Source organism: Streptomyces sp. NPDC053750, from assembly GCF_044544295.1.
In the GTDB taxonomy this organism is placed as follows: Bacteria; Actinomycetota; Actinomycetes; order Streptomycetales; family Streptomycetaceae; genus Streptomyces.
This window is the reverse complement of record NZ_JBITXB010000016.1, coordinates 1-55,516: the sequence shown is the minus strand read 5'-3', so window position 1 is coordinate 55,516 and position 55,516 is coordinate 1. Positions and strand designations below refer to the sequence as shown.

Here is a 55,516-nt window from a genome sequence, read left to right as displayed (position 1 = left end):
CCCGTCCTTGCTGACGAAGCCCCAGTTGACGGAGGTGACGGAACGCCTCCGCGGCTACGGCCAGCAGCCCTGACGAACGACCGCCCCGGCCCCCGACACCGACGCCGGCGGCTGCGGCGGGGCGCGCGGACAGCGGGCCTCGACGAGGGCGGGCCACGGGGCGGCGCCCGGGCCGACGAACACCTGCACGCTCGGCTGGGGCTGCTGGGATTGGCTGTTGCTGGGGTTGCTGGGGTTGCTGGGGTTGCTGGGGTTGCTGGGGTTGCGAGGGCTGCTGGGACGATCTGGCGCCGGGGTCGCTGCGCTCACTGGGGTGGCCGGGGCGGCCGGGGGGCGCTGGGGCGAACGGGGTCGCTGGGGTGGCCGGGGCGATCGGGGTCGCTGGGGTGGCCGGGGCAGTCGGGATGCCCGCGGTGGCCGGGGCGATCGGTGTGGCTGTGGTCAATCCGGGGCCCGGTCACCCGCGATCCGGCGGGCGCACGGCACGGAGCCCAGTCAGCCTCCGCAGACCCGCCGGCCCCGGCGACTCCCCCCGGCCAGCGGCCCGAGCTACGGGTGCCGACGTCAGGAGCCACGCCCACCACTGCCCACCCACCTCCTGCCACCGCACGCCGGCCGGCCGGTGGACGTGGCCGCGGGCGCCGGGGGTGCGAGATCCGGACGTCCGTCGGCTGCGCACCCGGCGTCGGTGGGGGGTACGACCGTCGGCCGTTCCGGCGGAATCCACGGCCGGCGGGCTTCCGGGACGCGGGCGCCGGGGGAGCGGGGTCGGGACGTCAGTCGGCTGCGCACCCGGCGGGGATGCGAGGTCCGGACGTCCGTCGGCTGCGTACCCGGCGTCGGTGCGGGGCCGCGACCGTCGGCCCGTCCGGCGGAATCCGCGGTCGGCGGAGCGTGCCGGGCCGTTCACGGGGTACCGGCAGCGAGACCGATCCACGGCGCCCGGTCCGGTCGGGTGCCCCCGGCGGGGCCTCGTCACTCCCCGCCGTCCGCCCACTGGCCGCCCACGGACTCCACCAGGACACTGGCCCCATGCGCACTGTCACAGCCACGGCCGCCGCCGTCACCGCAGCCCTGGCGGCCGGCGCGGTGAGCGTCGCCGCCGGCCGGCTCGCCAGCGACGCCGCGCTCAAGGCGCCCCCCGGCCGGCCCCTGCCCACCGAACCCCGGCTCACCGTGCACGGCACCGCCGCCGGCCAGATCACCCTCACCCGGGACCTGGCCGCGCTGCGCCCCGGCCGCTACGGCCTCGCCGGCGACGGCTCCCACGCGGTCGTCGGCCCAATCCTCGACACCGCCGAGCACGGCGCCGACACCGTCGTACGCCGCCTGGAACGCGTCACGCACGGCACTCTCGAGGCCGGTGACCGGGCCTGGTTCACCCCGAACCTGTACGTCGGCAACCCGGGCACCGCCCTCGACCTCGAATACGCCGACGTCGACGTCCCCGGCGAACTCGGCCCGCTCCCGGCCTGGTTCCTGCCCGGTGCGCGCCCGACGTGGATCATCGCCGTGCACGGACTGGCCGCCACCCGCGAACACGCCATGAACCTGATGGTCCCCCTGTACCGCCGGCACGTCCCGGTGCTCGCCCTCGCCTACCGCGGCGACGTCGGCGCCCCGCCCTCGCCGGACGGCCTCCACCACTTCGGCGAGACCGAGTGGCGCGACGTGGACGCGGCCGTCCGCTACGCTCTCGACCACGGCGCCCGCCAGGTCGTCCTGCTCGGCTGGTCCACCGGCGCCACCATGGCCCTGCGCACCGCCGCGCTCTCCGGCGTACGCGAGCGCATCGCGGGGCTCGTCCTGGACTCCCCGGTCCTCAGCTGGGAGACCACCCTGCGCGCCCTGGCCGCCGCCCGCCGCACACCCGGCGCGCTCCTGCCGCTCGCCGTCCGCGCCGCCCAGGGCCGTGCCGGACTGCATGCCAACCACGACGCCGGCACCGCCGGTCTCTACCGCCCCGCCATGCCGACCCTGATCTTCCACGGCCCCGACGACGTGGTGGCCCCCTGGCGCCTCTCCCGCCGGCTCGCCGACACCCACCCGCGCCTGGTCTCCCTCCACCCGGTCGACGGCGCCCCGCACGCCGCCATGTGGAACGCCGATCCCGACGACTACGAGGAGACCCTGCGCCGCTTCATGACCCCCCTGGTGTGACCCCGGCGCAACCCCGCTCCGCCACCCGACGCTCAGGTTCCGTTTAGCGGTGTATCACTGGCCTGTTCCCGTCCCCCGGGCAGTGCGCCGAAGCCCCGCGTCGACCGCCCCCGACGCCCTCCTCGGCATTCCGTTTGGGTTTTCGGACCGTCAACCGGAAGACTGCACCCGTGACGTCCCGTATCCCGCGCGACTCCAGGCTTCGACTCGTCCGCCCGCGACCCCTGGCCGCCGCCCCCCGAGCGGTGAACCAGCGACGCCCGAACCGCGCCGCACCGCGCCCCCCGGAGGGCACACCCGCCCGGTCGGAGCTGGCCAGAATGGCACGCGCCGGTCTGGCCGGCGCGGCCCGCGTCGCCCGCTGGGCGGACACCACCCTCGGCCCCGGCCGTGGCAGCGCGACCGCCGACGGCAAGGCCACCCTCTCCGACGCGACCGCCGAGCAGGCCGCCCGCGAACTGGGCCTCACCGTGGCGAGGGTCCGGGCGGACTGGGACACCGCCCGCCTCGCCGGACTGGTCGAGGTGCACGGCGGCACCGCCCGCCCCGGCTGGCGGCTGCGCGCCTGGAACCGCGACGACAGCGCCGTGCTGCGCGGCTGGGTCGCGCTCTTCGACGCCTGGTCGCTCGCCCACCCCGAACCCTCCGGGCAGGAGCCGGCCGCCGTCGCCGAGGTCATCTCCGCGATGCCCCAGGTGCTCTCCTTCCTCCAGCTGTCCGCCGGACCCGTCCCGGTGGCGCAGCTCCTGGACCTGCTGGAGCAGCGCGTCACCGAACTGCGCACCGAGCGCTGCGAGGTGCCCTACGGCCCCCGCCTCGAGCCGGGAACCCCGCAGACCCCCGACATCGCAGGGGCCCCGGACGCCACCGCCGGCACCCCGCTCGCCCCGCTCCTCGACTGGGCCCTGCACGCCCTCGCCTCCGTCGGCGCCCTCACCTGCGGCGACGGACACGCCACGCTCACCCCGCTGGGCAACTGGGCGGTCTGGGTCAAGCTGGAGCAGATCTGCGTCGCCGCGCAGAGCCCCGCCGGCAACATCGAGCAGTCGGCCGAGGACATGCTCCGCGGCTGCGCCCAGCTCCGTCCCAACGCGGCCCGCGCCGAGTACCGCGCCTGGCTGGCCGCCCGCCCCGTCGGCAGCGCCGTCACCGAACTGCTCGAGGGGGCCCGGGGCGAGGACGCCCTGCTGCGCGGCCTGGCCTTCGAGGCGCTGCGCGTCGTCGGCGCCCCCGCCGAGCCCGAGGTGCGCGCCGTCCTCGACGAACCGACGCTGCGGCCGTACGCCCTGCTGTGGCTCGCCGAGCACGACGGCGCAGACGCGGAGGACGCCCACGAGGTCCTCACCCGCCAGGAGGCCACGTGGCTGTGGGTCGACACCGCGGCCGCCGTCGCCGACCACGGCGAGGCCCCGCTGCTCGTCCGGCATCTGGAGTCCGCGGTGCAGCCCACCGTCCCGGCCCTCCTGGACGAGGTCCGGGCCGTCGGGCACCCCCGCACCGTCCAGGTCCTGGTCGCCCTCGCCGCCGCGCACCCCGACCCCGCCCTGGCCAAGGCCGTCCGCCGGGCGGCCTTCCAGGTGCACACCGGCGGCTGACCGGGCTCAGCCGCGGATCTCCGGCGCGTACGTCCCGAAGCTCCAGATGTTGCCCTCCAGATCCCGGGCCATGTAGTCCCGCGAGCCGTAGTCCTGGTCCGTCGGGGGCATCAGGATCTCCGCGCCGTGTTCCACGGCCCGCCGGTGATGTGCGTCGACGTCGGCCACCACGACGTACACCCCCGTCGTGCCGGCGTTCTTCATCGCCTCGTCGAAGCGGCTGCCCGTGCCCTTCGAGCCGAGCATGATCGCGCCGTTGCCCTGGGCGAGCTCGGCGTGGGCGACCGTGCCGTCCTCGCCCTCGTACACGGCCAGTTCCGTGAAGCCGAAGGCCTGGGTGAGCTGGCGGACCGCCGCCTTGGCGTCCGCGTACAGCAGCGTCGGGTAGACGCTCGGGCGGCCGCCGTCCGTGCCTGCCATGCCGATCACTCCCTTGTGAGTCGGTGCCGAGGGACCGGACCGTGCCGTGAAGATCCCCGAAGCCCGGAAACTCCCGGAATCCGGCCCTGGCGCCCAGTCTGGCACCGCCCACCGACAACGCCCGGGACCCGCGCTCCCGAACACAGGAGCCCCGAACAGGCGGCCGCGAACCCGGGCACCCGGGAAAAGCGCTTGCACGGCCCCGTTAGACTGGCCCCATGGCCATTCTCCTCGCGCATTAGACGGCGGGAACGTCCTCCAGCCGCCCATCCCGCCACCCACCCGCCCAGGAGTCTGACCGTGATCTCCGCCTCCGGCATCGAGCTGCGCGCCGGTGCCCGCGTCCTCATCGAAAGCGCCACCTTCCGCATCGCCAAGGGCGACCGCATCGGCCTGGTCGGCCGCAACGGCGCAGGCAAGACCACTCTCACCAAGGTCCTCGCCGGCGAGGGCATGCCCGCCGGCGGTTCCGTCACCCGCTCCGGCGAGGTCGGCTACCTCCCGCAGGACCCCCGCACCGGCGACCTCGACGTCCTCGCCCGCGACCGCATCCTCTCCGCCCGCGGCCTGGACGTCCTGATCCGCAAGATGCGCGAGAACGAGCAGCGCATCGCCACCGGCCAGGGCGCCACCCGCGAGAAGGCGCTCAAGCAGTACGAGCGCCAGGAGACGGAGTTCCTCACCAAGGGCGGATACGCCGCCGAGGCCGAGGCCGCCACCATCGCCGCCGCGCTCAACCTGCCCGACCGCGTGCTCGGCCAGCCCCTGCACACGCTCTCCGGCGGTCAGCGCCGCCGTATCGAGCTGGCCCGGATCCTGTTCTCGGACGCCGACACCCTGCTGCTCGACGAGCCGACCAACCACCTCGACGCCGACTCGATCGTCTGGCTGCGCGACTACCTCAAGACCTACCGCGGCGGCTTCGTCGTGATCTCCCACGACGTCGACCTGGTCGAGACGGTCGTGAACAAGGTGTTCTACCTGGACGCCAACCGCGCCCAGATCGACGTCTACAACATGGGCTGGAAGCTCTACCAGCAGCAGCGCGAGGCCGACGAGAAGCGCCGCAAGCGCGAGCGGCAGAACGCGGAGAAGAAGGCCTCCGCGCTCCATTCGCAGGCCGACAAGATGCGCGCCAAGGCCACCAAGACCGTCGCCGCGCAGAACATGGCCCGCAGGGCGGACAAGCTGCTGGCCGGCCTCGAGGCCGAGCGGAAGTCCGACAAGGTCGCCAAGCTCCGCTTCCCCGAGCCGTCCCCGTGCGGCAAGACCCCGCTCATGGCGGAGGGTCTGTCGAAGTCGTACGGCTCGCTGGAGATCTTCACCGACGTCGACCTGGCCATCGACAAGGGCTCGCGCGTCGTCATCCTCGGACTCAACGGCGCGGGCAAGACCACCCTGCTGCGCCTGCTCGGCGGTGCCGAGAAGCCCGACACCGGCCAGGTCATCGAGGGCCACGGCCTCAAGCTCGGCTACTACGCCCAGGAGCACGAGACCCTGGACCCGGAGCGCACGGTGCTGGAGAACATGCGCTCGGCCGCCCCCGACCTGGACCTGGTCGAGGTGCGCAAGACACTCGGCTCGTTCCTGTTCTCCGGTGACGACGTCGACAAGCCGGCCGGTGTCCTGTCCGGCGGCGAGAAGACCCGCCTCGCCCTGGCCACCCTCGTGGTGTCCTCGGCGAACGTGCTGCTGCTCGACGAGCCGACCAACAACCTCGACCCGGCCAGCCGGGAGGAGATCCTCGGCGCGCTGCGCACCTACAAGGGCGCGGTCGTCCTGGTCACCCACGACGAGGGCGCCGTCGAGGCGCTCCAGCCGGAACGGATCATTCTGCTTCCGGACGGTGTCGAGGACCTGTGGGGCGCCGACTACGCGGATCTCGTCGCCCTGGCTTGATCGAAAGAATGATCCACTGCGTATGGATCATTCGGCCGATCCGTGATCCCCCATCTGTGTGAGATCTCCTCATCAAGAGGTGTGTCCTACATCGAATGCGCGGCCGGACCCTCCATCGCCGAGGGTCCGGCCGCGACGCCTTTCTGACCTGGAGATTCGCCGGAGAACCCGATCGGCCGTACGGGCAGGGCCCGCCGGAATATCGAATTCCGTATGTGGGGACCCGCTCCTGTCGTCACAACCTTGTCTCATCGACCTTGCCGAATGGGTGGCCATGAGGCCCTGGAGGGGTGATCATGAGGAGAACCAGAGCGCACTTCCCTTGAGGAGGCACGGGTGGCCGAGACTCTGAAGAAGGGCAGCCGGGTGACCGGCGCCGCGCGCGACAAGCTCGCGGCAGACCTGAAGAAGAAGTACGACGCCGGTGCGAGCATCCGGGCGTTGGCCGAGGAAACCGGCCGCTCGTATGGCTTCGTGCACCGCATGCTCAGTGAGTCGGGTGTCACGCTGCGAGGGCGTGGCGGGGCGACCCGGGGCAAAAAGGCCACATCGGCCTGATGCTCCGGGCGGCCCCTCGACTCCGGAGGTGAAGGTGGTCACCCGGTCGGTCGTTCAACCGTCCGGGTGGTTACTGTGCAGTCACTTAGCTCTGCCGTCGTCCGGCACGAAAGCCGGCGCACGGCGGGGACGACGACCGCACCCCTCGGAGGCGCCCCATGGCTTCGCCCGCTCACGCCCTTGGTCCCGCACTCGACAAGGACGGCGTGCGGCTCACCGTCGACGACGCGATCGCCACGGTGACGCTGACCAACCCGGCCAAGCGCAACGCGCAGAGCCCCGCTCTGTGGCGGGCGCTCGCCGAGGCCGGCCGGCAGCTGCCGGGCTCCGTCCGCATCGTCGTACTGCGGGCCGAGGGCAAGTCGTTCTCCGCCGGGCTCGACCGGCAGGCCTTCACGCCCGAGGGCTTCGAGGGCGAACCGTCGTTCATCGACCTCGCCCGAGGCGGCGACGCCGAGCTGGACGCGACCATCGCCGAGTACCAGGAGGCGTTCACCTGGTGGCGGCGCAGCGACATCCTGTCGATCGCCGCCGTGCAGGGGCACGCCATCGGGGCGGGCTTCCAGCTGGCCCTCGCCTGTGACCTGCGCGTCGTCGCGGACGACGTGCAGTTCGCGATGCGCGAGACCAGCCTCGGTCTCGTCCCGGACCTGACGGGCACCCACCCTCTGGTGTCCCTGGTCGGATACGCCCGCGCGCTCGAGATCTGTGCGACCGGGCGCTTCGTCATGGCCGAGGAGGCGGTGAGTTCCGGCCTGGCCAACCTCGCCGTGCCCGCGGACCAGCTCGACGGCGCCGTACGCGACCTGGCCTCGGCGGTCCTGGCCGCGCCGCGCGACGCGGTCGTCGAGACCAAGGCGCTGCTCCAGGGCGCCCAGGGCCGGGACTACGAGGCCCAGCGCGCCGCCGAGCGGGCCGCACAGGCACGCCGCCTTCGCGACCTGGCCGGGCTCGGGGAGTAACCCGGGCGCGGGCCCGTCGGCCGGCGCTCAGCCGACCGCCGTCACCAGTACCGCCACCGACGGGCGGTCGGGCAGGGCGTCCGACACCGCCGCGCGGACCCGCCGGGCGACCTCCACGGCCCGGTGGTCCGCAGCCACCGCCAGCTCCACCCGGACATGGCGGCGGGGCAGGGCCGACTCCTGCGGCGACCGCGTGATGTCGACCGGACGGCCCAGTACGGACGTCAGCCCGGCCACGCCCGCCACCGCCAGTGCGGCGTCGGCCGCGCGGCCCTCGTCCCCCTGTCCCCGGTCGACGGCCGGGGCGGGCCGCGGCTCGCGACCAGGGGGCCCCTCGTGAGGGGCCGTGGCGGCGGCCTCCAGCAGGTCCGTCGCCCGCAGGTCCACGTCCGTCACCGCCAGACCGAGCTCCCGCGCCGCCGCCACCAGCGCGGCGCGCAGCCCGGCGGCCGTCTCCGGCAACGGCCGGGCCGGCGTCGCCGCGAAGTCGGCCGTCACCCGCAGCGGGCCGGGCGGCAGGGCGCTCGGCGGTGGCGGCACGGCCGGTTCGGCCGCCCGACCGGGATCGGCGAGCCCGATGCGCAGGCCCTCCGGACGTGCGCCGGCCACACCCCGGGCCGCGGCGAGCAGGACCTCGCGCGCCGCCCGCTCGGCGATCCACGCGCCGTCACCCGGGCCGCCCAGCGGCAGAAGCCTGCCGAGCCGCAACTGTTCCCGCACCGTCCGCGTCCACCGGTCCGCCGTCGTCATTCCTCCAGCCTGCCGTATCCCCGGCGCGCAACGGCGCAACCGTGCTTACGGTGGTCGTAGAACGACGACCGGAAGGACGTGCCGCGATGAGTGACATGACGGAGACCCATAGGACCGGACAGGACACCGCCGAGACCGGTGGGTCGGTCAGGGCCCAGCCGGGCCGGCGCGGCGGCGGGGACCCCGGGACCCGGGGGAGGACCACCATCGCCGACGGCGTCGTGGAGAAGATCACCGGTATGGCCGCACGGGACGTCGTCGGCGTGTACGCCATGGGCAGCGGAGTGGCGCGCACCTTCGGCGCCGTGCGCGACCGGGTGCCCGGCGGGACCAGGTCCGGGGTGACGCGCGGGGTGAAGGCCGAGGTCGGCGAGAAGCAGACCGCGCTCGATCTGGAGATCGTCGTCGAGTACGGCGTGTCGATCTCCGAGGTGGCCCGGGACGTGCGGGAGAACGTGGTGTCCGCGGTGGAGCGCATGACCGGACTCGAGGTCGTCGAGGTCAACATCGCGGTGAGCGACGTGAAGCTGCCCGACGAGGAGGACGAGGAGCCGGAGCCCCGGATCAAGTGACGCGAGCAGGACACACGAGTACGGACTGACGGGAGCGCACCATGAGCATGGCCGTGGTCGGCATGATCGCCGGCATGGCGCTGGGTTTCGCCGGCTACTTCGGCGGGTTCGGTGCCTTCCTGCTGGTGGCGGCCCTGGGAGCCGTCGGCTTCGTCGTCGGCCGCCTGTTGGAGGGGGACATGGAACTCGGTGACCTCTTCCGCACCCGCGACGACCGGCGGCGGTGACGGGCGTGAGCGGTGGGGGCGGTGAGCCCCTCGAACCCCTGACCGTCGTGCCGCCGGGCGAGCGCGGCGCCACGCGGATCGCCGACCGGGTCGTCGCCAAGGTCGCCGCCCGGGCGGCCCGCGAGGCGGTCGGCGCGCTCCACCCGGACGCCGCGCGTCCGTACGCCACCGTGGTCGTCCACCACGACAACGCCCGCATCCGCGTCCATCTCGAACTCGACTACCCCTGCGACATCGGCGCCCGCTGCGGGCAGGTGCGTCACCAAGTCGTCCAGCGGGTACGCGGGTTGGTGGGCATGGCGGTGCCGGAGGTCGCCGTCCAGGTCGAGCGGCTGCACCTGGCGGCGGAGTACGGCGCGAGACAGGGGAGGACGCGATGAGCGAGCCCCGGGACACCGACGGCGGAACCCGGCGACTGCCCGTCCTCGAGAAGGAGACGGACGGTACCGCACCCCCGCGGCCGGCCGCGTCCGACGCCGAGGGCGGACCGAACCGCCGCTTCTGGTCCGCGCGCCGCGTCCCCGCGGGCGTCGTCGCCCTGCTGCTCCTGCTCCTCGCGGGCGCCTTCCTCTACGACGTCGTGGCCGTGCGCACCGGCCGGGACGCCCTCGGATGGCGCAGCGAACTGGCCCGGCAGCTCGCCGAACGCCCCCTCGACGACACCTGGGTGCTGGTCGGTGCGGGCGCCGCCGCGGCCCTCGGCCTCTGGCTGGTCGTGCTGGCGCTCACCCCGGGCCTGCGCAAGCTGCTGCCGATGCGGCGCACCCACCCGGAGGTACGCGCGGGACTCCAGCGGGACGCCGCCGCCACGGTGCTGCGCGACCGGGCCATGGAGGTCGCCGGGGTGCGGTCCGCGCGGGTGCGGATGCGCCGGCGCAAGGCCCGCGTCCGCGCGCTGGCGCACTTCCGGGAACTGGACGACGTACGCGCCGATCTGGCCGGCGTGCTCGACGACGCGGTACGTGGGCTGGGGCTGGCCCGCCCGCCCGCCGTGTCGGTACGGGTGGCGCGGCCCGGACGGAAGGGGTGAGGGCGGTGCTCAGGACCGTCGACCGTGTGCTGCTCGGACTCGTGGGCCTGGTCCTGCTCGCTCTCGGCGGCGCCGTACTCGCCGTCGGGCTCGGCGCCTCCCCGCCCACCTGGTGGCTGCACGACGGGCCGCACGACGTGCTCCTCGGCGAAGCCGAGCGGACCCGGTGGCGGGACGCCGGCTGGTGGTGGCCGGTCGTCATCGCCGCGCTCGCCGTCCTGCTGCTGCTCGCCCTGTGGTGGCTGGTCGCCGTGGTGCGCCGCCGCCGGCTCGCCGAGGTCCTCGTCGACACCGGCGACGGCGAGGGCGCTGTGCTGCGCGGCCGGGCCCTGGAGGGCGTCCTCACCCAGGAGGCGGGCCGGCTCGACGGGGTCGAACGGGCCAAGGTCCGGCTCACCGGCCGCCGTCACGCCCCGTCGACCCGCATCCGGCTGCTGCTGGCCCCCCATGTGGACCCCGGCACCGCCCTGCACGAGCTCACCACCGGCGCGCTGGCCCACGCCCGCGACTCGGCGCACCTCGCGGCACTCCCGGCCGAGGTCCGCCTGCACGGCGTGCGCCACCGACCGGAACGGGTCGGCTGACCGGGCGGCGCAGGCACCGCGGACGCCGCGTTGCCGAACCGCCCACGTGGCTCCACCCCGCACTCTCGGCTTCGCTCGAGCGGGGGGACCCCATCGAGGGCGGTTCCGGCGCCTTGCGATCGGATGCTTCCCCACGTGCGAACCGAACTCGCGCGGGGCACCGCCATCGCCGCAGCGGGCCCCGCCCTCCGGGCGGACGGCGGGAATGGTCGGACCGGCCCCTAGAAGCCGTGCCGCACTCCGCCGTCCACCGGCAGCATCACGCCCGTCACATACGACGCCGCGGGGGACAGCAGGAACGCCGCCGCCCGGCCGAACTCCTCCGGGGCACCGTAGCGGCGCAGCGGGATACGGGACTCGGCCGCCACCCTCGTCGCCTCCGGATCGGCGGACAGGCCGTCCAGCTCGCGCACCCGGTCGGTGTCGATGCGGCCCGGCAGCAGGCCGACGACACGGATGCCGCGCGGGCCCAGCTCGTCGGAGAGGGACTTGGCGAGGCCGGCCAGCCCCGGCCGCAGGCCGTTGGAGATGGTCAGGCCCGGGATCGGCTCGTGCACCGAGCCCGACAGCACGAAGCCGATCACGCCGCCGGCCTCCAGTTCGGCCGCCGCCGTCCGGGCCAGCCGCACCGCACCGAGGAACACCGACTCGAACGCGGCCCGCCACTGCTCGTCCGTGTTGTCGGCGACGAACCCGGGCGGCGGCCCGCCCACACTGATCAGGACACCGTCGAAGCGGCCGAAGCGCTCACGCGCGGTCGCGATCAGCCGGCCGGCCGCCCCGGGGTCGGCGTTGTCGGCGGCCACGCCCACGGCATCCGGCCCCAGCGCCGCCGCGGCGTCGGCGACGCTCTTCTCGTCCCGCCCCGTGACGACCACCTTCGCCCCGTCGGCGACCAGTTCGCGCGCGGCGGCGTTGCCCAGGCCCCGGGTGGCTCCCGTGACGACGTACACCCGGTCCTTCAGTCCAAGATCCATGGCCCCTATCCTGCCCCCTCGTCCCCGAACAGGGCGAGGGCGGTGTTGACCAGACCGATGTGGCTGAACGCCTGCGGGAAGTTGCCGAGCTGCCGGCCGGCCACCGGGTCGTACTCCTCGGCCAGCAGCCCCACGTCGTTGGCGAGCCCGGCCAGCCGCTCGAACAGCTCGCGGGCCTCCTTCGTCCGGCCGGTCGCGTGCAGCGCGTCGGCGTACCAGAACGAGCACACCAGGAACGTCCCCTCGCCGCCCGGCAACCCGTCGACCGGGTCCCCTTCCGTGCTGTAGCGGCGCACCAGGCCGCCCCGGGTCAGTTCCTCGCCGATCGCGTCGACCGTGCCGACCACGCGCGGGTCGTCCGGGGGCAGGAATCCCACGCGCGGGATGAGCAGCAGCGAGGCGTCCAGCTCCCGCGAGCCGTAGGACTGGGTGAAGGTGTTGCGTTCCGGGTCGTAGCCCTGCTCGCACACCTCGCGGTGCACCTCGTCGCGCAGCGCGCGCCAGCCGTGCGGGTCACCGCCGCTCAGCTCGGGATGCTCCTCCAGGGTGCGCACCGCGCGGTCCAGGGCGACCCAGGTCATCACCTTCGAGTGCACGAACTGCCGGCGCCCGCCCCGCACCTCCCACAGCCCCTCGTCGGGCTGGCGCCACGCCGTGGCCAGGAAGTTCATCAGGGCGCACTGCAGCTCCCACATCTGCGGCTGGGGGTGCATGCCGGCCAGCCGGGCCAGCGACAGCGAGTCCATGACCTCGCCGTACACGTCCAGCTGGAGCTGGTTCACCGCGTCGTTGCCGACCCGCACCGGCGTGGACTCGTCGAATCCGGACAGCCACGGCAGCTCGAACTCGGGCAGCCGCCGCTCGCCCGCCAGGCCGTACATGATCTGCAGGTCCGCCGGATTGCCCGCGACCGCGCGGAGCAGCCAGTCGCGCCAGGCCTCGGCCTCCTCCAGATACCCGGCCGACAGCAGGGCGCCCAGGGTGAGGGTGGAGTCGCGCAGCCAGCAGAAGCGGTAGTCCCAGTTGCGCACGCCGCCCGGTTCCTCGGGCAGCGAGGTGGTGGGGGCGGCCACGATGCCGCCGGTGGGCTTGTAGGTGAGCGCCTTGAGGGTGATCAGGGAGCGGACCACGGCGTCCCGGTGCGGACCGTCGTAGCGGCAGTGGGCGGCCCAGTCCCGCCAGTCCTCGACGCTGTGCTCCAGCGACACGTACGGGTCGATCAGCGGCGGGCGCGGCTCGTGCGAGGGATGCCAGGTGAGGACGAACGCGACCTTCTCGCCCGCGGCGACCGTGAACTCCGCGTGCGTCCCGAAGTCCTGGCCCCAGCTGCGCACCTCGGGCTCGCTGCGCAGCCACGCCGAGTCCGGTCCGGCGACGGCCACGTGGTGCCCGTCGGACCTGCGCATCCACGGGACGATCGAGCCGTAGTCGAAGCGCAGCCGGAGCACGCTGTGCACGGTGACCTCACCGCTCAGGCCCTCGACGATGCGTACGAGGTCCGGGGCGCGGTCGCGCTGGGGCATCAGGTCGGTGACCCGTACCGAGCCGTCCTCGGTCTCCCACTCGGTGTCCAGGACGAGGGTGTCGGGCCGGTAGGCGCGTCGTGTGCAGCGTCCGGCGCCCTTGGGGGCGATGCGCCAGTGCCCGTTGTCCTCGTCGCCGAGCAGCTTGGCGAAGCAGGCGGCGGAGTCGAAGCGGGGCAGGCACAGCCAGTCCACGGAGCCGTCCGTGCCGACCAGGGCCGCGGTCTGCTGGTCGCCGATGAGCGCGTAGTCCTCGATGTGGGGGTGCACGGGATGTCGTCTTCCCGACGGAGGGCGGAGCAATCGGATCCCGTTGCGCGACGCCCGTGCGGCCCCGTACCGGCCACACCCCGGGCCACACCGCGTGGGCTACACCGTGGCGGGCTCCTCGGCCTCCGCGGTCTCCTCCTGCTCGTCCTGCGCCGCCCGGTCCCGTGCCTCGCGGCGGGCCAGGACGAACCACCCGATCGGGACGCCCGCGGCGAAGAGCCACCACTGGACGGCGTACGCCATGTGGTTGCCGATGCTGTCGTGGTCGGGCTCCGAGATCAGCTCGGGCGTGTCGCCCGTGGGCTCGGGGTCGGTCAGCTCGACGTAGCCGCCGAGGACCTGCTTGCCGAGGCGCTCGGCCTGCTGCTCACTGTTGATCAGCATGACCTGGCGGTCCGGCAGCCCCTCGACGTTCTTGATGCCGCTGTCCGCGGTCGTCTGGTCGGGCATCAGCCGGCCGGTGACCGTGATCTCGCCCTTCGGGGGCGCCGGGATCTTCGGGAACGTGGTCTGGCTCGCACCGTTCGACGGGATCCAGCCCCGGTTGACGATCAGGACCTTGCCGTCGTAGAGGACGAAGGGGGTCAGGACGTGGTAGCCGACCCGGTCGTCCGCGTTGGTGCGGCGGCGTACGACGACCTCGTTCGCCCGGTCGAAGTGGCCCTTCGCCGTCACCCGGCGGTACAGGTCCTCGTCCTCCACCTCCGCTCCCGGCGAGGTCATGGACTCGGCCGGCACGGGCTTCGCCGCCAGCGAGTCGGCGATCACCTTGTTCAGCGCGACCCTGTGCTCATGGCGGTGCAGCTGCCAGAAGCCCAGCTCGATCATCGTCGGGATGAGCGCGAGCGCCACGAGCGTGAGAATCACCCACTGGCGGGACAACAGGAAGCGGTACACGCATCGACGGTACCTTGCTGGGATCGACCCCAGCGGGGGAGGGTCCCGCTGGGGTCCGTATCCCCGCGTCGGCGGGGAGCACACGACCGACTTGTATCGGCGTGGGGTCTACCGCGGACCATCCCCGCATCGGCGGGGAGCACGTTCCACGTCATTGCCGCGGCGCGGTGTTCGACGGCGGTTTCGCCCGGCAGTCACGCGTGGCCTCAGACCTTGTCGACGATCCCCGCCCTCCCCTCCGCGCGGGCGCAGTGGGCGCCGCAGTACCAGTGGCCCTCGACCTCGACGCCCTGGCCGATGATCTGCACCCGGCAGTGCTCGCAGATGGGGGCCATCCGGTGGATCGCGCAGGAGAAGCAGTCGAAGACGTGCACCGCTCCCTGGGCGTGGACCTCGAAGGTCATTCCGTAGTTGTTGCCGCAGACTTCGCATGTCGCCATGCGCCACAGGGTGGGCCGTCGCCGCGACGCGGGCGAGCGGGCGCCGGGCGAGTCGCCCGGAATCACCCGTCCGTCGGCTCACGTACGGCTCAGCCGTCCGCGGGCTCGACGTCGGCGAGCAGCTGCCCGAACGCCGCCTCGTCCACCACCGGTGTGCCGTACTGACGCGCCTTGACCACCTTCGACGTGCCCGAGTCCGGGTCGTTGGCGACCAGCAGGCTGGTCAGCCGGGACAGGCTGGTGGCGACGTGCAGCCCGGCCTCGGTCGCGCGGTCCTCCAGCAGGTCCCGCTCGACGGAGGTGTCACCCGAGAAGGCGACCCGCATGCCCTGCTTGAGGCGTTTGCCCTCTTCGTACCGGCCCGGGTTGGGATAGGGGCATGCGGGCCTTTTACGGGAGGGGCGCCAACTGGTCTGCCGGTGGCCGCCGTAGCCCGCCTGCTGCCCGATCCGCGGCGCGGGCCGGTCCGACCACTCGGTCAGCGGCCGGCACTCGTGCAGCGGCAGCCGTACGTCCGCCGCGGCCGCGGCGAGCAGGCTGGGCCGGAACGCCTCCGCCAGCACGCGCGCGTCGTCCAGCGCGTGGTGCGCCCGCTGCTGTACGACGCCGAAGTGCGCGGCCAGCGACTCCAGCTTGTGGTTGGGCAGCGGAAGGTCCAGCGCCTTGGAGAGGGCGATGGTGCACAGCCGTTGACGCACCGGCGCCTCGCGCTGTGCGCGCGCGTACTCGCGGGCGATCATCTGCCAGTCGAAGACGGCGTTGTGCGCGACGAGAACCCGCCCGTCGAGCCGGGACGCGAACTCTTCGGCGATGTCCGGGAAGAGCGGCGCCCCCCGGAGCACGTCGCTCGTCAGACCGTGTATCCACACCGGGCCCGGGTCCCGCTGCGGATTGACCAGGGTGTACCAGTGGTCCTCGACCTCGCCCCGGGCGTCCAGCCGGTAGACGGCCGCGGAGATGATGCGGTCGTCGCGGGCCAGGCCGGTGGTCTCCACGTCAACGACGGCGTACCCCTGCGGATACGCGGTCGGCCACACCGTGGCGGACGCTGTGGTCGTGCGGTCTTCGAGCATGGTCCATGAGGATACGGCCCGGGACCGACAGCCCGGCCCGCCAGGTGCCCCGTCACGGCCGGCGGAACCGGCCGCCGCGTCAACTCGTGCCGGACGACCGCCCGGACGACGGTCCGCACGACCGCGCCCGAGGCTGACGACGTACGCCGCTCACCACCGGATCGGCACCGGAAGCGCCGTCAGGAGTCCCGAGACCGCGACCACAACGCCCAGGGCGACGACCTCCGCGCGCGCGGGGGAGCAGGCGGCGAGCGGGTCGGCCGCGCGGCCCAGCCGGATCCTGGCCCACAGGGCGAGGGCGGCGACGGCGGCCACCAGGATCACCTTGGCGAGCAGGACCCGCCCGTACGCCGTGTCCGTCAGCTGGTCCGTGATCGTGCCCGCCGGCATCCGGCGCAGCGAACTGCACACCCCGGTCGCCGTGATGGCCGCGAGCAGAACGGCCGCCACGCGCGCGTAGAGCCCCAGCAGGGCCGGGCCCGCCGCGGCGTCCCGCCACTGCCGCAGGGTCCGCAGTGCGTACAGCAGCCCGCCCACCCACAGCGACGCGCACGTCAGATGGACGAGGGTCAGACCGGAGCCGATCAGCGGGCTGTACTCGGTGGTGGGGTGCGCGCGCAGCGCCTCTGCGACGATCACGGCGGCCAGGGGCCAGATCTGGAGGCCCGGCCGGCGCGAGGTGGCGCACAGGCCGGCCGCGAGGAACGCGTTGACCTCCAGCAGCGCGAGCTTGCCGTCACGGGACTCGTAGAGGCCGCCGACGTCGACCGCGGCGAGGCTGTCCGGCACCAGGTTGCCGGTGGCCACGACCGAGGCCAGCCCCAGCGAGGCGACGAACCCGGCGACGGCCGCGTACAGGGACCAGCTGCGGGGGTGGTCCCCCGGAGCGTCGGGGAGCTTCCGGGCCAGCCGGTTCACGAAGAGTTCGCCGACCGGGACGCTCAGCGCCGCGAAGAGCACCGTGCGCAGCAGGGCTATGCCGCCGGTGCCGGGCGCCTCGGCCTCCCCGGTGCCGTGCAGGGCGGGGGACGGGCCGAGGAGGGGTATCAGCGAGGCCAGCACCACCAGCACGAGGACGGCCACGGTGCGGCCGGTACCGGAGGGCCGCGCGTGCCGTCCGGTGTCGGCGGTCCGGGACGGGGGTCTGGTCAAGGTCACCTCAAGATCTTCACCAGTTCCTCCCGATCCGGGCAAGTTCCGGAAAAGAACCGGTGGTCCGGCATTCCGTACATGAGGACGTTTTCGGTCGCCGGGCGGTTCGACGGGGCCGGGGAGGCGATGAGTGACGCGTCACACCCACCGCGCCGCGTCCGCGCCCCAGGGCCCCGGCGGCCGGGCCCAGTCGACCGGTCCGCCCGCGAAGGAGACCGGCGACAGGGCGTACCGCAGCCGCCCCAGCGGACTGTCCCGCTCGGCGAGCCAGGGCTCGGGCCCCGTAAACGTCGCGTCGTCGGCGCCTGTCCGATCCGTCGGCGGCCCGTCGGTGAGCGAGTCCGGCGGGAGGGGATGCCGCAGCCGCCCGAGTCGGCTGCCCCGCTCGGTGAGCCGGGGCTCCGGTCCCGGGTGCGCGGCGTCGTCGGCGTCCGTCCCGCCCGGCCGGAGGCCGCCCGCCCCGCCCGGCCGGAGGCCGGACGTCAGCCAGGCCGCGGTTCGGGCCAGCGCCAGCCGGACGTACCGGCTGCCGCCCTCGTACGACTGCTCGGTCAGGGCCCGCAGTACCCCGGCCGCCAGGAGGTAGCCGGTGCCGTGGTCGAGGGCCTGCGCGGGGAGCGTCCCCGGACGGTCGGCCGTTCCCTCGACGACGGCGATGCCGGTGGCCACCTGCACCAGACTGTCGAAGCCGCGCCGCCCGGCCCACGGCCCGTCGGCGCCCCACGCCGACAACTGCGCGACGACCAGCCCCGCCCGGCGCCCGGCGAGCGCCTCGGGGGACAGCCCGAACCGGTCCAGCGCACCCGGCCGGTACCCGGTGACGACGACGTCGGCCGTACCGAGCAGTTCCTCGAACGTCTCCCGGTCGGCCGTCAGGTCCAGCGCCGCGGACCGTTTCCCGAAGCCCGTGTCGGCCTGCTGGTCGGGCAGTTCGGGCAGCCCCGGCGGGTCCACGCGCAGCACGTCCGCGCCCAGCAGGGCGAGCGTGCGGGTGGCGACCGGGCCCGCGATGACCCGGGTCAGGTCCAGCACGCGCAGCCCGGCCGCGGGCAGCAGGGGAGCGGAGGGAGAGGGCGAGGGAGGTGAGGGAGTCGAGGGAAGCGACGGGAACACGCGCGCGGGGGACGCGTCCAGCCGCCCACGTTCCACCAGCGGCATCCGGGCCACCGTCCTGCCCTGCGCGCAGGCCGCCCACTGCTCGGGCGTCCGCAGCGCCACGGCCAGTCCGCCGGCCGCGTACACGGCCTCCTCGACCTCCCGGGCCGACCGCTCGGCGAGTACCGACGCCACCGACTCCACCGTCGCCGGGTCCTGCGGCACCTTCAGCGCGGCCAGCAGCCGTTCCCGGTGGTGCGGATAGTTCGCGTGCGTCCGTACCCATCCGTCGGCCGTCCGCCACAGCCGCGACAGCGGCGCGAACGTCACCGGCTCCCGCCCGTCGACCCGCAGATGCCGCTCACTGGTGAAGGCCGCGGCGACCGCCCCGTCGTCCACCCGCACCCCGGGCACCTCCGCGAGCCCGGCCCGCCGTGCCGCCAGCTCGGCCGCCGCCAGCGCGCACGCGCCGACGCAGGCCCGCGCCGACTCCCGTACCGGAAGCCGCGCGTCGAGCGCCCCGGGGCGCTCGACGGCCGACACTCGGGAAACCAGGGCGGGATCGCCGCCCAACACGGACCACACTTCATCGATGCCTGCCATGAGAGGCACTATGCGGCATCGACCCGTGCGGCGGGCCGGTCGACCGTCCCGGCCCGCCGCACGTGGGCGGCACCGGCTACCGGGACACCGCGTCCAGCGCGTCGGTCATGCCCCAGCCGTAGAAGCCGTTGCGGTTCTTCGAGCCCTCGCACACCGCGTCGACCTTGCCGTCGCCGTCGATGTCGTACTGCTTGGTGCACGGCGTGGCGTCGGCCTGGGCGTACAGCAGGGCCTTGACCATCGCCGGGGAGGCGTACGGGTGCGTCGACTTGATGAGCGCCGCGACGCCCGCGACGTGCGGCGACGCCATCGACGTACCGGCCATGTAGCCCCACTTGCCGCCGGGCAGCGTGCCGAGGATCAGCCCGCTGGTGGCCGGCGGTTCCGGCTTCTGGTAGGCCGTCGAGTCGCCGCCGGGCGCGGCGATGTCGATGACGCCCAGACCGTGGTTGGAGAAGGACGACTTGAGACCCTTCGCGCCGGTCGACGCGACCGTCACGACGCCCGGCAGCTGGGTCGGGATGTCCAGGCACTCGGACGGGTCGACCACCCGGTCGCCGGGCGTGGTGTCGTTCGGGGAGGACGGGTCGGTGATCTCGTCGGAGGAGAGGTCGTAGTTCTCGTTGCCGGCCGCGGCGACGTTGACCGCGCCCTTCTTCTCCGCGTACCGCGAGGCTCGGGTGACGGCCTCGACGAGCGCCTTCTGGTCCGGGTCGTTCTTGCAGTTGAAGTACCAGGGGTCGGTGTAATAGCTGTTGTTGGTCACGTCGACGCCGTGCTCGGCCGCCCACATGAAGCCGCAGACCACGGCCTCGGTGTAGAAGAAGCCGTCGGGGTTGGACACCTTGATGCCCGACACCTTCACGCCGGGCGCCACGCCCGTCATGCCGACGCCGTTCTTGGCGGCGGCGATCTCCCCGGCCACGTGGGTGCCGTGCGGGCTCTCCGCCGCGCCGGGCCGCCAGGCGCCGTCGGTGGTGTCCGGCTTGCCCGACACGCAGTTGACGGAGGCGTCCCGGTCGAAGTTGGGCGCGATGTCCGGGTGGGTGTCGTCCACGCCCGTGTCGATGACCGCGACGGTCACCTTCTCGCTGCCCAGCGACTTCTCGTGCGCCTTGTCCGCCTTGATGGCGGGCAGGTCCCACTGGAGCCCCTGCAGCGGGTCCTGGCCCTCGGCGGCCTCGGCGGCGGCGACCTCCCTGCCGCTGAGCACCTTCGGGGCGCCCGTGTCGGTCGTCGCGGCCGAGGGCAGCGGCGCGGTACGCGTGGCACCGGCCGACTGCACGCCGCGGACCTTGCGGACGGACTGGGCGAAGTCGGGGTTCGAGGAGTGGACGACGATGACGCCGATCCGGTCGTACGACGTCACGATCGTGCCGCCGGCCTTGGCTATCGCCCGCTTCACCTGCGCCGAGGGAGCGTGCCCGGCACGGACGTTGACGACGTAGCTGAGCGAGGACGACGCGTCCTCGGCCGTGACCGGAGCAGCGGGCTCGGCGGCGGACGCCGGAACGCCCGGCAGGAACGCGAGGGACGCGGCCACGGCCATGCCGGCCGGGATCGCGAGGGCACGACGGTGACGCGGGTGGGGCACAGTCATGTGCGAAGTCTCCAGTTCGTTCGAGAGGGAGCCAGGTGGTTCGAGAGGGGACCGAAGTGCGAGAAAGAACCGAAGTCGGTGCCGGCGCGCGTCACTTCACCGCGCGCAGCGCGTTGACGACACCGAAGCCGTAGAAGCCGTTGACCTGCCTGCCGCCCTCGCACGTCGCGTCCTGCGCGCCGTCGCCGTCCTGGTCGTAGGAGGCCGGGCAGCCCGGGTTGTCCGCCTGCGCCTTCAGCAGCCGCTGCAACTGCGCCGGGGACGCCCAGGGGTGCTTCGACTTGAGCAGCGCGGCGACACCGGCGGCGTGCGGCGCGGCCATGGACGTGCCCTGGAGGTAGCCGTACGCGTTGCCCGGCATGGTCGACAGGATGCGGCCGTCCTTCGACGGCGTGTCCGGGATCTGGTAGCGCCGGTCACCGCCCGGCGCCGCGATGTCGACGACACCGTTGCCGTACGAGGAGTAGTACGACTTCTCCTTGTCGACGCCCGTCGCGCTGACGGTGACGACGCCCGGCAGCTGGGTCGGCACGTCGAAGCACGCGTGCGGGTCGATGGTCCGCGTCACCGGCGTGGAGTCGTCGGGGCTGGAGTCGTCGACGATGGCGTCGGAGTCCAGGTCGTGGTTGGAGTTGCCGGCGGAGGCGAGGTGCAGGGTGCCCTTGCGCTGGGCGTACAGCTGGGCCCGGTTGACCGCGTCGACGATGGCGCGCTGGTCCGGGTCGTCCATGCAGTTGTACAGCCACGGGTCCACGTAGTAGCTGTTGTTGGTGATCTCCACCCCGTGGTCGGCGGCGAACACGAACGCGCACACGACGTTCTCGGGGTAGAAGAGGCCGTTGTCCGGGTCGCTCACCTTGATGCTCGACACCTTCACGCCCGGCGCGACACCGGCGACGCCGATGCCGTTGCGGGCGGCGGCGATCTCACCGGCCACATGGGTGCCGTGGTAGTCCTCGGCGGTGTACGGCCGCCAGGCGCCCTCGCTGGTGTCCGCCCTGCCGCCGACGCAGTTGGCCGACTGGGACGCGGAGAAGTTCGGGGCGAGGTCGGGGTGGGTGTCGTCGACGCCGGTGTCGATCACGGCGACGGTGACCTTGGAGCTGCCGGGGTTGATCTTCGCCGCCCTGTCGGCGCCTATCGCGCGCAGGTCCCACTGGTCCGCCTCCAGCGGCTCGCCGGCCCCCGTGGCCGCGGAGGCCTCGGCGGTTTTCGCGGCCTGCTCGGCGGAGAGCATCCCGGCGGCGCCCTCGTCGGTCGTACCCGCGGCGGTCAGCGGCGTGGTGCGGGTCGCGCCCGCCGACTGCACGCCGCGGACCCCCCGCATCTCGGTGGCGAAGCCGGGGTTGGCCGAGTGGACGACGAGCACGCCGATCCCGTCGTACGCGGCGACCACCTCGCCGCCCGCCTCTGCCGTCGCCCGCTTCACCGAGGCGATCGTGCGCCGGTCCGTCCGCGTGTTGACGACATACGCCAGGCGGGGCGCGTCCTCGGCCCGCTCCGCCTGCGCGGCCCCTGCGGCGGGCTCCGCGCGCGGGGCGGCCGACGCTGCGGCCGGCAGGAAACCGAGCGACGCGGTCAGCGACAGCGCGACGGGTACGGCCAGGGCGAGCCGCCGTCTGGACCGCGGGGACCGCGACGAACGCGGCGCATGCAGATGATCCATGGGGTCTCCACATCATCCGGAAACGAAACCGGCCCGAGACACAGGTGGTGCTCGGGCAGGTACATGACGCAGTGGTGCAGGGCGAAGCTATCCCCCGAAGTCGCTGGCCAGCAATGACCCGCCGCGGGTGACTTCGGAAAGTGCCCGGGCGGTTGAACCGGGCCCCGCGAGGCGCCGTGTCGTTGGGCAGGGAGCCCGAGCACGATCAGCCCCTGCGAGAACACCGAGGTCCAAGCCGTCATGTCCGTCGTACGAGGAGACTCCGTGGCCACCGACGCCCCGCCCCCCGCGAAAGAGGAACGCCCACTGCCGTCCGCCGAGGAGTTCTCCGCAGTGCAGCAGAGCGCTGAGTTCGCCGAACTGCGCCACTCCTTCCGCTCCTTCGCCTTCCCGCTGACGATCGCGTTCGTCGCCTGGTACCTGCTGTACGTGCTGCTGTCGAACTACGCCGGCGGCTTCATGGGCACCAAGCTGTTCGGCAACATCAACGTCGCCTTCGTCTTCGGCATCGCCCAGTTCGTCACCACGTTCCTCATCGCCTGGTGGTACTCGCGGCACGCCGCCGCGAAGCTCGACCCCAAGGCCGAGGCCATCAAGTCCCGGATGGAGGGCGGCGCATGAGCCCCGCACAGACCGTTTTCGCCGCCGAACTCGCCGCCAACGAGGCCAGCGAGCACCGGCCGCTCATCATCACCCTCTTCGCCCTCTTCGTCCTCGCCACGCTCGGCATCACCGTCTGGGCGGGCCGCCAGACCAAGGACGCCGCCGACTTCTACGCGGGCGGCCGCCAGTTCAGCGCCTTCCAGAACGGACTCGCCGTCTCCGGCGACTACATGTCCGCCGCGTCCTTCCTCGGCATCGCCGGCGCCATCGCCCTCTTCGGCTACGACGGCTTCCTCTACTCCATCGGCTTCCTGGTCGCCTGGCTGGTCGCCCTGCTCCTGGTCGCCGAGCCGCTCAGGAACTCCGGCCGCTACACGATGGGCGACGTCCTCGCGTACCGCATGCGCCAGCGCCCGGTGCGCACCGCCGCCGGCACGTCCACCATCGTCGTCTCGATCTTCTACCTGCTGGCCCAGATGGCCGGCGCGGGCATCCTCGTCTCGCTGCTGCTCGGCATCACCTCCGACGCCGGCAAGATCCTCATCGTGGCCCTCGTCGGCATCCTGATGATCGTGTACGTCTCCATCGGCGGCATGAAGGGCACCACCTGGGTCCAGATGGTCAAGGCCGTCCTGCTGATCGGCGGCACCATCCTGATCACCTTCCTGGTGCTGCTGAAGTTCGACTTCAACATCTCCGACCTGCTGGGCACCGCCGCCGAGAAGAGCGGCCACGGCGCCGCCTTCCTGGAGCCCGGCCTCCAGTACGGCGCCAACGGCACCACCAAGCTGGACTTCATCTCCCTCGGCATCGCCCTGGTGCTCGGCACGGCCGGCCTGCCGCACATCCTGATCCGCTTCTACACGGTGCCCAACGCCAAGGCCGCCCGTAAGTCCGTGAACTGGGCGATCGGCATCATCGGCGCCTTCTACCTGATGACCATCGCGCTCGGCTTCGGCGCCGCCGCGCTCGTCGGACCGAAGGAGATCACCGAGTCCAACGCGTCCGGCAACACCGCCGCGCCGCTGCTCGCGCTGCACGTCGGCGGCGTCGACTCGGCCTGGGGCGCGATCCTGCTCGCCACGATCTCCGCGGTGGCCTTCGCGACCATCCTCGCCGTGGTCGCCGGCCTCACCCTCGCCTCGTCCTCGTCCTTCGCGCACGACATCTACGCCAACGTCATCCGCAAGGGCCAGGCCACCGAGAAGGAGGAGATGCGGGCGGCCCGCTGGGCCACCGTCTTCATCGGCATCGTCTCCATCGCGCTCGGCGCCCTCGCCCGCGACCTGAACGTGGCCGGCCTGGTCGCCCTGGCCTTCGCGGTCGCCGCGTCCGCCAACCTGCCGACGATCCTCTACAGCCTGTTCTGGAAGCGGTTCACCACCCAGGGCGCCCTGTGGTCGATCTACGGCGGCCTGATCGTCGCCGTCGGCCTGGTGCTGTTCTCACCGGTGGTCTCCGGCGACCCGAAGGCGATGTTCCCCGACGTCGACTTCGCCTGGTTCCCGCTGAAGAACCCGGGCCTCATCTCCATCCCGTTCGGCTTCGTCATGGGCTGGCTCGGCACGGTCCTGTCCAAGGAGGAGCCGGACAAGGCCAAGTACGCGGAGCTCGAGGTCCGGTCCCTGACCGGTACGGGCGCCCACTGATCCCACCCGGCGCGCGGCCCCGTCGTAGGTCCCTACGACGGGGCCGCGCCGTACGTCGTAGGGTTCGGCCCGCTGTCGATGTCGGACCCGTCGCGTAGGCTCGCAGGTGCAGGAGGAGACAAGTGCTCCGCCGATCCGCGTCGAGGGAGGGGGCCCACGTGCTCATCGACACCTACGGCCGAGTGGCCACCGACCTGAGGGTCTCGCTCACCGACCGCTGCAATCTGCGCTGCACCTACTGCATGCCCGAGGAGGGCCTGCAGTGGCTGGCCAAGCCCGATCTGCTCACGGACGACGAGATCGTCCGCCTCATCGACATCGCGGTCACCTCCCTCGGCATCGAGGAGGTCCGCTTCACCGGCGGCGAGCCCCTGCTGCGCCCCGGTCTGGTCGGCATCGTCGAGCGCGTCGCGGCTCTGGAGCCGCGCCCCCAGATGTCCCTCACCACCAACGGCATCGGCCTGCGGCGCACGGCGACGGCCCTGAAGGAGGCGGGCCTGGACCGGGTCAACGTCTCGCTGGACACCCTGCGCCCGGACGTCTTCAAGACCCTCACGCGCCGCGACCGCCACAAGGACGTCCTGGAGGGCCTGCGGGCCGCCCGCGAGGCCGGCCTGACCCCCGTGAAGGTCAACACCGTCCTGATGCCGGGGCTCAATGACGACGAGGCCCCCGACCTGCTCGCCTGGGCCGTCGAGCACGACTACGAACTGCGCTTCATCGAGCAGATGCCCCTGGACGCCCAGCACGGCTGGACGCGCGAGGGCATGGTCACCGCCGGGGACATCCTGACCTCCCTGCGCACCCGCTTCGAGCTGACCGCCGAGGGCTCCGAGGAGCGCGGCTCGGCCCCCGCCGAGCGCTGGGTCGTGGACGGCGGACCGCACCGCGTCGGCGTCATCGCCTCCGTCACCCGCCCGTTCTGCTCGGCCTGCGACCGCACCCGCCTCACCGCCGACGGCCAGGTGCGCACCTGCCTGTTCGCCCGCGAGGAGACCGACCTGCGCGCCGCCCTGCGCTCCGACGCGCCCGACGAGGAGATCGCCCGGATCTGGCGGCTGGCCATGTGGGGCAAGAAGGCCGGCGCCGGCCTCGACGACCCGACCTTCGTCCAGCCCGACCGGCCGATGTCGGCGATCGGGGGTTAGGGCCTCTCCGAGGTGTTCTCCGGGGGCTCCCAGTCGGCGAGCGGGACCACGTCCTTCAGGAACCCCCGCACCCCGAGGAACTGCGACAGATGCTCCTTGTGCTCGTCGCACGCGATCCACGTCTTGCGGCGCTCGGGCGTGTGGATCTTCGGGTTGTTCCACGCCAGCACCCACACGGCGGCGGAGCGGCAGCCCTTGGCGGAGCAGATCGGGGTGGTCTCGTCACTCACAGGTTCGTCTCACAGATCCACACAAAAGGCGACGCCGAGCAGCCACGGGGGGAGCTGCCCGGCGTCGGTCCGTCGCTCCGACGGGGGATGCGGAGCGCGTACGAAGTATGTCACGGGTCACCCGTCGCCCGGCACCGGAACCACATGATTCATCTGAGCATTTCTTCTGCCTGGCGTGGAATCGACGCCCGCCCCGACGACGGCTCCGCACTCACGACCGAGCGCGCGGTTCACCGGCCGCACCCGGCGCCGGATCGGACCCGGCGCCCTCCGGGACGGATTCCGCGGAACCGTCCTCGTCGTGCGACGGCATGATCATCGGCGGCGTCGGCGCCGTGACGAACGTCGACGGCAACGATGGCGCGTTCTCGCGCCCCGCGTTCGCGATCACCACGGCGATGTACGGCAGGACCGCCCCGAGGATCAGGGCCACGATCGCGACGTGCCGTTCCACGTTCCACAGACAAGCCGCGAGGACCACCGACACCGTACGGATCGACATCGAGATGATGTACCGGCGCTGGCGCGCGCGCACGTCGTCCTGGAGACCCGCCCGGGCCCCGGTGATCCGGAACACCTCGGCATGACCGCCGGTACTCAGCTTCCGCATCAGGTTCCACCATCCGCCCGCATCGGACTCTCCCCGCCCCACTTCCGTCCGGGGCCGCTCGGGGACGCCGGTCCCGGACAACTCCCCACGTTACGCCGCTCCTGCGCCGCCTACGAGACCGGGGCACCCTCGCTGCGCGCGCACGGCATGCGCCGCGGTACGCAGGCGGGGTACCCCGTTCGGCCGTACCCGGAATGCGCCGTACGCGGTACGGCCGAAAACTGGCTGCAATGCTCGCGTAAGCCGTATGAGGAGGCAGCCATGGGCTGGTTGTGGGCGATCATCGTCGGATTCGTGCTCGGTCTGATCGCCAAGGCGGTCATCCCCGGGAAGCAGCACAGCCCCCTGTGGCTGACCACCATCTTCGGCATCCTCGGTGCCATCGCCGGCAACGCGATCGCCCGGGCGGTCGGCGTGGGCGAGACCTCCGGCATCGACTGGTGGCGGCACCTCTTCCAGCTGGTGGCCGCGATCATCATCGTCGCCGTCGGTGACGCGGCGTACATGGCGGTGCGGGGCAACAAACGGCGTGAACGGGCCTGACGGCCCCCGACCCGTACGGCGCAGGGGCCGCGAGGACCGAGGCGGCGGGGTCTGGGGCGGCGGGGGCTGGGGCCGACGAGGTCTCCGGCACCCGCAGGGCACCGGAGACCGCCGCCTCCTCCCGTGGGCGCTCAGGCCCCGGTGACCTCCACCGCGGCCAGGTTCTTCTTGCCGCGGCGCAGCACCAGCCAGCGTCCGTGCAGCAGGTCCTCCTTGGCGGGGACCGCGTCCTCGCCGGCGACCTTGGTGTTGTTCACGTAGGCGCCGCCCTCCTTCACCGTGCGGCGCGCGGCGGACTTGCTGGCGACCAGGCCGACCTCGGCGAACAGGTCCACGACCGGGCCGAGCTCGGTCACCTTGACGTGCGGCACCTCGGAGAGGGCCGCGGCCAGCGTCCTGTCGTCCAGCTCCGCCAGATCGCCCTGGCCGAAGAGGGCCTTGGACGCGGCGATCACCGCGGCCGTCTGATCGGCGCCGTGCACCAGCGTCGTCAGCTCCTCGGCCAGCGCGCGCTGCGCGGCGCGGGCCTGCGGACGCTCCTCGGTCTGCCGCTCCAGCTCCTCCAGCTCCGCACGGGAACGGAAGGACAGGATGCGCATGTACGTCGAGATGTCCCGGTCGTCCACGTTCAGCCAGAACTGGTAGAACGCGTACGGCGTGGTCATCTCCGGGTCGAGCCAGACGGCGCCGCCCTCGGTCTTGCCGAACTTGGTGCCGTCCGCCTTGGTCATCAACGGCGTCGCGTAGGCGTGGACGGAGGCGTCCGGCTCCAGGCGGTGCAGCAGGTCCAGGCCGGCCGTGAGGTTGCCCCACTGGTCGCTGCCGCCCTGCTGCATCGTGCAGCCGTACCTCCGGTAGAGCTGGAGGAAGTCCATCGCCTGGAGCAACTGGTAGCTGAACTCCGTGTAGCTGATGCCCTCGGAGGACTCCAGCCGCCGGGCGACGGAGTCCTTCGTCAGCATCTTGTTGACGCGGAAGTGCTTGCCGATGTCCCGCAGGAACTCGATCGCGGAGAGGTTCGCGGTCCAGTCGAGGTTGTTGACCATCACCGCGGCGTTCTCGCCCTCGAAGGACAGGAACGGCTCGATCTGGCCGCGCAGCCGCTCCACCCAGCCCGCGACGGTCTCCGGCGAGTTCAGCGTGCGCTCCGCGGTCGGGCGCGGGTCACCGATCTGGCCCGTCGCGCCGCCGACCAGCGCCAGCGGCCGGTGACCGGCCTGCTGGAGCCGGCGCACGGTGAGCACCTGCACCAGGTGCCCCACGTGCAGGGACGGCGCGGTCGGGTCGAAACCGCAATAGAACGTGACGGGACCGTCCGCGAGCGCCTTGCGCAAAGCGTCCTCGTCAGTGGACTGGGCGAACAGCCCGCGCCACTTCAGCTCGTCGACGATGTCCGTCACGGTTCTCGTGTCTCCTACGTACTCATGAACACTGATGATCTTCAGGCAGTCGAGTGACAGCCGACTACGAGGTTATACGCCCTGACTGACAGAGCTCATATTGAAATCGGGGACGCGCAGCGCGGGCATCGCGGCCCTGGTGAACCAGTCGCCCCACTCCCTGGGCAGCGTCTTCTCCGTCCGCCCGGCCTCCGCGGCCCGGCCCAGCAGGTCCACCGGCGACTCGTTGAACCGGAAGTTGTTCACCTCGCCGACGACCTCGCCGTCCTCGACGAGATAGACACCGTCCCGGGTCAGCCCGGTCAGCAGCAGCGTCGCCGGGTCGACCTCGCGGATGTACCACAGGCAGGTCAGCAGCAGGCCGCGCGCGGTGCCGGCGACCATCTCGTCCAGGGAGCGGTCGGGGTCGCCGCCGTCCAGGACCAGGTTGCCGATCGCCGGCGCCACCGGCAGCCCGGTCAGCCCGGCGCTGTGCCGCGTGGTGGTCAGCCGGTGCAGCTCACCCGCGCGGATCCAGTCGGTCGCCCCGACCGGCAGCCCGTTGTCGAAGACCGACTGGTCGCCGCCCGAGGAGTGCGCGACCACGAAGGGCGCGCACTCCAGACCCGGCTCGTGCGGATCACTGCGCAGCGTCAGCGGCAGCTCGCCGAGCCGCTCGCCCGCGCGCGTGCCGCCGCCCGGCTTCGAGAACACCGTCCGCCCCTCGGCCGCGTCCCGGCCCGACGCCGACCAGAACTGGTAGATCAGCAGGTCCGCGACCGCGGTCGGCGGCAGCAGCGTCTCGTACCGGCCCGCGGGCAGCTCCACCCGCCGCTCGGCCCAGCCGAGCCGTACGGCGAGCTCCGCGTCGAGCGCGGCCGGATCGACGTCCTTGAAGTCCCGCGTGGCCCGCCCCGCCCACGCCGACCGGGTACGGTCCGGCGACTTGGCGTTCAGCTCCAGCGTCCCGTTGGGCTGGTCGTGGCGGAGCCGCAGCCCCGTGGACGTGCCCACGTACGTCGACGTCATCTCGTGGTTGGCGAAGCCGTACAGCTCCCGACCGCCGGCGCGCGCGCGTGCGAACGCCTCCCCGAGGGCCGGCGCGAAGTCGGCGAACACGGCCGACGACGTCTCGGCCGGCGCGTCGGTGAAGTCCGGCGAGGCCGGCACACCCGTGACCAGCGGCTGCGCGTCCTCGGCGGGCCCCGCGCCGCGCGCGGCGGCCTCGGCGGCGCGCACCAGGGGCTCCAGCTCGTCCACGGTCACGGCCGAGCGCGACACGACCCCGGACGCCGTGCCCTCCTGCCCGTCGACGGTGGCGACGACGGTGAGCGTGCGCCCGCGCGTGACACCGTTGGTGGTGAGCGCGTTGCCCGCCCAGCGCAGGTTGGCGGTGGACTCCTCGTCGGCGATGACGACGCAGCCGTCCGCCCGGGACAGCTCCAGCGCCCGCTCGACGATCTCGTGCGGCCTGCTCGTGCGCGCGCTCATCGACCCGCCTCCTGGGTGGTGTTGAGAATGGTGACGCCCCTGAAGAGGGCGGACGGGCAGCCGTGCGAGACGGCCGCGACCTGCCCCGGCTGGGCCTTGCCGCAGTTGAAGGCGCCGCCCAGGACGTACGTCTGCGGGCCGCCGACGGCCGCCATGGAGCCCCAGAAGTCGGTGGTCGTCGCCTGGTAGGCCACGTCCCGCAGCTGCCCGGCGAGCCGCCCGTTCTCGATCCGGAAGAACCGCTGCCCGGTAAACTGGAAGTTGTAGCGCTGCATGTCGATCGACCAGGACCGGTCCCCGACGACATAGATCCCGCGCTCCACGCCCCCGATGAGATCCTCCGTCGACAACCCGCCCGGATCCGGCCGCAGCGACACGTTGGCCATGCGCTGCACGGGCACATGGGCGGGGGAGTCGGCGTAGGCGCACCCGTTGGACCGCTCGAACCCGGTGAGCCTCGCGATCCGCCGGTCGAGCTGGTAGCCGACCAGCGTGCCGTCCTTCACCAGGTCCCAGGACTGCCCCTCGACGCCCTCGTCGTCGTACCCGATGGTCGCGAGGCCGTGCTCGGCGGTGCGGTCGCCGGTGACGTTCATCAGCTCCGAGCCGTAGCGCAACGTGCCGAGCCGGTCGAAGGTGGCGAAGGAGGTACCGGCGTAGGCGGCCTCGTAGCCGAGGGCGCGGTCCAGCTCGGTGGCGTGGCCGATGGACTCGTGGATGGTCAGCCACAGGTTGGAGGGGGCGACGACCAGGTCGTACAGCCCCGCCTCGACGCTCGGCGCGCGCATCTTCTCGGCCAGCAGCTCCGGGATCCCGGCCAGTTCCGCGTCCCAGTCCCAGCCGGTGCCGGTCAGGTACTCCCAGCCGCGCCCGGCCGGCGGCGCCAGCGTGCGCATGGAGTCGAACTCGCCGCTGGAGTCGTCCACCGACACCGCGGTGAGCACCGGGTGCAGCCGCACGCGCTGCTGGGTGGTCACGGTGCCGGCGGTGTCGGCGTAGAACTTGTTCTCGTGCACGGTGAGCAGCGAGGCGTCGACGTGATCGACCCCGTCCGCCGCCAGCAGTCGCGCGCTCCAGTCGGCCAACAGGGCCGACTTCTCGGCGTCGGGCACGGTGAAGGGATCGATCTCGTACGACGAGACCCAGGTCCGGTCGGCGTGCACGGGCTCGTCGGCGAGCTCGACCCTCTCGTCCGACCCGGCCGCCTTGATCACCTGCGCGGACAGCTTCGCCATCGCCACCGCCTGCGAGGCGACCTTGGCGGCGGCGTCCATCGTCAGGTCCACCCCCGACGCGAACCCCCACGTACCGCCGTGCACCACGCGCACCGCGTACCCGAGGTCGGTGGTGTCCGAGGACCCGGCGGGCTTGGCGTCCCTGAGGCGCCAGGAGGCGTTGCGCACCCGCTCCAGCCGGAAGTCCGCGTGCTCGGCGCCCAGCGCACGCGCGCGTGCGAGCGCGGCGTCGGCGAGGGCGCGTAGCGGGAGTGCCGTGAAGGCTTCGTCGATGCTGTGAGGCACCTGCGTCTCTTTCTGTCGACGTGACCGGTCGTCTGCCGCGACACCGGGGGCTGCGCCGCATCATGTCGCGTCGGGCCGGACGGGGACCACACCTTTCCGGCTGGGGCCGAGCCCTTTTCTGTAGGGACCCGACAGTCAGCCCCCTAAGCCACTGTGGGTGCCCGATTCTTCGCGGAGGGGCGGGGACCGATAGGTTTTCGAGGAAGCCGCCTGTTCCATCGCCGCCTGTCAACCGGGTGTTCGGGCGGGTACCAGAACGCTATCGAAAGGGTGATCCGTTGAGCCGCTCGGTTCTCGTCACCGGAGGCAACCGGGGCATCGGCCTCGCCATCGCCCGAGCTTTCGCCGACGCCGGCGACAAGGTCGCGATCACGTACCGCTCGGGTGAGCCACCCGCCGGCTTCCTCGCCGTCAAGTGCGACATCACCGACAGCGAGCAGGTGGAGCAGGCCTACAAGGAGATCGAGGAAGCGCACGGTCCCGTCGAGGTCCTGGTCGCCAACGCCGGCGTCACCAAGGACCAGCTGCTGATGCGCATGTCCGAGGAGGACTTCACCTCCGTCGTCGACACCAACCTCACCGGCACCTTCCGCGTCGTCAAGCGCGCCAACCGCGGCATGCTGCGCGCCAAGAAGGGCCGCGTCGTGCTCATCTCCTCGGTGGTCGGGCTGCTCGGCTCCGCGGGGCAGGCCAACTACTCCGCCTCCAAGGCCGCCCTGGTCGGCTTCGCGCGCTCCCTCGCCCGTGAGCTGGGCTCGCGCAACATCACCTTCAACGTCGTCGCGCCCGGCTTCGTCGACACGGACATGACCAAGGCGCTCACCGACGAGCAGCGGTCGAACATCGTGTCGCAGGTGCCGCTCGGCCGGTACGCACAGCCGGAGGAGATCGCCGCGACGGTGCGGTTCCTCGCGTCGGACGACGCCTCGTACATCACTGGAGCCGTCATCCCCGTTGACGGCGGACTGGGAATGGGTCACTGATCACCATGAGTGGAATTCTCGAGGGCAAGCGCGTCCTGATCACCGGTGTGCTGACGGAGGCCTCCATCGCCTTCCACGCCGCGAAGCTGGCCCAGGAGCAGGGCGCCGAGGTCATCCTGACCGCGTTCCCGCGGCCCACGCTGACCGAGCGCATCGCCAAGAAGCTCCCCAAGCCCACCAAGGTCATCGAGCTCGACGTCACCAACGACGAGCACCTCGCGCGCCTGGCCGACGTCGTCGGCGAGGAGCTCGGCGGCCTCGACGGTGTCGTGCACTCCATCGGCTTCGCGCCGCAGGACGCGCTCGGCGGCAACTTCCTCAACACGCCGTTCGAGTCGGTCGCCACGGCCATGCACGTCTCGGCGTTCTCCCTGAAGTCGCTGACCATGGCCTGCCTGCCGCTGATGCAGAACGGCGGCTCGGTCGTCGGCCTCACCTTCGACGCGCAGTTCGCCTGGCCGCAGTACGACTGGATGGGCCCGGCCAAGGCCGCGCTGGAGGCCACCAACCGCTACATGGCCCGTGACCTGGGCAAGCAGAACATCCGCTGCAACCTCGTCTCGGCCGGCCCGCTGGGCTCCATGGCCGCCAAGTCCATCCCGGGCTTCAGCGAGCTGGCCTCCGTGTGGGACAGCCGGTCCCCGCTGGAGTGGGACCTGAAGGACCCGGAGCCCGCCGGCCGCGGGATCGTCGCGCTGCTGAGCGACTGGTTCCCGAAGACCACGGGCGAGATCGTCCACGTCGACGGTGGTCTGCACGCCATCGGCGCCTGACCGGTCGTCTTCCCGGGCCCGCATCCTTTCGGGGGTGCGGGCCCTCGGCGTGTCGGGCCGTACGGCCGTACGGCCGGTGCCGATGGGAAGCGCGGGCGGCGTGAGTCAGCCGCCGGCGGGCGCGGCGAACCGGCCGGGGCGGCACAGGAACGGATAGCCGGCCGCCTCCGCCCCGGCCGTCCCCGCGTCGCCCGCGCGGATCGCGTCGACCAGGCGCGTGTGGTCCATGTGCGTCTCGGGCGTCAGCTCGCTGCCGACGTCCTCGCGCAGCCAGTCCCGCATCACCTCGCCCAGATCCGCGTACATCGCGGTCATCACGTCGTTGTGCGAGGCGGCCACGACGGCCAGGTGGAAGGTCGCGTCCGCCGCCACGAAGGCCTCCGTGTCGCCCGACGCCCAGGCCTCCTCGCGGCGCACCAGCAGCGCGTCGAGCTGCTTGAGGTCCTTCTCCGTGCGCCGCTCGGCGGCGAGTCGGGCGGCGGCGGACTCCAGGGTGGAGCGCAGCTCGGCGATGTGCCGGGGATCGGCGTCGGCGAACCGGCGCTGCATCACACCCGCCAGCTCGCTGGTCGCCACCACGTACGTGCCGGAGCCCTGGCGGATGTCCACCAGACCGTTGTGGGCCAGCGCGCGAACCGCCTCACGGACGGTGTTCCGGGCGACTCCGAGCTGTTCGACCAGCTCGGGCTCGGTGGGGATGCGGGAACCGACCGGCCACTCGCCCGAGGCGATCTGCTGCCGCAGCGACGCGATGACCTGCTCGGACAGCGCCGAGCGACGGGGATGGCTCAGAGGCATGACTCACCTTCGCACGCGAGTGGACAACCAATCATCCCATGATTCTATGATGGGCCTCATGGCTAGTGACGAAACCCGGACGGAGACTCGTACGGAAACCCGGACGGAGACGCAGACGACATCCCGAACGACCCGGGTGCCGGACGAGGCGCCCGGCACGCGCGCGTGGACGGCGTGGACGACCCGCCTGCTCATCCTCGGCATCGTCCTGGCCGCACTGAACCTGCGCCCCGCCATCACGAGTCTCGGCGCGCTCCTGGAGGAGGTCCGCGACGGGCTCGGCATGAGCGGCGGCGTGGCCGGACTGCTCACCTCCGTGCCCCCGCTCTGCTTCGCCGTCTTCGGGGTCGCGGCCCCGCGCTTCGCCCGCCGCTTCGGACCGGGCGCCGTGGTCTGCGCGGGCATGGCGGCCATCACCGCGGGCCTGCTGATACGCCCGTACGCAGGCGGCACGGCGGGCTTCCTGGCCGCCACCGCCCTCGCGCTGATGGGCATCGCCGTCAGCAACGTCCTGATGCCGGTCATCGTCAAGCGGTTCTTCCCCGACCGGGTCGGCTCCATGACCGGCCTGTACTCCATGGCCCTCGCCTTCGGCACCTCGATTGCGGCCGCGGCGACCGTGCCGGTGACGAACGCCCTGGGCGGTCACTGGCAGCCCGGCCTCGCGGTGTGGGCCGCGCTGGGGGCCGCCGCCGTACTGCCCTGGATCCCGTTCGTACGGGGCCGCAGGGCGCCGGCCACCCCGTCGACGCCCGCCCGGGACACTGCTTCGGGTGCCGCCGAGCCCGCGACCGAGGACCGGGCCGCGGAGCAGCCCGCCGAGCAGCCCGCGCTGCGGATCACCCGCAGCCGCACGGCCTGGGCGCTCGCCGTTTTCTTCGGCCTCCAGGCCACCGCCGCCTACATCACCATGGGCTGGATGGCGCAGATCTACCGGGACGCCGGTGTGTCCGCCGGCACCGCCGGACTGCTGCTGGCCGTCATCATGGTGATGGGCGTGCCGCTGGCCTTCGTCATCCCGCGCGTGGCGACACGCCTGCCGCACCAGGGCCCGATCGTGCTGGTACTGGGCGTGTGCGGACTCGCCGGATACGCCGGCCTGTACTTCGCCCCGGCCGGCGGCGCCTGGGCCTGGGCCCTGCTGCTCGGCGTCTCCAACTGCGCCTTCCCGCTCGCGCTGACCATGGTCGGGATGCGGGCCCGGACGGGCGTGGGCGTCGCCCAGCTGTCCGCCTTCGCGCAGAGCACCGGCTACCTGATCTCCATCCCGGGCCCGCTCCTGGTCGGCGTGCTCTACCAGCACAGCGGCGGCTGGGGCCTGCCGATCGCGCTGATGAGCGCCCTGATGGTGCCGCAGATGATCGTCGGCTTCCTGGCGGGCCGCGACCGCACGGTGGAGGAGGAGGCGGCCCGCTGACCTCGGTGCGGGGGGCGGATGCGAGAATTGCGCCATGCCAGTCCTCGACCCGAACCCCCAGCACGGCCAGAAGAAGATGCTGATCGTCTTCGGTTCCTTCCTGGCGATCTTCGTGATCATCGGCATCATCGCGACGATCGCCTCGCCGTGACGTCCTTGCCGTGACGTCCTCGCCCTGACCCTCTCGGCCGCCCGGTGGTGGGGTTAACCCCCCATCCCCTAGGGGGCGAGGGTCAGGGTCAAGTGGGTGGACTTCCGGATGGGTTGGGGCCCGCGGATTCCGTAGCTTCGAGATGTGCCCGCGACAGGCGGGCCGCGGCCCGCGGACCAGGGACGCTCGAAGACCAGCGGAGGCACTCATGTCGGCCCCTACCTACACCCGGCCTCCCCAGGCGACCAGGGGCGGCGTCGAGACCCGGCTGCCCTGGTGGGCGCTGGCCCTGCCCGCGCTCGCCTTCGTCGCGCTGCTGTTGCTGATACTCAACCCGGCGGACGCCCACGCGACCACCGACGCCCCCGCGGTCACCCACCTCCTGGAGCGCCTGGAGCAGCTCCTCACGCGCTGAGACCGGAGCGTCGGGAGCCGGGGGCGGGGATCCGGACGGATGCCCCGGTCGTGCCTCCCACCGGTGAATCCGCATGTCAACTCCCTGCGCCCCGTGGCCTGTTTCATGCGAAGCTGGATGCCATGAGCGTCGCAGAACCCCGCAGGATTGTCCTCTTCCGGCATGCGAAAGCCGACTGGCCGCAGGTGAACGACCATGAACGGCCGCTCGCCGATCGGGGCCGCCAGGACGCCGCAGAGGCCGGACGCCGGCTGGCGGACACCGGCATCCCCTTCGACCAGGCCCTGTGCTCCACCGCGACCCGGACCCGCGAGACGTGGAAGCTCGCCGTCCAGGAGTTCCCGCAGCGGCCGAAAACCGTCTATGAGGAGCGGATCTACGAGGCCTCGCCCGGCGAGCTGATCGCCGTGCTCAACGAGACCCCCGACGACCTGCAAAACGTGCTGGTGATCGGCCACAACCCGGGCATGGAGGGACTCGCCGAGATCCTGGCCGGCTCCGCCGAGGAGGACGTCCGCGAGCGGATGGGCCGCCGCGGGTTCCCGACCGCTGCCTTCGCCGTCCTCTCCTTCACGGGCTCCTGGAAGGACGTGGAGCCCGGCAGGGCCTCCCTGGTCGACTACTGGGCACCGACGGACTGAGCCCGTCCCGGACAGGGGCCCCACACCTCACAGGGCGACAGGGCCCGGCACCCATGCGGTCCGGGCCCTCGCCGTACGGGCTCCCAGTCCGTCGACGGGTGGCTCAGAGTCCGTCGAGGTGCGTGCCGAGGTCTCCGGCCAGCGTGTCCGCCGCCTCCACCTCTTCGCGGGTGATGCCGAGCAGATACAGGACCGTGTCCAGGAAGGGCACGTTCACCGCGGTGTGCGCCGCCTCGCGCACCATCGGCTTGGCGTTGAAGGCGACCCCGAGCCCCGCCGCGTTCAGCATGTCCAGGTCGTTGGCGCCGTCCCCGATGGCCACGGTCTGCGACAGCGGTACGCCCGCCTCGGCGGCGAACCGGCGCAGCAGCCGCGCCTTGCCGGCCCGGTCCACTATCTCCCCGGTGACCCGTCCGGTCAGCCTGCCGTCGACGATCTCCAGCGTGTTGGCCTGGGCGAAGTCCAGCCCCAGCCGCTCCTGCAGATCGTCGGTGACCTGGGTGAAGCCGCCGGAGACGACGCCGACCTGGTAGCCGAGCCGCTTCAGGGTGCGGATCAGGGTGCGGGCGCCCGGCGTCAGCCGCACCTCGCCGCGCACCTTCTCCACCACGGAGGCGTCCAGCCCTTCCAGCAGTGCCACGCGCGCGTGCAGGGACTGCTCGAAGTCCAGCTCCCCGCGCATCGCGGCGGCGGTCACCTCGGCGACCTTGTCCTCGCAGCCGGCGTGCGCGGCGAAGAGCTCGATCACCTCGTCCTGGATCAGCGTGGAGTCCACGTCCATCACGACCAGGCGCTGCGCCCGCCGGTGCAGCCCGGCCGAGACGACCGCGACGTCCACACCGAGTGCCGAGGCCTCGGTGGCCAGCGCGGTGCGCAGGGGCTCGGTCTCCACACCGGACACCGCGAACTCGACGGCGGTCACCGGGTACTTGGCGAGCCGGAAGATACGGTCGATGTTGCCGCCGGTGCCGGTGATCCGGGCCGCTATGGCGGCTGTCGCCTCCGCGGTGAGCGGGTGTCCGAGCACGGTGACCAGGGAGCGGCCGAGACCGCGCGGGCGGTTGTCGCCGGTACCGGAAATGATCTCCGCCTGCAGCTTCATCGACTCCGCCCAGCTGTGGACGGTCGCCCGCAGGTCGCCCTCCAGGCCTCGGGGCGGCTCGGTCACGAGCGCGCACAGCACGATCCGGCCACGGGTGACGACCTGCTCGATGTCGACGACGTCGACGGAGTAGGCGGCGAGGGTGTCGAACAGGCCGGCCGTGATGCCAGGCCGGTCCTTGCCGAAGATCTTGACGAGGAGAGTGGGAACGTCAGAGGTCTGCGTAGCGCTCATGGTGTTCCCACCGTATCCGGCACGCGGTGCCTTTCGCGCCCGAGGTCCGCCTGACGGACACGGCCCGGGTCGGGGTCAGTCCCTGGGGCGCCGTGGCGGCGGCGGGGGAGGCGGGGGCGGCGGTCCCTCACCCCAGCGGGAGGACGGCCGCCTTCCGGGACGTCCCCCGCCCCCTTCCCCGCGCCGCGGAGGCCGCCGCGACCCTCCCGGGGGCGGCTCCAGCGGCCCGGCCACGGTGGGCGCGCCATGCACGTCGTCGTCGGCCCCCTGTCCTACGCCGTCGGACTGCCGTCCAGCGTTGTCGGCCTCCTGTCCTGCATCGTCGGGTTGCGCACCGGCGCTGCCGTGCTCCTCGTCGGGCTGCCGTCCCGTGCCGTCATGCCGAGGCCCCGCGCCGTCGGGCAACCGGCCTGCGGGCAAGCGCTCCCCGCTCCCCGCGGCCCACCCCGCCCCGGGCGGCGCATCCTCCGGTTCCTCCGAGAGCCGAAGGTACGGATTGGTGTCGGGGCGGGGCGGCCGGTACGGCACCCCCGGCCGGTAGGGCCCGGAGAACGGCCCGCCCCCCACCGCGCCCCCCGAACCCGCACCGGCGCCCGATCCAGGGCCCGCCGATCCCTCACCGGAGCCTGGGGCAGGGCCCGAGCCCTCACCCGGACCCCAGCCCGCGCCTGCCCCCGGTGCCTCGCCCGGGCCCCAGCCCGCGCCTGCCCTCGGTGCTGGGGGTGGCCCCGAGCTTGAGCCCGAGGCCGAGGCCGGGGCCGAGCTCGGGCCCGAGCCTGATCCGGGGGCCTCGCCCGGACCCCAGCCCGCGCCTGCCCTCGGTGCTGAGGATGGCCCCGGGCTTGAGCCCGAAGCCGAGCGCGGGCCCGAGCCCCCGCCCGGGCACGCGCCTGATCCCGGGGACTCGTCCCGGCCCCAGCCCGCGCCTGCCCACGCGTCGGATCCCGCACCCGGGCTCCAGCCCGGTGCCGAACCCGCGTCGGATCCCGCACCCGGGCTCCAGCCTGGTGCCGAACCCGCGTCGGATCCCGCACCCGGGCTCCAGCCTGGTGCCGAACCCGCCCCGGACCCCGAACCCGAGCCCGCGCTCGAACCCGAGCCCCGGCCCCAGCTCGTGCCCCCGGCCGCATGTCCTGCCACCCCGGTCGCACCGGCCGCCCCAGTCACGCCGGTCACCCCAACCATCCCGGCCACCCCCACGGCACCCCGTGCCAACAGCGTTGCCCGTCGGCCCGTCGCCCCGGTCGCGCGGGCGAGCAACGCACCGGCGACCCCCGCGCCCGCGCCCCACACCGCACCCAGCAGCAGCGCCGTGCCGAGGCGCCCGTGCAGCTCGATGCCCGCATCGAACGCGTCGACGCCCAGGACCGAGAGCGAGGCGTCCACGGACACCTCCGTCAGCCAGGCCAGCAGCGGCAGCGCCAGCGCGGTCGCGACGCCCAGCCGCAGCCCACACCGCCCCGCGAAGCCGAACGAGCCCGCCTCGTCCCGTGCCACCGGCGTCCGCACCGCGGTCAGCACCCCGGCCAGCAGCATCATCAACGCCGCCGCCACCCCCAGCAGCCACACCCGCCCGTCCAGCTCCGCCAGCCGCCCCAGCGTGACCGGCTCCTCGGCACCGACGCTCAGCAACTCGTCCAGCGGATCCGGGAGCACCCGGACCAGCTCACCGGTGGCCCGCCCGTCCCACGGCACGAAGAGGCCGACGGGCACACCGAGCCACGCACCGTTCGGCGCCCCCAGCAGTGCCGCTCCCGCGATCCGCCGTGGATGGTCGTCGCCGATCGCCGCGTACGCCGCCGCCGCGAAGCCGGCCGCCACCGCCGTCAGCGCCACCGTGACGAGGGCGGAAGCGGCCGGCCGCACCACCCGGTGGAGGGCCTCGCACCCGCGCGGCAGGGGAGTGCGGCGCGAGGCGAGCAGCGCGATCAGCAGGACCCCGGCGGACCAGGCCAGCCCGCCCAGCAGCGTCGGCACGGTGTCGACGGTGAAGCCGACCGCGGCCTCGGCGTCGACGAGGTCGCCGATCCGGTCGGGCAGCAGCCCGCCGATGTCCCCCACGTCACCGAGCCCCGGGATCTCGAGACCCCCGCTCCCTCCGCCGCCGGGCAGGTCGTCGAGCCCGAGCGAGCCGCCGTCGATCGTGACGACGTCGTGACCCGCCCAGGCCAGCCCGCCCAGCATCGCCACGAACAGGCCGACCACCGCGCCCGCACGCGCGAGGAGTTCGGCCGGCGCGACCACGACTCCGGCCGCCCGCAGGGACCGTAGGAAGAAGAACGACAGGAGGAGCGCGCCGACCAGCCCCACGCCCAGTGGCGCGATCTCGATGGCCGTGTGCGCCTGGGCCCCTTCCAGCCCGAACACGGACACGTCCCCGGCCGGCGAGACCGAACCACCCGCCCCGAGGGCCACCACCGCCGCGGTCATCGGCCCCAACGAGCCCGCCGCGTCCGCGTCCAGCAGATGCAGACCGAGCGCCGCCGTTCCCGCCATCCCGATCAGCGCCCAGCTCACGGAGGCGATCGCGGACATCAGGACGTCTCCCCACGGCACCCCGGTGCCGTACCCCTCGCCCGTGCCGCTCGTGGACGCGCTCATGGCAGACCCCCCGATCCGCGGCGCGGCGCAGTTGCCGCGCATGTCCCTCTCGCGTGGATTACCACTCTCCGGGCCGGTTTCAACCCCGTCAACGGCAGCGGCCGGTGGGTGCCTACGCAGTTTTCACAAGGCCCGACTTTCGGTCAGGGGGCCGAGCCTGAAATAGTTCCCCCCGATGTTCGACATCCCTAGACTCCCCACGACGGGGGTAACTCGGGGGACAACTCAGTGGGGCTGGAGTGCCGGAACTCGTACTGGAATCTAATGGACGGACCTGGACGCTCGATCCGTCCCGGTCTTACGTGCTCGGACGCGATCCGCAGGGGGAGCTTGTCTTCGACGACGCCAGGGTCTCCTGGCGGCATGCCACGATCAGTTTCAACGGCCGCAGTTGGGTCGTCGAGGACCACGGCAGCACCAACGGCACGTTCGTGCAAGGGCAGCGGATCCAGCAGATGGAGCTCGGCGCCGGCTCGGTGCTGAACCTGGGCAACGCGAACGACGGACCGCGCGTGAGCCTGACCGGCGCCGACGCCGCCGTCGGCACGCCGCAGGCCCAGCCCCAGCAGCAGCCGTACGCCGCGCAGGGCGCGAACGCCGGCTGGGCCCAGCAGGCACCGGCGCAGGAGCCGCAGAAGCAGCAGGCCCCGCACCCGCACGTCCCGCCGCAGCAGCAAGTACCGCAGCAGGCCGGATGGCAGCAGCAGCCGCAGCAGGGCGCACCGCACTTCCCCCAGCAGCAGGGACCCGGTGGCGCGGCGGGGGCCCCGCCGGTCCACGGCGACCGCAGTCCGACCACGTTCCACCAGTTCTCGCTCGGCCGTGTGATGCGCATCGGCCGTGCCCTGGAGAACGAGCTGGTCGTCTCCGACCTCCAGGTCTCCCGTCACCACGCGGAGTTCCACTCCACGCCCGACGGCCGCATGGAGATCCGCGACCTGGGCTCGCACAACGGCACGTACGTCAACGGCCAGCCGATCGCCAAGGGCGGCGCCCAGCTGCTCGGCCCGACCGACATCGTGGGCGTCGGCCACTCGACGTTCCGGATCGTCGGCGACCGGCTCGAGGAGTTCGTCGACACCGGTGAGGTGTCCTTCTCCGCCCGCCACCTGACCGTCACGGTCGACGGCGGCAAGCAGATCCTCAAGGACGTCTCCTTCGGCGTACCCGAGAAGTCGCTGATCGCGGTCATCGGCCCGTCCGGCTCCGGAAAGTCGACCCTGCTCAAGGCGCTCACCGGTTACCGGCCCGCCGACCAGGGCGAGGTCCTCTACGACAACCGGAACCTCTACAAGCAGTTCGCCGAGCTGCGCCAGCGCATCGGTCTGGTCCCGCAGGACGACATCCTGCACAAGGAGCTGACCGTCAAGAAGGCCCTCAAGTACGCGGCCAAGCTCCGCTTCCCCGCCGACACCACCGGCGCCGAGCGGGACGCCCGCATCGACGAGGTGCTGCGCGAGCTCAAGCTCGACATCCACAAGGACAAGAAGGTCACCTCCCTGTCCGGCGGCCAGCGCAAGCGCGTGTCCGTCGCCCTGGAGCTGCTCACCAAGCCGTCGCTGATCTTCCTGGACGAGCCGACCTCCGGCCTCGACCCGGGCATGGACCGCGACGTCATGCAGCTGCTGCGCGGTCTCGCCGACGACGGCCGCACCGTCCTCGTCGTCACCCACTCGGTGGCCGAGCTGGCGATCTGCGACAAGCTGCTGGTGATGGCGCCGGGCGGCTCGGTCGCCTACTTCGGCCCGCCCGAGGAGGCGCTGAACTTCTTCGGCTACGACACCTGGGCCGACGTCTTCTCCGCCTTCGAGAACTACCGCGACTACGACTGGGCGGGCCGTTGGAAGGGCTCGCAGCACTACCAGATGTACGCCGCGGACATCGACGCCGTCGCGCCGCAGCCCGTACAGGTGCCGGCGATGCAGGCGATGAAGCCGCCGAAGCCGCAGGGCTGGATGTCGCAGTTCGTGACGCTGGTGCGGCGCTATGTCTCGGTGATCGTCTCCGACAAGGGCTTCCTCGCCCTGATGGTGATCCTGCCGGCCGTGCTCGGCGCGGTGAGCCTGCTCATCGACGCCGACAAGGGCCTGTTGCCCAATCCGCCCAACGCGGCGGGCCGGATCATCCCGAACGGCACGGCGACCACGGTGCTGCTGATCCTCGCGGTGGGCGCCTGCTTCGCCGGCGCCGCGAACTCCGTCCGTGAGCTGATCAAGGAACGGGTCATCTACGAGCGGGAGCGCGCGACCGGGCTGTCGCGGTCCGCGTACCTGATGTCCAAGGTCTTCGTGCTCGGCGTGATCACCGTGCTGCAGGGCCTGCTGGTCGGCGTGATCGGTTTCGCCTCCCGGGAGATCCCGGAGGAGGGCCTGATCCTCGGCGGCCTCACGATGCTGGAGCTGTCCCTGCCGATCATGGCGCTCGGCTTCACCTCGATGATGTTCGGCCTGATCATCTCGTCGCTGGTGAAGACGGCCGAGAAGACCATGCCGCTGCTGGTCATGTTCGCGATCATCCAGGTGGTGTTCACGGGCTGTCTCTTCACCCTGCACGGCGCGGTCGGCGTCAACGAGTTCTCGTACCTGATGCCGTCGCGCTGGGCGGTCGCCGCCGCGGGCGCCACGCTGGACTTCAACAGGATCAGCCCGCCCGAGGAGGGCGCCGAGACCGACCCGCTGTGGGAGCACACCGTCGGCGCCTGGGGCATGGACATGGCCGCCCTGATCGCCCTCGGCGTGATCTGCGGCTTCTTCGTGGCCCGCTTCCTGCGCCGCCACGAGCCCGAGGTCATGCGCAAGTAACGGCGGCCGGTCACACCGCGTCGTACGCCCGAAGGGCGGCACCCCGTCAGGAGGGTGCCGCCCTTCGGCGTTCGTCGGCGTGCCGGCGTGAAGAGGTCCGCGCCGACCTCAGTACGCGCTGTCGACGTTGTCCATGGTGCCGTACTTGTCCGCGGCGTAGTTGCAGGCGGCGGCGATGTTGGCGACCGGGTCGTAGATGTTCTTGGAGGTGCCGGGCACGTGGTAGGCCTCGAACGTCGGCGGGATCACCTGGAGCAGGCCCTTGGACGGGATGCCGTTGATGGCGTTGATGTCCCAGTCGTTGATGGCGTTCGGGTTGCCGGAGGACTCCCGCATGATGTTGCGGTGGATGCCCTCGTAGGTACCCGGGATGCCGTGCTTCTTCATGATGTCCCGGGCCTCACGGATCCAGCCGTCGAGGTTGTTGGCGTAGCTCTTCGGCGAGGCCTGCTTGACCTCGGCGCGCTTGGCGGACCGGCTGGCGGTCTCCTGCGCCACGCGCTGCTGCGCGGCCTTCTTCGCGGCGGCCTTCTTCTCGGCCACGGCGGCCTTCTTCGCGGCGGCGGCCTTGGCGGCAGCCTCCTGCTTCGCCTCGATGTAGGCGACCTTCTGGCTCGCACCGGCCAGCTGGCCCGTGACGCCGCCGTGCACGTCCTGGATCTGCTGGGTGCTGTACGCCACCTTGGCCGTGGGAGCGGCCTCGCTCGTGGACGTCGTCTGGCCGCTGGCCGGGACGGCGGTGAAGGCGACGGCGGCGGCGCCGAGCGTACCGACACCGGCCATCGCGAACTTGTGGGTGCGGTTCAGGGAAAGACTGCGACCACGGGGGAGGAAGTTCTTGAGCATGGCGGGATAGACCTCTTCGAATAGCGCGGAGGTCGCTCTCGTCCGGCGGGACAGGGGTGCTTCCTGCACAAACGCCGCGGGGGGAACCCCACGGCGCTGAGCGACGAGAGCAATTCTTAGCGGCCGCAAAATCCGGAGGCAAAGGTGTGACGTACTATCCGGGATAGTGGATCAGGGAAGGGCAAAACGGGGCAGATTGGACCGTCTGCCCCGCTCAAAACGGACGAGTCGTTCTCCTACTCCCCTTCGTACGTGACGTGGGCCCTATGCGCGGGCTCACATCGCCGCCCCACCCTTCTCACCGTTGGTTGCTGAAGCAATGCGAAGGGTGAGGGGCTGGGGGCGCTCTCCCGCGGCAGCCGGATGCGCGCTTCCGCGGCCTTCCACCGCCTTCTACGGCAGGAGGAGATGGACGTCCCCGAACTCGTGCCACAGGTACCGCTCCCGCACCGCCGCCTCGTACCCGCGGTCGATCGCCACCCGTCCCGCCACCGCCTCCAGCATCAGCAGATGCGAGGCCTCGGGCTCGTGCAGCCCCGTCAGCAGCCCGTCCACCACCCGCACCCCGCGCTCCGGGGTCACGACCAGATCGGTCCACCCCGCCCGCGCCCGTACGACCCCGTCGGCACCGGCCGCCGACTCCACCGCCCGCACGGCCGTCGTCCCCACGGCGACCACCCGCCGGCCGCCCGCCCTGGCGGCGTTGATCAACCGCGCCGACGCCTCCGGCACCGAGAACCGCTCCGGATACGGCGGCTCGTGCACCTCGGCGGAGGCCACCCCCGTGTGCAGCGTCACCGGCGCGAACTGCACCCCCCGGCTCACCAGCTCCGCCACCAGCCGCGCCGTGAAGGGCCGCCCCGCGCTCGGCATCTCCGCGCTGCCCGACCCGTCGGCCGACGGCAGCGCGAACACCGTCTGGTACACGGACAGCGGCTGGTCCCGTTCCGTATAGGAGTAGCGAATGGGCCGCCCGTGCCGGCGCAGCACCGCGGGCACCTCCGCCCCCGACACGTGCGCCCACCACAACCGCTCCCCGCGTGCACTCAACGGCTCCTCCAGCATCAGCCGCGCGCCCCCCGGCAGCCGCACCGGTATCCCCTCCGGCCCTCCGCCGCCGGCCTTCGTCGCAGGCACCGCGCGCTTCGCTTCCGCACGCGCGCGGATGCCCTCCCTCACCTCCGCACGCGCGCGCGTGGTGCCCCTCCCGTCCGGTTCCCGCAGCTCCACCGCCCACCGGCCGTCGTCCCCGCGCGTGGAGAAGTGGACCACCACGCGCGCGTGCCCGACCCACCCGTCCACCGCGGCGGCCAGCGTGGCCGACGTGTTGACGATCAGCAGATCACCGGCCCGCAGCAGGCCCGGCAGCTCCCCGAACACGTGATGCGACACCTCGGTGCCCCGCGACACCAGCAGCCGTACGCCGTCCCGGTCCCGCCCCGGGCCCCGCTGCTCGGCGGGCACCCGCGCCGACAGCTCCTCCGGAACCCCCAACGCGAGTGTCATCGCCGTCCCTCCAGCAGCGCCGGAGCCCCGTAGCGTCCGCTCGCCGGCCTCTCGTCCAGGAGCCTCAGCAGCGCCGGAACGACACTCGCCGGATCGGGCCGCGGATCATCGTCGTCCGGTACGGCCGCCGCATACAGGTCCGTGGCCATGTCCCCGGGATCGACCGCCCAGACCCGCAGCCCCGGCTCCTCGGCGGCCAGCACCGCCGCCAGCTGGTCCAGGGCCGCCTTGGACGCCCCGTAACCGCCCCACGTCTCGTACGCCTCGGCCGCGGCGTCCGAGCTCACCGTCAGCACCGCGCCCGCCCGCGCCGCGCGCAGCAGCGGCAGCGCCTCCTGCACCAGGCCCAGCGCGGCCACCACGTTCACCTCCAGTGCCCGCCGCAGCCCGTCGAGCGGCAGTTCCTCCAGCCGCACCAGCGGCTCCGCCCCCAGCGCGCTCGCATTGCTGACCAGCAGCTGCACCCCGCCCAGCCGCCAGGCCGCCGCCACCAGAGCGGCCCGGTGCCCCGCGTCCGTGACGTCCCCGGGCAGTGCCGTCACGCGCGTGCCGTACGCCTCCAGCGCCGCCGCCGTCTCCTTGAGCACCGCCGGGTTCCTGGCGTCGAGCACCAGGTCCCAGCCCCGCGCCGCCAACGCCTCGGCGAACGCCCGGCCCAGTCCCTTCGACGCCCCCGTGATGATCGCAACCGGCATGACACACGTCCCCTCGTCGTCCACGCCGCCCGATCGGACCGGCGTGATCCTCAACGTAGGAACCGGACCGCGCCGGCCGCCTCGGGCACGGGCCGCAACCGTGCGGGGCCCTTCGCCCTAGGACCGACGCACAGGACCTCCGGCCTAGGCCCACCGCCCTAGGCAAGGGCGGTCAGTGGCCCGATCCCGCTGTCACACCCCGCCGGTACCGTGAGGACATGAGTCACGGCCCCCGGTCCGGCCTCGCCGCGGTCAGTTCCGCGCTGCTGGCCATGAGCAGGCACCTCGAGGTGCGCGACGTCCTCAAGACGATCGTCGCCTCGGCCCGCGAGCTGCTCGACGCGCAGTACGCCGCGCTCGGCGTCCCCGACGACCACGGCGGCTTCGCCCAGTTCGTCGTCGACGGCGTCAGCGACGAGCAGTGGAAGGCCATCGGTCCCCTGCCGCGCCAGCACGGCATCCTCGCCGCGATGCTGCACGAGGCCACGCCCCAGCGCCTCGGCGACGTCCGCAAGGACCCCCGCTTCGAGGGCTGGCCGTCCGCCCATCCCGACCTGGTCGACTTCCTGGGCCTGCCGATCAGGGACGGCGACGAGGTCATCGGCGCGCTGTTCCTGGCGAACAAGAACTGCCCGAAACCGGACGGCGGCTGCGGCTTCACCGCGGACGACGAGGAACTGCTGGGCATCCTCGCCCAGCACGCCGCCATCGCCCTCACCAACGCCCGCCTGTACGAACGCAGCCGCGAGCTGACCATCGCCGAGGAGCGCTCCCGCCTCGCCCACGAACTGCACGACGCGGTCAGCCAGAAGCTCTTCTCGCTGCGCCTGACCGCCCAGGCCGCCGCCACCCTGGTCGACCGCGACCCCGCGCGCGCCAAGGGCGAGCTGCAACAGGTCGCCGCGCTCGCCGCGGAGGCCGCCGACGAGCTGCGCGCCGCCGTCGTCGAGCTGCGCCCCGCCGCCCTGGACGAGGACGGCCTCGTCGCGACCCTCCGCACCCAGATCCAGGTCCTCGACCGCGCCCACACCGCACGCGTGACCTTCACCGGCCACGGGGTCAAGGCCCTGCCCGCCGCCCAGGAGGAGGCCCTGCTGCGGGTCGCCCAGGAGGCACTGCACAACGCCCTGCGCCACGCCGCGCCGGACCGGGTCGACGTCACCCTGCACCGGCGCGGCACCGGAGCCGTGCTGCGCGTCGCCGACGACGGCAGCGGCTTCGACCCGCGCACGGTGCGCCGCGCGGGACGCCACCTGGGCCTGGTCTCCATGCGGGACCGGGCGAGCGGAGCCGGCGGCAGACTGACCGTCGAATCGGCGCCCGGCAAGGGCACCACGATCGAGATGGAGGTTCCCGGTGGCTGACGCAATCAAGGTGCTGCTCGTCGACGACCACCAGGTGGTCCGCCGGGGCCTGCGCACCTTCCTGGAGGTGCAGGACGACATAGAGGTGGTCGGCGAGGCCGCGGACGGGTCCGAGGGAGTCGACCGCGCCCAGGAGCTGACACCCGACGTGATCCTCATGGACGTCAAGATGCCAGGCATGGACGGCGTCGACGCGCTGCGCAGACTCCGGGAGCTGGACAACCGCGCGCGCGTGCTGATCGTCACCAGCTTCACCGAGCAGCGCACGGTGGTCCCCGCCCTGCGGGCGGGTGCGGCCGGCTACGTCTACAAGGACGTCGACCCCGACGCGCTGGCCGGTGCCATCCGCTCCGTCCACGCCGGCCACATCCTGCTCCAGCCGGAGATCGCCGGCGCGCTGCTGTCCCAGGAGGAGGGCAACTCGGGACAGGGGAGAGCGGGGTCCCTCACGGAGCGGGAGCGGGAGGTGCTGGGCCTGATAGCGGACGGCCGCTCCAACCGGGAGATCGCCCGCGCGCTGGTGCTCTCCGAGAAGACCGTGAAGACCCACGTCTCGAACATCCTGATGAAACTCGACCTCGCGGACCGTACCCAGGCCGCGCTGTGGGCCGTACGCCACGGCGTGACCGGCTGATCGCGTACGCGCCGGCACTCCGGAGGGTTCCCCTCCGGTCGGAGATTCATACCGTCGTGGGAATGTCCCCCACATGGCGCATCCTTCGCCGGGCCCGGCCGTTCTCCAGTGCGTGCCGCGGCGAGTGCCGCGGTAATCGCTAGGGAGGGTCTGCAAGTGAAGAACCTGAAGAGGGCAGCGGCTGTGACGATGGTGGCCGGCGGGCTGATCGCCGCCGGCGCGGGCATGGCCTCCGCCACCGAGGGCGGCTCCCACGCCCACGGCGAGGCCGTCGGCTCCCCGGGCATCGTCTCCGGCAACCTCGTCCAGGCACCGGTCCACATCCCGGTGAACGCCGTCGGCAACAGTGTCAACGTCGTCGGTGTCCTGAACCCGGCCTTCGGCAACCTGGGCATCAACCACTGACCCAGCCCCCCACCCGCCCCACCCCGGCCTCCCGGCCCCACCCGGGAGGCCACCCGCACACCTGAGGGCAGTCGTGCCGCTGGGGCGATGGGGGAGGGTGGGCGCAGGCGGCACCCCGCCAGCGCCGGGCAGCGCGTCCCCGCCCACACCCCCCTTGGCCGAGCGGGGGCGTTGACGTTACCGCTCCCGCTCCTCCACAACGGAGTTGTACGCCGCCACCTGCGCCCGCCGAGCCGTCCGCTCCACCGGCCGCAACGCCTCCCCCCGCGCCGCCATCTCGGACGCGCTCACCGCACCCCCGTGCCCGTTCTCGTACGCCAGCGACACCAACGCCCCCACCCGCTGCGCCAGCTCCAGCACCCGCACCGCCCGCGGCGGATACCCCGGCGCGAGAACCTCCCGCCCCCGCTCCGCCCGCGCCCGGTACGCCGCGACCGCCGCCTCCGCCACCGGCCCCGACCCGGCGACGTCCAGCCGCGTCAGCACCTCCGTCGCGTCCCGCAGCGCCTCCGCCAGCTCCCGCTCGGCCTCCCCGAGCGAGGGCACGTCCGCCGGCGGCGCCTCCCGCACCGGCAGACAGTGCCAGACGACCTCGACGTGCAGGTCGCCCTCGGGCCCGGCCTCGTACACCTCCGGCACCAGCCCCAGCGCAGCCCCGTGACAGACCACCGCCTCCTCGGCCTCCAGCGCCCGCGCATTGAACTCCGGCGGCCCGCTCAGTCCCAGCGGATGCCCCGGCGCGGGCAGCGCGACCCGCAGCCCCGTCGCCCCGAGCGTCCGCAACCGCCCCAGCGCCAAGGTGAGGCCGACCGGCGACGACTCACCAGGCAGCCCTTCCACCCGGTGCACCGCGTCCTCGCCGACGATCGCGATCACGGCGTCATCAGGCGAGACCATTCCGGCAATAAGGGCATTTCCCCAGGCGGCAAGCCGCCCCGCACGTGGTTCCGAGAGCATGCCCCCACCCTAAGGACCGGACCGATGGAACAGTGAAGCCGACCGGTGGCGTAGATTTCCTGGAGGGCCTGCGCCCACCGGCGCGGCGGCCCGAGCCACAGGCGTACGCGACAGCCGAGACCGGCCACACTGCAAGGGGAGACAACGCGCTCATGAGCGATGTTCTGGAGCTTCAGGACGTATCCGTGGTCCGCGAGGGCCGGGCTCTGGTGGACCAGGTCTCCTGGTCGGTCAAGGAGGGCGAGCGCTGGGTCATCCTCGGCCCCAACGGCGCCGGCAAGACCACCCTCCTCAATGTCGCGTCCAGCTACCTCTACCCCAGCCAGGGAAGCGCCACCATCCTCGGCGAGACCCTCGGCAAGCCCGGCACCGACGTCTTCGAACTGCGCCCCCGCATCGGCATGGCCGGCATCGCCATGGCGGACAAGCTGCCCAAGCGCCAGACCGTCCTGCAGACCGTGCTCACCGCCGCCTACGGCATGACGGCCGGCTGGCACGAGGACTACGAGGACATCGACGAGCAGCGCGCCCGCGCCTTCCTCGACCGTCTCGGCATGACCGAGTACCTCGACCGGAAGTTCGGCACCCTCTCCGAGGGCGAGCGCAAGCGCACCCTCATCGCCCGCGCCCTGATGACCGACCCCGAGCTGCTGCTCCTGGACGAGCCGGCCGCCGGCCTCGACCTCGGCGGCCGCGAGGACCTCGTCCGCCGCCTCGGCCGCCTCGCCCGCGACCCGATCGCCCCCTCGATGATCATGGTCACCCACCACGTCGAGGAGATCGCCCCCGGCTTCACCCACGTCCTGATGATCCGCCAGGGCAAGGTCCTCGCGGCAGGCCCGCTGGAGCTCGAGCTCACCTCACGCAACCTCTCCCACTGCTTCGGGCTCCCGCTCGTCGTCGAGCAGGTCGGCGACCGCTGGACCGCCCAGGGGCTCCCCCTGTCCTGACCCGCCCCCCGTGCGCCCTGTCCCCGGTACGTCCGGCGGACCTACCATGACCACGTGAACGACATCGACGCATGGGTGTGGTGGCTCGTCGCCGCGGCAGCGCTCGGAATCCCGCTCGTCGTGACCGCGATGCCGGAGTTCGGGATGCTCGCCGTCGGCGCGGTCGCCGCCGCCGTCGCCTCCGGGTTCGGCGCGGACCTCGTCGTCCAGGTACTCGTCTTCGTCATCGTCTCGGTCGCCCTCATCGCCGTCGTACGGCCCATCGCCGCCCGACACCGTTCCGGGCGGCCCCAACTGGCCACGGGTGTCGAAGCCCTGAAGGGCAGACAGGCCGTCGTACTGGAACGGGTCGACGGCTCCGGCGGACGCGTCAAGCTCGCCGGAGAGGTCTGGTCGGCCCGCGCACTCGACACCGGACGCGCCTACGAGGCAGGCGAGGAAGTGGACGTCGTCGACATCGAGGGGGCCACGGCGATCGTCATGTGACCTCGCCGGACGCAACTGGACCGAACGCCCCCCGAGGCATGCGACGGTCTGTCAGACTCGACCGAGCAAGATCCTCAACAGCCCTGAGATCAGCAGTCGTCGGGGTCGGTCGGGCCAGTTCAGGATCAGCCGGAGTCAATAGGAATCTGCCGGAGCGCCAGGCGGAGAAGGGGACGGACAACCACGATGGAACCGGTCATCATCGTCTTGATCATCCTGGTGGTGTTGGTCTTCATCGCCCTGATCAAGACCATCCAGGTCATCCCACAGGCCAGCGCGGCCATCGTCGAGCGCTTCGGCCGCTACACGCGGACACTGAACGCGGGCCTCAACATCGTGGTCCCCTTCATCGACACCATCCGCAACCGCATCGACCTGCGCGAACAGGTCGTCCCGTTCCCGCCGCAGCCGGTCATCACCCAGGACAACCTGGTCGTCAACATCGACACCGTCATCTACTACCAGGTGACCGACGCCCGCGCCGCGACCTACGAGGTCGCCAGCTACATCCAGGCGATCGAGCAGCTCACCGTCACCACCCTGCGCAACATCATCGGTGGCATGGACCTGGAGCGCACCCTGACCTCCCGCGAGGAGATCAACGCGGCCCTGCGCGGGGTCCTCGACGAGGCCACCGGCAAGTGGGGCATTCGTGTCAACCGCGTCGAGCTCAAGGCCATCGAACCGCCCACCTCCATCCAGGACTCGATGGAGAAGCAGATGCGCGCCGACCGTGACAAGCGCGCCGCGATCCTCCAGGCCGAAGGTGTCCGGCAGTCCGAGATCCTGCGCGCCGAGGGCGAGAAGCAGTCCCAGATCCTGCGCGCCGAAGGTGAGGCGAAGGCCGCCGCCCTGCGCGCCGAGGGCGAGGCCCAGGCCGTCCGTACGGTCTTCGAGGCCATCCACGCCGGCGACCCGGACCAGAAGCTGCTCTCCTACCAGTACCTCCAGATGCTCCCGAAGATCGCCGAGGGGGACGCCAACAAGCTCTGGATCGTCCCCAGCGAAATCGGCGACGCCCTCAAGGGCCTCTCGGGCGCCATGGGCAACCTCGGCGGCCTGGGCGGCAGTTCGGGCCCCGGCAACGGCGGGGCAAGCGTCCCGCCCCAGGAACGCCGAGAAAAGCCGCCGATCGACTAGCCGGCACTTGTTGACGCCGGGCCGCATCCGCGCCCCGAAAGGGGCGCGGGTAACTGCGCGACCAGCCACAACGAACTGGCACCCGGCGACCCACATCAGCCCCTACGGCGAACCCCTCACGCCGCGTCCAACACCAACCAATCCGGCAGCGCCTCAAGGTCGTCCTTGGCCAGCGCCAGCAACATCGCATCGGCGGGCGTAGGCTCGAACGGCTCCCGCAGCAGCGGCATCCCCGCCTGCTCAGGCGTCCGGTTCGCCTTGCGGTGATTGTCCTCCGCACAGGAGGCCACCGTGTTCAGCCACGTGTCCTGCCCGCCGTGCGACCGCGGCACCACGTGGTCCACGGTCGTCGCCCGCCGACCGCAGTACGCGCACCGGTGCCGGTCCCGGACCAGCACCCCGCGCCTCGACCACGGAGCCCGTCTTCGGAAGGGCACCCGTACGTACTGGCAGAGCCTGATCACCCGGGGCGCCGGTATGTCGAGCGCGGCTCCGCGCATCCGCAGTTCGGGGTGGGCCTGCTCGACCACGGCCTTGTCCTGGAGCACCAGAACGACGGCTCGATTCAGCGTCACCGTCGACAGCGGCTCGAAGCTCGCGTTCAGCACCAGCGTGTCCCGCATACCAGCCCACCTCCCGTGTGCACCGGCCCACCCCCTGGCGGGCTGGGATCAACTCTGGCCGGGCACGCCGAGATGGACAACGCAATATCTGCTGCTCCCACGGGGGGCGTTCCCCCCGCGACCCCCGACAACAAAAATGCCCGTCCCTGATCCATTCCAAGACCAGGGACGGGCAAACGTTCCATGAACGCTCGGCACACTCAGCCCTCGGCGGGCACCTCGTACTCACCGATCAGCTGGGCCCGCCCGACCGTGTGGAACCGCAGATTGAAGCCGACCACGGCGGGAGTGGCCTCCGCGTCCGGGCCCAGCTTCTCCTGGTCCACGGCATACACCGTGAACACGTACCGGTGCGGCCCGTCCCCGGGCGGCGGCGCGGCACCGCCGAAGTCCTTGCTGCCGTAGTCGTTGCGCGCCTGTACGGCACCCTCCGGCAGCCCCTCGAACTTGCCACTGCCGGCACCCGCGGGCAGCTCCGTCACCGAGGCCGGGATGTCGAACACCACCCAGTGCCAGAACCCGCTGCCGGTCGGGGCGTCCGGGTCGTAGCACGTCACGGCGAAACTCTTGGTCTCGGCGGGGAAACCCTCCCACCGCAGCTGCGGAGAGGTGTTGCCGGCCGCGTGGACCTGAGCGTCCTTGAGGCTCGCCCCCTCCTCGACGTCCTCGCTCGTGACCGTGAACGACGGCACGGGCGGGTGGAAGTCATGGGGGAGCGGACGCCGCTTGAGCTCGGTCACCTCGGTACCTCCTGATCGTTTGGTGCAGAGATGACCGAGCCTAGAACCCTCAGAACCAGTTGCGCTTGCTGCCGACCTCGGACAGCCACTGGTTGAGGTACGCCGTCCAGTCGGTGCCCTGGTAGTCGTCCAGCCCCACCTTGAAGGAACGGAACGTGTCGCTGCCCTCGCTGAACAGCCCCGGCTTCTTGTCCATCTCCAGCACGACGTCCATCGCCTGCGCGTCGGCCACGAAGCTCAGCTCGACCTGGTTCAGCCCCCGGTACTGCTGCGGCGGCAGGAACTCGATCTCCTGGTAGAAGGGCAGCTTCTGCCGCGTACCCCTGATGTGGCCCCGCTCCATGTCCGCGCTCTTGAAGCGGAAGCCCAACTGGATGAACGCGTCCAGGATCGCCTTCTGCGCCGGCAGCGGGTGCACGTTGATCGGGTCCAGGTCACCGGAGTCCACCGCGCGGGCGATCTCCAGCTCCGTGGTGACGCCGATGTTCATCCCGCGCAGAGCCTGCCCGTCGATCATCGTGACCGGCGTCTCCCAGGGGATCTCCAGCCCGAACGGCACCGCGTGCACGGCGCCCGCCTTCAGCTCGAAGGCACCACCGAGCCGCACCTTCGTGAACTCGATGTCCTGCTTGTACTCCTGGTCCCCGCTCTCCACCTCGACCTTGGCCTGCAGCCCGACCGACAGCGCCTCGATCTGCTGGTCGACGGACCCACCCTGAATCCGTACCTCGCCCTGAACGACACCGCCCGGAACGACGTTGACCTCGCTCAGCACGGTCTCGACCGAAGCCCCGCCGGCTCCCAGGCTCGCGAGCAGCTTCTTGAACGCCATGTCTCTCCCTCTCCAGGCCTTGTGTGATCCCTTGATCCCTACAAACGCGATCCGGCCGTGGCCGGTTCCGCGCCCCTCACCCTGGCAAGGCGGACGCCCCCTGACCACCCCCGTGCGCGGGCCCGCCTGCGTTACGCTCGGACGGCATGATCGCGAGCCCCGACCGTACGCCCCTCCCCAGGGATTTCTTCGACCGCCCCATCCTCGAGGTGGCCCCCGACCTCCTGGGTCGCATCCTTGTGCGCCACACCCCGGACGGTCCGATCGCCCTCCGCCTGACAGAGGTCGAGGCCTACGACGGTCAGAACGATCCCGGCTCCCACGCCTACCGCGGTCGCACCCCCCGCAACGACGTGATGTTCGGTCCTCCCGGCCATGTCTACGTCTACTTCACCTACGGCATGTGGTTCTGCATGAACCTGGTGTGCGGTCCCGAAGGGAGGGCGAGCGCCGTTCTGCTCCGTGCCGGCGAGATCATCGAGGGCGCAGAGCTGGCCCGCACCCGTCGGCTCTCGGCCCGCAACGACAAGGAACTGGCCAAAGGCCCGGCCCGTCTGGCCACGGCCCTGGGCGTGGACCGAGCACTGAACGGCACGGACGCCTGCACGACCGAGGACACCCCACTGCGCATCCTGACCGGCACCTCCGTTCCTCGGGACCAGGTACGCAACGGCCCGCGCACCGGCGTGGCCGGCGAGGGCGGCGTCCACCCATGGCGCTACTGGGTCGCCGACGATCCGACGGTCAGTCCGTACCGGGCCCATGTACCGAGGCGGCGTCGAAGTTGACTCTCCCTTGGGGGGGCGCGTAACGTAGCCCGAGCCGCTTGACCCGGGTACGGCAATCGCCTGCAGCCGGAAGCGGCCAACCCACTACCTACGACTTCCCCTCAGCGGGAGCGAATTCGGCGTGCCTGCATGTCCGAATTCGAACCTGCGGGACTCGATTATGAGTCCAAGGAGAAATCGGCTAACGTAGTGAATGTCGAAAGGCCAACGGACGAAAGCCCGAAGGTCACGACAAATCCCGCCGACAGGGAATCGGATCGGAAAAGGATCTGATAGAGTCGGAAACGCAAGAACGAAGGGAAGCGCCCGGAGAAAAGCCCGAGAGATCGGGTGAGTACAAAGGAAGCGTCCGTTCCTTGAGAACTCAACAGCGTGCCAAAAGTCAACGCCAGATATGTTGATACCCCG

54 protein-coding genes and 1 pseudogene (1 of these 55 cut by a window edge) are annotated in these 55,516 nt (G+C 72.2%); 29 read left to right on the top strand and 26 right to left on the bottom strand.

Annotated elements, in window-relative coordinates; genetic code table 11:
- From ACIGO6_RS32760 to ACIGO6_RS32750, 3 genes are all read left to right on the top strand, one after another.
- Nucleotides 1–73 carry the end of a class II aldolase/adducin family protein gene (locus ACIGO6_RS32760; RefSeq protein WP_399882677.1) on the top strand. The gene continues 614 nt to the left of window position 1, outside the view, so only the last 73 of its 687 coding nucleotides appear in the window; the start codon falls outside the window, past its left edge; its stop codon occupies nt 71–73.
- Nucleotides 74–1,032: 959 nt separating this feature from the next.
- Complete coding sequence (locus ACIGO6_RS32755) at nt 1,033–2,160, top strand: alpha/beta hydrolase (RefSeq protein ID WP_399882675.1); 1,128 nt, start codon at nt 1,033–1,035, stop codon at nt 2,158–2,160.
- A 170-nt stretch (nt 2,161–2,330) separates the two neighbouring features.
- On the top strand, nt 2,331–3,755 hold the full coding sequence (locus ACIGO6_RS32750) for a hypothetical protein (RefSeq protein ID WP_399882673.1): 1,425 nt from the start codon (nt 2,331–2,333) through the stop codon (nt 3,753–3,755).
- 6 nt (nt 3,756–3,761) lie between these two features.
- Here the strand turns inward: ACIGO6_RS32750 and ACIGO6_RS32745 are convergent, their stop codons facing one another.
- On the bottom strand, nt 3,762–4,175 hold the full coding sequence (locus tag ACIGO6_RS32745; RefSeq protein WP_399882671.1) for a VOC family protein: 414 nt from the start codon (nt 4,173–4,175) through the stop codon (nt 3,762–3,764).
- A gap of 300 nt (nt 4,176–4,475) precedes the next feature.
- Here ACIGO6_RS32745 and ACIGO6_RS32740 point away from each other — a divergent pair, with 300 nt between their 5' ends.
- From ACIGO6_RS32740 to ACIGO6_RS32730, 3 genes are all read left to right on the top strand, one after another.
- On the top strand, nt 4,476–6,074 hold the full coding sequence (locus ACIGO6_RS32740; protein WP_399882669.1) for an ABC-F family ATP-binding cassette domain-containing protein: 1,599 nt from the start codon (nt 4,476–4,478) through the stop codon (nt 6,072–6,074).
- 336 nt (nt 6,075–6,410) lie between these two features.
- Entirely contained in the window at nt 6,411–6,632 is a 222-nt protein-coding gene (locus tag ACIGO6_RS32735) for a helix-turn-helix domain-containing protein (protein ID WP_003976983.1), read from the top strand.
- Nucleotides 6,633–6,790: 158 nt separating this feature from the next.
- Nucleotides 6,791–7,594, top strand: coding sequence for an enoyl-CoA hydratase/isomerase family protein (locus ACIGO6_RS32730; RefSeq protein ID WP_399882667.1), 804 nt, complete (start codon nt 6,791–6,793; stop codon nt 7,592–7,594).
- A 27-nt stretch (nt 7,595–7,621) separates the two neighbouring features.
- On the opposite strand, the gene ACIGO6_RS32725 is transcribed toward ACIGO6_RS32730, so the two are convergent.
- Entirely contained in the window at nt 7,622–8,344 is a 723-nt protein-coding gene (locus ACIGO6_RS32725) for a nucleopolyhedrovirus P10 family protein (protein WP_399882665.1), read from the bottom strand.
- Nucleotides 8,345–8,430: 86 nt separating this feature from the next.
- Here ACIGO6_RS32725 and ACIGO6_RS32720 point away from each other — a divergent pair, with 86 nt between their 5' ends.
- Genes ACIGO6_RS32720 through amaP form a run of 5 tightly spaced genes read left to right on the top strand, consistent with a single transcriptional unit; the run spans nt 8,431 to nt 10,757 of the window.
- Nucleotides 8,431–8,916 carry an Asp23/Gls24 family envelope stress response protein gene (locus tag ACIGO6_RS32720; RefSeq protein WP_399882663.1) on the top strand — a complete coding sequence of 162 codons (486 nt, stop codon included), beginning with the start codon at nt 8,431–8,433 and terminating at the stop codon, nt 8,914–8,916.
- Between the two features lie 41 nt (nt 8,917–8,957).
- A complete protein-coding gene (locus ACIGO6_RS32715; RefSeq protein WP_399882661.1) occupies nt 8,958–9,143 on the top strand; it encodes a hypothetical protein in 186 nt (61 codons plus the stop codon).
- The gene (locus ACIGO6_RS32710) at nt 9,140–9,523 is read left to right on the top strand and encodes a hypothetical protein (protein ID WP_399882659.1); all 384 of its coding nucleotides are present in this window, start codon (nt 9,140–9,142) and stop codon (nt 9,521–9,523) included. The genes ACIGO6_RS32715 and ACIGO6_RS32710 overlap by 4 nt, the downstream gene beginning before the upstream one ends.
- Nucleotides 9,520–10,173, top strand: a complete 654-nt coding sequence (locus ACIGO6_RS32705) for a DUF6286 domain-containing protein (RefSeq protein WP_399882657.1) — start codon at nt 9,520–9,522, stop codon at nt 10,171–10,173. The genes ACIGO6_RS32710 and ACIGO6_RS32705 overlap by 4 nt, the downstream gene beginning before the upstream one ends.
- Complete coding sequence (gene amaP, locus ACIGO6_RS32700; protein WP_399882655.1) at nt 10,170–10,757, top strand: alkaline shock response membrane anchor protein AmaP; 588 nt, start codon at nt 10,170–10,172, stop codon at nt 10,755–10,757. The genes ACIGO6_RS32705 and amaP overlap by 4 nt, the downstream gene beginning before the upstream one ends.
- Before the next feature lie 221 nt (nt 10,758–10,978).
- Here amaP and ACIGO6_RS32695 read toward each other — a convergent pair whose 3' ends face one another.
- From ACIGO6_RS32695 to ACIGO6_RS32655, 9 genes are all read right to left on the bottom strand, one after another.
- Nucleotides 10,979–11,734 (bottom strand): SDR family oxidoreductase, encoded by a 756-nt coding sequence (locus ACIGO6_RS32695; protein WP_399882653.1) that lies wholly within the window; start codon nt 11,732–11,734, stop codon nt 10,979–10,981.
- Between the two features lie 5 nt (nt 11,735–11,739).
- Nucleotides 11,740–13,527: a glycoside hydrolase family 15 protein gene (locus tag ACIGO6_RS32690; RefSeq protein WP_399882651.1), complete on the bottom strand. Its 1,788-nt coding sequence runs from the start codon at nt 13,525–13,527 to the stop codon at nt 11,740–11,742.
- A 99-nt stretch (nt 13,528–13,626) separates the two neighbouring features.
- Nucleotides 13,627–14,424, bottom strand: coding sequence for an SURF1 family protein (locus ACIGO6_RS32685; RefSeq protein WP_399882649.1), 798 nt, complete (start codon nt 14,422–14,424; stop codon nt 13,627–13,629).
- Between the two features lie 206 nt (nt 14,425–14,630).
- Nucleotides 14,631–14,864, bottom strand: coding sequence for a hypothetical protein (locus tag ACIGO6_RS32680; RefSeq protein WP_071528763.1), 234 nt, complete (start codon nt 14,862–14,864; stop codon nt 14,631–14,633).
- 89 nt (nt 14,865–14,953) lie between these two features.
- The gene (locus tag ACIGO6_RS32675; RefSeq protein ID WP_399882647.1) at nt 14,954–15,937 is read right to left on the bottom strand and encodes a DEDDh family exonuclease; all 984 of its coding nucleotides are present in this window, start codon (nt 15,935–15,937) and stop codon (nt 14,954–14,956) included.
- Nucleotides 15,938–16,087: 150 nt separating this feature from the next.
- The gene (locus ACIGO6_RS32670; protein WP_399882645.1) at nt 16,088–17,095 is read right to left on the bottom strand and encodes a CopD family protein; all 1,008 of its coding nucleotides are present in this window, start codon (nt 17,093–17,095) and stop codon (nt 16,088–16,090) included.
- A 132-nt stretch (nt 17,096–17,227) separates the two neighbouring features.
- The gene (locus ACIGO6_RS32665) at nt 17,228–18,787 is read right to left on the bottom strand and encodes a CoA transferase (protein ID WP_399882643.1); all 1,560 of its coding nucleotides are present in this window, start codon (nt 18,785–18,787) and stop codon (nt 17,228–17,230) included.
- A gap of 76 nt (nt 18,788–18,863) precedes the next feature.
- Nucleotides 18,864–20,387 carry a S8 family peptidase gene (locus ACIGO6_RS32660; RefSeq protein ID WP_399882641.1) on the bottom strand — a complete coding sequence of 508 codons (1,524 nt, stop codon included), beginning with the start codon at nt 20,385–20,387 and terminating at the stop codon, nt 18,864–18,866.
- Between the two features lie 91 nt (nt 20,388–20,478).
- Nucleotides 20,479–22,053, bottom strand: a complete 1,575-nt coding sequence (locus tag ACIGO6_RS32655) for a S8 family serine peptidase (RefSeq protein ID WP_399882639.1) — start codon at nt 22,051–22,053, stop codon at nt 20,479–20,481.
- A gap of 264 nt (nt 22,054–22,317) precedes the next feature.
- On the opposite strand from ACIGO6_RS32655, the gene ACIGO6_RS32650 reads away from it, so the two are divergent.
- From ACIGO6_RS32650 to moaA, 3 genes are all read left to right on the top strand, one after another.
- Nucleotides 22,318–22,674 carry a DUF485 domain-containing protein gene (locus ACIGO6_RS32650; protein ID WP_399882637.1) on the top strand — a complete coding sequence of 119 codons (357 nt, stop codon included), beginning with the start codon at nt 22,318–22,320 and terminating at the stop codon, nt 22,672–22,674.
- Nucleotides 22,671–24,305, top strand: a complete 1,635-nt coding sequence (locus tag ACIGO6_RS32645; RefSeq protein WP_399882635.1) for a cation acetate symporter — start codon at nt 22,671–22,673, stop codon at nt 24,303–24,305. Before ACIGO6_RS32650 ends, ACIGO6_RS32645 begins: the two co-directional genes overlap by 4 nt.
- A gap of 158 nt (nt 24,306–24,463) precedes the next feature.
- Nucleotides 24,464–25,453 carry a GTP 3',8-cyclase MoaA gene (moaA, locus tag ACIGO6_RS32640; protein WP_399882633.1) on the top strand — a complete coding sequence of 330 codons (990 nt, stop codon included), beginning with the start codon at nt 24,464–24,466 and terminating at the stop codon, nt 25,451–25,453.
- Here moaA and ACIGO6_RS32635 read toward each other — a convergent pair.
- Both ACIGO6_RS32635 and ACIGO6_RS32630 read right to left on the bottom strand, forming a co-directional pair.
- The gene (locus tag ACIGO6_RS32635; RefSeq protein WP_399882631.1) at nt 25,450–25,683 is read right to left on the bottom strand and encodes a hypothetical protein; all 234 of its coding nucleotides are present in this window, start codon (nt 25,681–25,683) and stop codon (nt 25,450–25,452) included. The two genes, moaA and ACIGO6_RS32635, sit on opposite strands and share 4 nt — an antisense overlap.
- 211 nt (nt 25,684–25,894) lie before the next feature.
- Nucleotides 25,895–26,293 (bottom strand): DUF3099 domain-containing protein, encoded by a 399-nt coding sequence (locus ACIGO6_RS32630; RefSeq protein ID WP_399882629.1) that lies wholly within the window; start codon nt 26,291–26,293, stop codon nt 25,895–25,897.
- A gap of 261 nt (nt 26,294–26,554) precedes the next feature.
- Between ACIGO6_RS32630 and ACIGO6_RS32625 the strand changes: the two genes are divergently transcribed.
- Nucleotides 26,555–26,836, top strand: coding sequence for a GlsB/YeaQ/YmgE family stress response membrane protein (locus tag ACIGO6_RS32625; RefSeq protein WP_399882627.1), 282 nt, complete (start codon nt 26,555–26,557; stop codon nt 26,834–26,836).
- A gap of 131 nt (nt 26,837–26,967) precedes the next feature.
- Here ACIGO6_RS32625 and tyrS read toward each other — a convergent pair whose 3' ends face one another.
- The 3 genes from tyrS to ACIGO6_RS32610 form a co-directional block, all read right to left on the bottom strand.
- The gene (gene tyrS / locus ACIGO6_RS32620; protein WP_399882625.1) at nt 26,968–28,236 is read right to left on the bottom strand and encodes a tyrosine--tRNA ligase; all 1,269 of its coding nucleotides are present in this window, start codon (nt 28,234–28,236) and stop codon (nt 26,968–26,970) included.
- A 72-nt stretch (nt 28,237–28,308) separates the two neighbouring features.
- Nucleotides 28,309–29,706 (bottom strand): metallopeptidase TldD-related protein, encoded by a 1,398-nt coding sequence (locus ACIGO6_RS32615; RefSeq protein WP_399882622.1) that lies wholly within the window; start codon nt 29,704–29,706, stop codon nt 28,309–28,311.
- Nucleotides 29,703–31,226, bottom strand: a complete 1,524-nt coding sequence (locus ACIGO6_RS32610; RefSeq protein ID WP_399882620.1) for a TldD/PmbA family protein — start codon at nt 31,224–31,226, stop codon at nt 29,703–29,705. The genes ACIGO6_RS32615 and ACIGO6_RS32610 overlap by 4 nt, the downstream gene beginning before the upstream one ends.
- 278 nt (nt 31,227–31,504) lie before the next feature.
- Here ACIGO6_RS32610 and fabG point away from each other — a divergent pair, with 278 nt between their 5' ends.
- Complete coding sequence (gene fabG / locus ACIGO6_RS32605) at nt 31,505–32,209, top strand: 3-oxoacyl-[acyl-carrier-protein] reductase (protein WP_399882618.1); 705 nt, start codon at nt 31,505–31,507, stop codon at nt 32,207–32,209.
- Nucleotides 32,210–32,214: 5 nt separating this feature from the next.
- A complete protein-coding gene (fabI, locus tag ACIGO6_RS32600; RefSeq protein ID WP_399882616.1) occupies nt 32,215–32,982 on the top strand; it encodes an enoyl-ACP reductase FabI in 768 nt (255 codons plus the stop codon).
- Nucleotides 32,983–33,087: 105 nt separating this feature from the next.
- Here fabI and ACIGO6_RS32595 read toward each other — a convergent pair whose 3' ends face one another.
- Nucleotides 33,088–33,780, bottom strand: coding sequence for a FadR/GntR family transcriptional regulator (locus ACIGO6_RS32595; protein WP_399882614.1), 693 nt, complete (start codon nt 33,778–33,780; stop codon nt 33,088–33,090).
- Nucleotides 33,781–33,826: 46 nt separating this feature from the next.
- On the opposite strand from ACIGO6_RS32595, the gene ACIGO6_RS32590 reads away from it, so the two are divergent.
- The 4 genes from ACIGO6_RS32590 to ACIGO6_RS32575 all read left to right on the top strand — a co-directional run bounded on the left by ACIGO6_RS32590 (nt 33,827) and on the right by ACIGO6_RS32575 (nt 36,404).
- Nucleotides 33,827–35,197, top strand: a complete 1,371-nt coding sequence (locus ACIGO6_RS32590; protein WP_399882612.1) for a CynX/NimT family MFS transporter — start codon at nt 33,827–33,829, stop codon at nt 35,195–35,197.
- A 34-nt stretch (nt 35,198–35,231) separates the two neighbouring features.
- Nucleotides 35,232–35,348, top strand: a complete 117-nt coding sequence (locus ACIGO6_RS32585) for an SGM_5486 family transporter-associated protein (protein WP_365619499.1) — start codon at nt 35,232–35,234, stop codon at nt 35,346–35,348.
- Between the two features lie 208 nt (nt 35,349–35,556).
- The gene (locus ACIGO6_RS32580) at nt 35,557–35,763 is read left to right on the top strand and encodes a hypothetical protein (RefSeq protein WP_399882610.1); all 207 of its coding nucleotides are present in this window, start codon (nt 35,557–35,559) and stop codon (nt 35,761–35,763) included.
- Nucleotides 35,764–35,885: 122 nt separating this feature from the next.
- Complete coding sequence (locus ACIGO6_RS32575; protein WP_399882608.1) at nt 35,886–36,404, top strand: SixA phosphatase family protein; 519 nt, start codon at nt 35,886–35,888, stop codon at nt 36,402–36,404.
- Between the two features lie 103 nt (nt 36,405–36,507).
- Here ACIGO6_RS32575 and serB read toward each other — a convergent pair whose 3' ends face one another.
- Together serB and ACIGO6_RS32565 are read right to left on the bottom strand one after the other, a co-directional pair.
- Nucleotides 36,508–37,740, bottom strand: coding sequence for a phosphoserine phosphatase SerB (gene serB / locus ACIGO6_RS32570; protein ID WP_399882606.1), 1,233 nt, complete (start codon nt 37,738–37,740; stop codon nt 36,508–36,510).
- Between the two features lie 759 nt (nt 37,741–38,499).
- Nucleotides 38,500–40,341: pseudogene (locus tag ACIGO6_RS32565) on the bottom strand (streptophobe family protein); the annotation flags it as partial.
- Nucleotides 40,342–40,580: 239 nt separating this feature from the next.
- Here ACIGO6_RS32565 and ACIGO6_RS32560 point away from each other — a divergent pair.
- On the top strand, nt 40,581–43,142 hold the full coding sequence (locus ACIGO6_RS32560; RefSeq protein WP_399882604.1) for an FHA domain-containing protein: 2,562 nt from the start codon (nt 40,581–40,583) through the stop codon (nt 43,140–43,142).
- Nucleotides 43,143–43,250: 108 nt separating this feature from the next.
- Here the strand turns inward: ACIGO6_RS32560 and ACIGO6_RS32555 are convergent, their stop codons facing one another.
- The 3 genes from ACIGO6_RS32555 to ACIGO6_RS32545 form a co-directional block, all read right to left on the bottom strand.
- Nucleotides 43,251–43,988 carry a transglycosylase SLT domain-containing protein gene (locus ACIGO6_RS32555; protein ID WP_399882602.1) on the bottom strand — a complete coding sequence of 246 codons (738 nt, stop codon included), beginning with the start codon at nt 43,986–43,988 and terminating at the stop codon, nt 43,251–43,253.
- 393 nt (nt 43,989–44,381) lie between these two features.
- Entirely contained in the window at nt 44,382–45,494 is a 1,113-nt protein-coding gene (locus tag ACIGO6_RS32550) for an S-adenosylmethionine:tRNA ribosyltransferase-isomerase (RefSeq protein WP_399882600.1), read from the bottom strand.
- Complete coding sequence (locus ACIGO6_RS32545; protein ID WP_399882598.1) at nt 45,491–46,189, bottom strand: SDR family NAD(P)-dependent oxidoreductase; 699 nt, start codon at nt 46,187–46,189, stop codon at nt 45,491–45,493. Before ACIGO6_RS32545 ends, ACIGO6_RS32550 begins: the two co-directional genes overlap by 4 nt.
- Before the next feature lie 218 nt (nt 46,190–46,407).
- Between ACIGO6_RS32545 and ACIGO6_RS32540 the strand changes: the two genes are divergently transcribed.
- The 3 genes from ACIGO6_RS32540 to chpE all read left to right on the top strand — a co-directional run bounded on the left by ACIGO6_RS32540 (nt 46,408) and on the right by chpE (nt 48,592).
- On the top strand, nt 46,408–47,553 hold the full coding sequence (locus tag ACIGO6_RS32540; RefSeq protein ID WP_399882596.1) for a GAF domain-containing sensor histidine kinase: 1,146 nt from the start codon (nt 46,408–46,410) through the stop codon (nt 47,551–47,553).
- Entirely contained in the window at nt 47,546–48,187 is a 642-nt protein-coding gene (locus ACIGO6_RS32535) for a response regulator (protein ID WP_399882594.1), read from the top strand. The genes ACIGO6_RS32540 and ACIGO6_RS32535 overlap by 8 nt, the downstream gene beginning before the upstream one ends.
- Nucleotides 48,188–48,343: 156 nt before the next feature.
- A complete protein-coding gene (gene chpE, locus ACIGO6_RS32530) occupies nt 48,344–48,592 on the top strand; it encodes a chaplin ChpE (RefSeq protein ID WP_399882592.1) in 249 nt (82 codons plus the stop codon).
- 177 nt (nt 48,593–48,769) lie between these two features.
- Here chpE and ACIGO6_RS32525 read toward each other — a convergent pair whose 3' ends face one another.
- Entirely contained in the window at nt 48,770–49,549 is a 780-nt protein-coding gene (locus ACIGO6_RS32525; protein WP_399882590.1) for a hypothetical protein, read from the bottom strand.
- Between the two features lie 152 nt (nt 49,550–49,701).
- Here ACIGO6_RS32525 and ACIGO6_RS32520 point away from each other — a divergent pair, with 152 nt between their 5' ends.
- From ACIGO6_RS32520 to ACIGO6_RS32510, 3 genes are all read left to right on the top strand, one after another.
- On the top strand, nt 49,702–50,499 hold the full coding sequence (locus ACIGO6_RS32520; protein WP_399882588.1) for an ABC transporter ATP-binding protein: 798 nt from the start codon (nt 49,702–49,704) through the stop codon (nt 50,497–50,499).
- A gap of 54 nt (nt 50,500–50,553) precedes the next feature.
- Nucleotides 50,554–50,985, top strand: coding sequence for an NfeD family protein (locus ACIGO6_RS32515; protein ID WP_399882586.1), 432 nt, complete (start codon nt 50,554–50,556; stop codon nt 50,983–50,985).
- A gap of 186 nt (nt 50,986–51,171) precedes the next feature.
- Complete coding sequence (locus ACIGO6_RS32510) at nt 51,172–52,125, top strand: SPFH domain-containing protein (protein WP_399882584.1); 954 nt, start codon at nt 51,172–51,174, stop codon at nt 52,123–52,125.
- Between the two features lie 116 nt (nt 52,126–52,241).
- Here ACIGO6_RS32510 and ACIGO6_RS32505 read toward each other — a convergent pair whose 3' ends face one another.
- The 3 genes from ACIGO6_RS32505 to ACIGO6_RS32495 form a co-directional block, all read right to left on the bottom strand.
- Nucleotides 52,242–52,748 carry an HNH endonuclease gene (locus ACIGO6_RS32505; RefSeq protein ID WP_399882582.1) on the bottom strand — a complete coding sequence of 169 codons (507 nt, stop codon included), beginning with the start codon at nt 52,746–52,748 and terminating at the stop codon, nt 52,242–52,244.
- A 200-nt stretch (nt 52,749–52,948) separates the two neighbouring features.
- Nucleotides 52,949–53,488: a YbhB/YbcL family Raf kinase inhibitor-like protein gene (locus tag ACIGO6_RS32500; RefSeq protein ID WP_399882580.1), complete on the bottom strand. Its 540-nt coding sequence runs from the start codon at nt 53,486–53,488 to the stop codon at nt 52,949–52,951.
- Nucleotides 53,489–53,537: 49 nt separating this feature from the next.
- Nucleotides 53,538–54,320 (bottom strand): sporulation protein, encoded by a 783-nt coding sequence (locus tag ACIGO6_RS32495; RefSeq protein ID WP_399882578.1) that lies wholly within the window; start codon nt 54,318–54,320, stop codon nt 53,538–53,540.
- Between the two features lie 146 nt (nt 54,321–54,466).
- On the opposite strand from ACIGO6_RS32495, the gene ACIGO6_RS32490 reads away from it, so the two are divergent.
- Nucleotides 54,467–55,108, top strand: a complete 642-nt coding sequence (locus ACIGO6_RS32490) for a DNA-3-methyladenine glycosylase (RefSeq protein WP_399882576.1) — start codon at nt 54,467–54,469, stop codon at nt 55,106–55,108.
- The last annotated feature ends 408 nt before the right edge of the window (nt 55,109–55,516 follow it).

Excerpts from the sequence above, each read along its gene's own strand:
- ACIGO6_RS32755 (WP_399882675.1), top strand. The coding sequence starts at position 1,033 with ATGCGCACTGTCACAGCCACGGCCGCCGCCGTCACCGCAGCCCTGGCG.
- ACIGO6_RS32745 (WP_399882671.1), bottom strand. The coding sequence starts at position 4,175 with ATGGCAGGCACGGACGGCGGCCGCCCGAGCGTCTACCCGACGCTGCTG.
- ACIGO6_RS32730 (WP_399882667.1), top strand. The coding sequence starts at position 6,791 with ATGGCTTCGCCCGCTCACGCCCTTGGTCCCGCACTCGACAAGGACGGC.
- ACIGO6_RS32725 (WP_399882665.1), bottom strand. The coding sequence starts at position 8,344 with ATGACGACGGCGGACCGGTGGACGCGGACGGTGCGGGAACAGTTGCGG.
- ACIGO6_RS32720 (WP_399882663.1), top strand. The coding sequence starts at position 8,431 with ATGAGTGACATGACGGAGACCCATAGGACCGGACAGGACACCGCCGAG.
- ACIGO6_RS32715 (WP_399882661.1), top strand. The coding sequence starts at position 8,958 with ATGAGCATGGCCGTGGTCGGCATGATCGCCGGCATGGCGCTGGGTTTC.
- ACIGO6_RS32705 (WP_399882657.1), top strand. The coding sequence starts at position 9,520 with ATGAGCGAGCCCCGGGACACCGACGGCGGAACCCGGCGACTGCCCGTC.
- ACIGO6_RS32695 (WP_399882653.1), bottom strand. The coding sequence starts at position 11,734 with ATGGATCTTGGACTGAAGGACCGGGTGTACGTCGTCACGGGAGCCACC.
- ACIGO6_RS32680 (WP_071528763.1), bottom strand. The coding sequence starts at position 14,864 with ATGGCGACATGCGAAGTCTGCGGCAACAACTACGGAATGACCTTCGAG.
- ACIGO6_RS32675 (WP_399882647.1), bottom strand. The coding sequence starts at position 15,937 with ATGCTCGAAGACCGCACGACCACAGCGTCCGCCACGGTGTGGCCGACC.
- ACIGO6_RS32665 (WP_399882643.1), bottom strand. The coding sequence starts at position 18,787 with ATGGCAGGCATCGATGAAGTGTGGTCCGTGTTGGGCGGCGATCCCGCC.
- ACIGO6_RS32660 (WP_399882641.1), bottom strand. The coding sequence starts at position 20,387 with ATGACTGTGCCCCACCCGCGTCACCGTCGTGCCCTCGCGATCCCGGCC.
- ACIGO6_RS32655 (WP_399882639.1), bottom strand. The coding sequence starts at position 22,053 with ATGGATCATCTGCATGCGCCGCGTTCGTCGCGGTCCCCGCGGTCCAGA.
- ACIGO6_RS32645 (WP_399882635.1), top strand. The coding sequence starts at position 22,671 with ATGAGCCCCGCACAGACCGTTTTCGCCGCCGAACTCGCCGCCAACGAG.
- ACIGO6_RS32630 (WP_399882629.1), bottom strand. The coding sequence starts at position 26,293 with ATGCGGAAGCTGAGTACCGGCGGTCATGCCGAGGTGTTCCGGATCACC.
- ACIGO6_RS32625 (WP_399882627.1), top strand. The coding sequence starts at position 26,555 with ATGGGCTGGTTGTGGGCGATCATCGTCGGATTCGTGCTCGGTCTGATC.
- ACIGO6_RS32615 (WP_399882622.1), bottom strand. The coding sequence starts at position 29,706 with ATGAGCGCGCGCACGAGCAGGCCGCACGAGATCGTCGAGCGGGCGCTG.
- fabI (WP_399882616.1), top strand. The coding sequence starts at position 32,215 with ATGAGTGGAATTCTCGAGGGCAAGCGCGTCCTGATCACCGGTGTGCTG.
- ACIGO6_RS32595 (WP_399882614.1), bottom strand. The coding sequence starts at position 33,780 with ATGCCTCTGAGCCATCCCCGTCGCTCGGCGCTGTCCGAGCAGGTCATC.
- ACIGO6_RS32590 (WP_399882612.1), top strand. The coding sequence starts at position 33,827 with ATGATGGGCCTCATGGCTAGTGACGAAACCCGGACGGAGACTCGTACG.
- ACIGO6_RS32585 (WP_365619499.1), top strand. The coding sequence starts at position 35,232 with ATGCCAGTCCTCGACCCGAACCCCCAGCACGGCCAGAAGAAGATGCTG.
- ACIGO6_RS32580 (WP_399882610.1), top strand. The coding sequence starts at position 35,557 with ATGTCGGCCCCTACCTACACCCGGCCTCCCCAGGCGACCAGGGGCGGC.
- ACIGO6_RS32575 (WP_399882608.1), top strand. The coding sequence starts at position 35,886 with ATGAGCGTCGCAGAACCCCGCAGGATTGTCCTCTTCCGGCATGCGAAA.
- serB (WP_399882606.1), bottom strand. The coding sequence starts at position 37,740 with ATGAGCGCTACGCAGACCTCTGACGTTCCCACTCTCCTCGTCAAGATC.
- ACIGO6_RS32555 (WP_399882602.1), bottom strand. The coding sequence starts at position 43,988 with ATGCTCAAGAACTTCCTCCCCCGTGGTCGCAGTCTTTCCCTGAACCGC.
- ACIGO6_RS32550 (WP_399882600.1), bottom strand. The coding sequence starts at position 45,494 with ATGACACTCGCGTTGGGGGTTCCGGAGGAGCTGTCGGCGCGGGTGCCC.
- ACIGO6_RS32545 (WP_399882598.1), bottom strand. The coding sequence starts at position 46,189 with ATGCCGGTTGCGATCATCACGGGGGCGTCGAAGGGACTGGGCCGGGCG.
- ACIGO6_RS32540 (WP_399882596.1), top strand. The coding sequence starts at position 46,408 with ATGAGTCACGGCCCCCGGTCCGGCCTCGCCGCGGTCAGTTCCGCGCTG.
- ACIGO6_RS32525 (WP_399882590.1), bottom strand. The coding sequence starts at position 49,549 with ATGCTCTCGGAACCACGTGCGGGGCGGCTTGCCGCCTGGGGAAATGCC.
- ACIGO6_RS32520 (WP_399882588.1), top strand. The coding sequence starts at position 49,702 with ATGAGCGATGTTCTGGAGCTTCAGGACGTATCCGTGGTCCGCGAGGGC.
- ACIGO6_RS32510 (WP_399882584.1), top strand. The coding sequence starts at position 51,172 with ATGGAACCGGTCATCATCGTCTTGATCATCCTGGTGGTGTTGGTCTTC.
- ACIGO6_RS32505 (WP_399882582.1), bottom strand. The coding sequence starts at position 52,748 with ATGCGGGACACGCTGGTGCTGAACGCGAGCTTCGAGCCGCTGTCGACG.
- ACIGO6_RS32495 (WP_399882578.1), bottom strand. The coding sequence starts at position 54,320 with ATGGCGTTCAAGAAGCTGCTCGCGAGCCTGGGAGCCGGCGGGGCTTCG.
- ACIGO6_RS32490 (WP_399882576.1), top strand. The coding sequence starts at position 54,467 with ATGATCGCGAGCCCCGACCGTACGCCCCTCCCCAGGGATTTCTTCGAC.